The 51,180-nt window shown below is 51.8% G+C and carries 41 protein-coding genes and 4 pseudogenes; 28 read left to right on the top strand and 17 right to left on the bottom strand.

Features of this window, described 5'->3' with window-relative positions:
- Positions 1-224 precede the first annotated feature (224 nt).
- The 3 genes from O71_RS05665 to O71_RS05655 all read left to right on the top strand — a co-directional run bounded on the left by O71_RS05665 (position 225) and on the right by O71_RS05655 (position 2,554).
- The gene (locus O71_RS05665) at positions 225-908 is read left to right on the top strand and encodes a phosphatidylserine decarboxylase family protein (RefSeq protein WP_007654230.1); all 684 of its coding nucleotides are present in this window, start codon (positions 225-227) and stop codon (positions 906-908) included.
- Between the two features lie 247 nt (positions 909-1,155).
- A complete protein-coding gene (locus tag O71_RS05660; RefSeq protein WP_007654227.1) occupies positions 1,156-1,968 on the top strand; it encodes a metallophosphoesterase in 813 nt (270 codons plus the stop codon).
- A gap of 46 nt (positions 1,969-2,014) precedes the next feature.
- A complete protein-coding gene (locus tag O71_RS05655) occupies positions 2,015-2,554 on the top strand; it encodes a hypothetical protein (RefSeq protein ID WP_155800579.1) in 540 nt (179 codons plus the stop codon).
- Between the two features lie 87 nt (positions 2,555-2,641).
- On the opposite strand, the gene O71_RS05650 is transcribed toward O71_RS05655, so the two are convergent.
- Complete coding sequence (locus O71_RS05650; RefSeq protein ID WP_007654217.1) at positions 2,642-3,124, bottom strand: GAF domain-containing protein; 483 nt, start codon at positions 3,122-3,124, stop codon at positions 2,642-2,644.
- Between the two features lie 76 nt (positions 3,125-3,200).
- On the bottom strand, positions 3,201-4,253 hold the full coding sequence (gene ribD, locus O71_RS05645) for a bifunctional diaminohydroxyphosphoribosylaminopyrimidine deaminase/5-amino-6-(5-phosphoribosylamino)uracil reductase RibD (RefSeq protein WP_007654215.1): 1,053 nt from the start codon (positions 4,251-4,253) through the stop codon (positions 3,201-3,203).
- Positions 4,254-4,398: 145 nt separating this feature from the next.
- On the opposite strand from ribD, the gene prmC reads away from it, so the two are divergent.
- The 5 genes from prmC (at position 4,399) to rfbA (ending at position 9,149) form a co-directional block, all read left to right on the top strand.
- Positions 4,399-5,253: a peptide chain release factor N(5)-glutamine methyltransferase gene (gene prmC, locus O71_RS05640; protein WP_007654212.1), complete on the top strand. Its 855-nt coding sequence runs from the start codon at positions 4,399-4,401 to the stop codon at positions 5,251-5,253.
- Between the two features lie 258 nt (positions 5,254-5,511).
- The gene (gene galE / locus O71_RS05635; protein ID WP_007654210.1) at positions 5,512-6,537 is read left to right on the top strand and encodes a UDP-glucose 4-epimerase GalE; all 1,026 of its coding nucleotides are present in this window, start codon (positions 5,512-5,514) and stop codon (positions 6,535-6,537) included.
- A gap of 9 nt (positions 6,538-6,546) precedes the next feature.
- Positions 6,547-7,596 (top strand): dTDP-glucose 4,6-dehydratase, encoded by a 1,050-nt coding sequence (rfbB, locus tag O71_RS05630; protein WP_007654207.1) that lies wholly within the window; start codon positions 6,547-6,549, stop codon positions 7,594-7,596.
- Between the two features lie 24 nt (positions 7,597-7,620).
- On the top strand, positions 7,621-8,172 hold the full coding sequence (gene rfbC, locus O71_RS05625) for a dTDP-4-dehydrorhamnose 3,5-epimerase (RefSeq protein ID WP_007654205.1): 552 nt from the start codon (positions 7,621-7,623) through the stop codon (positions 8,170-8,172).
- Positions 8,173-8,273: 101 nt separating this feature from the next.
- On the top strand, positions 8,274-9,149 hold the full coding sequence (rfbA, locus tag O71_RS05620) for a glucose-1-phosphate thymidylyltransferase RfbA (protein WP_007654203.1): 876 nt from the start codon (positions 8,274-8,276) through the stop codon (positions 9,147-9,149).
- Between the two features lie 95 nt (positions 9,150-9,244).
- Here the strand turns inward: rfbA and chrA are convergent, their stop codons facing one another.
- Both chrA and O71_RS05610 read right to left on the bottom strand, forming a co-directional pair.
- Complete coding sequence (chrA, locus tag O71_RS05615) at positions 9,245-10,414, bottom strand: chromate efflux transporter (protein WP_007654201.1); 1,170 nt, start codon at positions 10,412-10,414, stop codon at positions 9,245-9,247.
- Between the two features lie 65 nt (positions 10,415-10,479).
- Entirely contained in the window at positions 10,480-11,463 is a 984-nt protein-coding gene (locus O71_RS05610) for an isopenicillin N synthase family oxygenase (RefSeq protein ID WP_007654196.1), read from the bottom strand.
- A gap of 98 nt (positions 11,464-11,561) precedes the next feature.
- Here O71_RS05610 and O71_RS05605 point away from each other — a divergent pair, with 98 nt between their 5' ends.
- Positions 11,562-12,398, top strand: coding sequence for a hypothetical protein (locus O71_RS05605; RefSeq protein ID WP_007654195.1), 837 nt, complete (start codon positions 11,562-11,564; stop codon positions 12,396-12,398).
- 159 nt (positions 12,399-12,557) lie between these two features.
- The gene (locus tag O71_RS26345) at positions 12,558-13,301 is read left to right on the top strand and encodes a PKD domain-containing protein (protein ID WP_007654194.1); all 744 of its coding nucleotides are present in this window, start codon (positions 12,558-12,560) and stop codon (positions 13,299-13,301) included.
- Between the two features lie 61 nt (positions 13,302-13,362).
- Here O71_RS26345 and floA read toward each other — a convergent pair whose 3' ends face one another.
- The 3 genes from floA to proS all read right to left on the bottom strand — a co-directional run bounded on the left by floA (position 13,363) and on the right by proS (position 16,469).
- Entirely contained in the window at positions 13,363-14,349 is a 987-nt protein-coding gene (gene floA / locus O71_RS05595) for a flotillin-like protein FloA (RefSeq protein WP_007654193.1), read from the bottom strand.
- A gap of 9 nt (positions 14,350-14,358) precedes the next feature.
- Positions 14,359-14,832, bottom strand: a complete 474-nt coding sequence (locus tag O71_RS05590; RefSeq protein WP_007654192.1) for an NfeD family protein — start codon at positions 14,830-14,832, stop codon at positions 14,359-14,361.
- Between the two features lie 158 nt (positions 14,833-14,990).
- Positions 14,991-16,469, bottom strand: coding sequence for a proline--tRNA ligase (proS, locus tag O71_RS05585; protein ID WP_007654189.1), 1,479 nt, complete (start codon positions 16,467-16,469; stop codon positions 14,991-14,993).
- Positions 16,470-16,654: 185 nt separating this feature from the next.
- On the opposite strand from proS, the gene O71_RS05580 reads away from it, so the two are divergent.
- From O71_RS05580 to O71_RS05565, 4 genes are all read left to right on the top strand, one after another.
- Positions 16,655-17,944 (top strand): hypothetical protein, encoded by a 1,290-nt coding sequence (locus O71_RS05580; RefSeq protein WP_007654188.1) that lies wholly within the window; start codon positions 16,655-16,657, stop codon positions 17,942-17,944.
- Positions 17,945-17,961: 17 nt separating this feature from the next.
- Positions 17,962-18,816, top strand: coding sequence for a hypothetical protein (locus tag O71_RS05575; protein ID WP_040573736.1), 855 nt, complete (start codon positions 17,962-17,964; stop codon positions 18,814-18,816).
- Positions 18,817-18,914: 98 nt separating this feature from the next.
- Complete coding sequence (locus O71_RS05570) at positions 18,915-19,463, top strand: hypothetical protein (RefSeq protein WP_040573733.1); 549 nt, start codon at positions 18,915-18,917, stop codon at positions 19,461-19,463.
- A gap of 158 nt (positions 19,464-19,621) precedes the next feature.
- Complete coding sequence (locus O71_RS05565) at positions 19,622-21,856, top strand: S9 family peptidase (RefSeq protein ID WP_007654187.1); 2,235 nt, start codon at positions 19,622-19,624, stop codon at positions 21,854-21,856.
- 101 nt (positions 21,857-21,957) lie between these two features.
- Here the strand turns inward: O71_RS05565 and O71_RS05560 are convergent, their stop codons facing one another.
- From O71_RS05560 to O71_RS05540, 6 genes and pseudogenes are all read right to left on the bottom strand, one after another.
- Complete coding sequence (locus O71_RS05560) at positions 21,958-22,818, bottom strand: RelA/SpoT domain-containing protein (protein WP_007654186.1); 861 nt, start codon at positions 22,816-22,818, stop codon at positions 21,958-21,960.
- A gap of 80 nt (positions 22,819-22,898) precedes the next feature.
- Complete coding sequence (locus tag O71_RS05555) at positions 22,899-24,170, bottom strand: chloride channel protein (protein WP_007654178.1); 1,272 nt, start codon at positions 24,168-24,170, stop codon at positions 22,899-22,901.
- A gap of 183 nt (positions 24,171-24,353) precedes the next feature.
- Positions 24,354-24,719 (bottom strand): aldehyde dehydrogenase family protein, encoded by a 366-nt coding sequence (locus O71_RS26340; protein WP_255345346.1) that lies wholly within the window; start codon positions 24,717-24,719, stop codon positions 24,354-24,356.
- Positions 24,720-24,730: 11 nt separating this feature from the next.
- A pseudogene (locus O71_RS05550) lies at positions 24,731-25,759 on the bottom strand (aldehyde dehydrogenase family protein); the annotation flags it as partial.
- A 315-nt stretch (positions 25,760-26,074) separates the two neighbouring features.
- Positions 26,075-26,863, bottom strand: a complete 789-nt coding sequence (locus O71_RS05545) for an SDR family oxidoreductase (protein WP_007654172.1) — start codon at positions 26,861-26,863, stop codon at positions 26,075-26,077.
- A 17-nt stretch (positions 26,864-26,880) separates the two neighbouring features.
- Positions 26,881-30,615, bottom strand: coding sequence for a metallophosphoesterase (locus tag O71_RS05540; protein WP_007654164.1), 3,735 nt, complete (start codon positions 30,613-30,615; stop codon positions 26,881-26,883).
- A gap of 175 nt (positions 30,616-30,790) precedes the next feature.
- Between O71_RS05540 and O71_RS05535 the strand changes: the two genes are divergently transcribed.
- The 8 genes and pseudogenes from O71_RS05535 to O71_RS05500 all read left to right on the top strand — a co-directional run bounded on the left by O71_RS05535 (position 30,791) and on the right by O71_RS05500 (position 41,239).
- Positions 30,791-31,318 carry a 3-hydroxyanthranilate 3,4-dioxygenase gene (locus O71_RS05535; protein WP_007654162.1) on the top strand — a complete coding sequence of 176 codons (528 nt, stop codon included), beginning with the start codon at positions 30,791-30,793 and terminating at the stop codon, positions 31,316-31,318.
- A gap of 163 nt (positions 31,319-31,481) precedes the next feature.
- On the top strand, positions 31,482-32,570 hold the full coding sequence (locus O71_RS05530) for an amidohydrolase family protein (protein WP_007654161.1): 1,089 nt from the start codon (positions 31,482-31,484) through the stop codon (positions 32,568-32,570).
- A gap of 103 nt (positions 32,571-32,673) precedes the next feature.
- Positions 32,674-33,950: pseudogene (gene kynU / locus O71_RS05525) on the top strand (kynureninase).
- A 476-nt stretch (positions 33,951-34,426) separates the two neighbouring features.
- Positions 34,427-35,638: a potassium/proton antiporter gene (locus O71_RS05520; RefSeq protein ID WP_369750890.1), complete on the top strand. Its 1,212-nt coding sequence runs from the start codon at positions 34,427-34,429 to the stop codon at positions 35,636-35,638.
- Positions 35,639-35,705: 67 nt separating this feature from the next.
- A complete protein-coding gene (locus tag O71_RS05515) occupies positions 35,706-36,092 on the top strand; it encodes a hypothetical protein (protein ID WP_007654154.1) in 387 nt (128 codons plus the stop codon).
- 404 nt (positions 36,093-36,496) lie between these two features.
- The gene (locus tag O71_RS05510; protein WP_007654152.1) at positions 36,497-37,822 is read left to right on the top strand and encodes a mechanosensitive ion channel family protein; all 1,326 of its coding nucleotides are present in this window, start codon (positions 36,497-36,499) and stop codon (positions 37,820-37,822) included.
- A 184-nt stretch (positions 37,823-38,006) separates the two neighbouring features.
- Positions 38,007-40,247: a cation:proton antiporter gene (locus O71_RS05505; protein ID WP_040573729.1), complete on the top strand. Its 2,241-nt coding sequence runs from the start codon at positions 38,007-38,009 to the stop codon at positions 40,245-40,247.
- Between the two features lie 44 nt (positions 40,248-40,291).
- On the top strand, positions 40,292-41,239 hold the full coding sequence (locus O71_RS05500; protein WP_007654138.1) for a mechanosensitive ion channel family protein: 948 nt from the start codon (positions 40,292-40,294) through the stop codon (positions 41,237-41,239).
- A 96-nt stretch (positions 41,240-41,335) separates the two neighbouring features.
- On the opposite strand, the pseudogene O71_RS05495 reads toward O71_RS05500, so the two are convergent.
- Positions 41,336-42,737: pseudogene (locus O71_RS05495) on the bottom strand (alanine/glycine:cation symporter family protein).
- A 141-nt stretch (positions 42,738-42,878) separates the two neighbouring features.
- Here O71_RS05495 and O71_RS05490 point away from each other — a divergent pair.
- From O71_RS05490 to O71_RS05470, 5 genes and pseudogenes are all read left to right on the top strand, one after another.
- Positions 42,879-43,715: a universal stress protein gene (locus tag O71_RS05490; RefSeq protein ID WP_007654136.1), complete on the top strand. Its 837-nt coding sequence runs from the start codon at positions 42,879-42,881 to the stop codon at positions 43,713-43,715.
- 87 nt (positions 43,716-43,802) lie between these two features.
- Positions 43,803-45,131, top strand: coding sequence for a cation:proton antiporter (locus tag O71_RS05485; protein ID WP_007654135.1), 1,329 nt, complete (start codon positions 43,803-43,805; stop codon positions 45,129-45,131).
- Positions 45,017-45,520, top strand: a complete 504-nt coding sequence (locus O71_RS25255) for an NAD(P)-binding protein (protein WP_237717724.1) — start codon at positions 45,017-45,019, stop codon at positions 45,518-45,520. Before O71_RS05485 ends, O71_RS25255 begins: the two co-directional genes overlap by 115 nt.
- Positions 45,507-46,099: pseudogene (locus O71_RS05475) on the top strand (alpha-ketoglutarate-dependent dioxygenase AlkB). Before O71_RS25255 ends, O71_RS05475 begins: the two are co-directional and overlap by 14 nt.
- A gap of 79 nt (positions 46,100-46,178) precedes the next feature.
- Positions 46,179-47,564, top strand: coding sequence for an NAD(P)/FAD-dependent oxidoreductase (locus O71_RS05470; protein ID WP_007654131.1), 1,386 nt, complete (start codon positions 46,179-46,181; stop codon positions 47,562-47,564).
- Between the two features lie 187 nt (positions 47,565-47,751).
- Here O71_RS05470 and O71_RS05465 read toward each other — a convergent pair whose 3' ends face one another.
- The 3 genes from O71_RS05465 to O71_RS05455 form a co-directional block, all read right to left on the bottom strand.
- The gene (locus O71_RS05465; protein WP_007654130.1) at positions 47,752-48,585 is read right to left on the bottom strand and encodes an outer membrane beta-barrel protein; all 834 of its coding nucleotides are present in this window, start codon (positions 48,583-48,585) and stop codon (positions 47,752-47,754) included.
- Positions 48,586-48,647: 62 nt separating this feature from the next.
- Positions 48,648-49,025, bottom strand: a complete 378-nt coding sequence (locus O71_RS05460) for a hypothetical protein (protein ID WP_155800573.1) — start codon at positions 49,023-49,025, stop codon at positions 48,648-48,650.
- 91 nt (positions 49,026-49,116) lie between these two features.
- The gene (locus tag O71_RS05455) at positions 49,117-50,382 is read right to left on the bottom strand and encodes an outer membrane beta-barrel protein (protein WP_007654126.1); all 1,266 of its coding nucleotides are present in this window, start codon (positions 50,380-50,382) and stop codon (positions 49,117-49,119) included.
- Between the two features lie 264 nt (positions 50,383-50,646).
- Between O71_RS05455 and O71_RS05450 the strand changes: the two genes are divergently transcribed.
- The gene (locus tag O71_RS05450) at positions 50,647-51,141 is read left to right on the top strand and encodes a DUF4168 domain-containing protein (RefSeq protein ID WP_007654124.1); all 495 of its coding nucleotides are present in this window, start codon (positions 50,647-50,649) and stop codon (positions 51,139-51,141) included.
- Positions 51,142-51,180: the final 39 nt, after the last annotated feature.

Genomic DNA, 51,180 nt, shown 5'->3' with positions numbered 1-51,180 from the left:
GTGTATGCTGCCTCTCAGAAGTACAACGTGCCGATGCGTATTGCGGCTTACATCGTGGCAATCGACAAAGTAGCGATGACTTATAAGTACCGCGGCGGTTTCTAAGAGAAGATTTTTATTAAAATAAACGAAAGTTATATATTTTTGAAGCAGATAATAGCCCATCTACGAAACTGGATGGCTATTATAAGTTATATAAGACCTGTAGCATTTAGTTTTCACGGATGAAAATTCATAAGGAAGGAAGAAGGATTCTATTTTTTACATTGCTGATTTTGTTGGTGCTCAACCTGTTGCTCTACAATTTCAACGCCGACAACAATACCTTCAATAAGATTTTCTCCGGTGTTTCAGTTGTTCTGTTTCTGCTTATCCTGCAGTTTTTCCGCAGTCCTTACCGCAACCTGTTATTGCACGAAGATCTGATCGTAGCGCCTGCCGACGGCAAGGTGGTGGTGATCGAGGAGGTAGAGGAGACAGAGTATTTCAAAGACAAGCGCAAGCAAATCTCGATCTTCATGTCGCCAATCAACGTGCACATCACACGTAACCCGGTGTCAGGTATCGTGAGCTACTTCAAGTATCATCCGGGCAATTACTTTGTGGCCTGGCACCCGAAGTCGAGCACGCAGAATGAGCGTACGACAGTGGTAGTGGAGTCTACTGCTGGCCCAGAAGTACTGTTCCGCCAGATTGCCGGTGCCATGGCGCGTCGTATTGTGTGGTATGTGAACGAAGGCGATGAGGTAAGCCAGGGCGAGGAGTTCGGTTTCATCAAATTTGGTTCGCGTGTGGATATTTTTCTGCCACTGGACACAGAGGTGAAAGTGGAACTTGGTCAGAAGACCAAAGGCGGTCAAACTGTGATTGCTCAGCTCAAGACCGAAACTCCAACCTTCTTCGGATGAGATACTAAAGAATAAATATACCCTGCAAGAGGTATAAAAAAGCCGGCCCTGGGATACCCTGGGCCGGCTTTTTTACTTGTTAAGCTCACTGTAAAGAGCTTCAGATCAGTTGTTTTTGTTCCTGTGTAGCAAACAGGGCTGCCTTTGTAAGCAGCATCAGGAGACTGTATGTTGATCGCTGCACATTAACATTCTCTTTCGTATAGCGTTAGCAGATTAGAGCATAACTGTGCCGCCTGAGGCAACTATGAAACATATCTGCTACCTGTTACTGACACTGAGCCTGGCTTTGCTTTCGTCCTGTGAAGAGCTGTTTGAGTACCACCCGAACCAGATCATACTAAACGACGACGAGCGCGACCTCACCGCCCACAACCTGGCGCGACTACAAAACCAGCAACCCGGTGATACGCTGCACCTGCTTGTGATGGGCGACACCCAGCGCTTTTATGACGCCGCCAGCGCCTTTGTTGACGCCGCCAACACCTTCCCCCACATCGACTTCGTCATCCATCAGGGTGATATCTCTGACTTTGGCATGTCACAGGAGTTCCGGTGGGTGCACGACATCATGAAACGATTAAAGTGGCCATACCTGACCGTGATCGGCAACCACGACATGCTGGGCAACGGCCGCAAGGTATACCAGCAGATGTACGGTGACTTTAACTATGCCTTTGACTACGGGCATACCCGCTTTGTATTCATCGATACCAATAGCCTGGAGTATAACTATAATGGGAAAGTACCCGATATCGACTGGCTGAGTAAACAATTGGTTCACCAGGAAGGCGATAGTTGGGTGCAGGCCATCGCAGTGTCGCACATACCGCCTTATGACGATGACTTTGATACGGCTCTGGAAAGAGCTTTCCATAGAACACTGAAGGAGAGTGAACGGGTGCAGTTGAGTCTGCACGGCCATATCCATGGTTTCAGGGCCGATTTCCGCTACGATGAGGAGGTGCTATACCTGGCTACCTCCACGGTAAAGAAGCGTGAATTTACATACCTGAAGGTATGGGCAGGAGGGTATAGTTTTGATAGAATTGCTTACTGATATGGAGCGGGTTTTTATCACATATCTCGTTGCTCTGCTATTTCTGTTGAGTCCATATGAGGGACATGGGCAGGAACGCTCGTTTTCACCCTATCATGCAAAGGTGCAGTATGCAGGTAGCATCGGGCTTGTGTCGGCTGGTGTTGGACGGAGCTTCTTTCGTGAAAAGCTGGAGACAGATTTACTTATGGGCTATCTGCCAGAGCGAATTGGAGGAGATCGCATCTGGACGACCGCCCTGAAGACCACTTTTGTGCCTTTTAAGCCTGTGCCCGTAAGGTCGCTGGACTGGCAGCCGTTGCGCACCGGGTTTCAATTGAGCCATACCTTCGGCAAGGAGTATTTTATCTTTGAGCACCACGACAAGTATAGCCGAGGCTACTATGGTTTCCCGACGGCAGTGCACCTATACCTATACCTGGGTGGGCAGGTGGACTTCACTCGTGTAGAGAAACTGCAACGGTTTGGGCTGTACTACGAAGTGGGCAGCAGTGCCGAGTACCTGATTTCATATATCCAGAATCCGCGATACCTGGGGCCGGGCAAGATATTTAACCTGGCGCTAGGCATGCGGGTGAAGCTGTAATAGAGTAAACTTTTTGATGGAGCACCCTAAAAAAATGGCCTTACCCCGAAGCAGGAATAAGACCATTTTTTTAAGCGAAAGTAGAGCTTAATACCAGCTTTCTACGAGCTTCATCAGTTGCTCGAGGTACTTCTGGTCAACCTCGTCAAAATCGTCTAATTTGTCACTGTCCACGTCCAGCACCAGTTTCACCTCGCCATCTTTTATCACTGGTATCACGATCTCAGATTTAGAGTCGCTGCTGCAGGCAATGTGTCCTGGGAAGGCTTCTACGTCAGGCACCAGAATTGTCTCCTGGCGGGTGAAGCAGGCGCCACATACGCCTTTGTGATAAGGAATGCGGGTACAAGCCACCGGCCCTTGAAAGGGACCCAGCACCAGCTGGCCCTCTTTGTTGAAATACACGCCTACCCAAAAGAAGCCCATGCCCTGGCGCAGGGCAGCCATCATGTTGGAAAGGTTGGCGATCAGGTCGGTTTCGCCGGTTACCAGCGCCTCAATCTGAGGCATCAGGGCTTTATATTTTTCTTCTTTCGTTAGATTCTGGTCTACTATAAGTGATTCAGCCATAATGGATAAAATATAGGTATAAGTACGCTATGGAGTAAATCTATACCTGTAAGCGGTAAAGCACCCCAGCGCGGGTTTATAAGTTAAGTTCTGATATACTATTTCGGTAATGCAACAGCCTGTCTGATCCAGCGGTCTGCATTTCGAGCAGGTGGCTGTGTATCATGCCCGGAGCTGGCGTGCCCTCACGCAGGACACAAGTCTGGCTCTTGAAACAGATCGCCTCGTCCCACAAGTTTTCCTTCAACAGACTTTTGAGCAGGTAAGTGCCGCCCTCCACGAGCAGAGACAACACTTGGCGCTGGTGTAGGTCCTGCATCAGCTGTGGCAGCAGCGGCTCGTTTTCGCGGAGCTGTACATAAGCTAGGTTCTCGTGCTGCTGTTCCCGCTGCTGGTAGGTATACACTATGGTTGGCAGGCTCTTGTCGAACAGGTGCAGGTGGCCGGGCAGCTGCAGTTTGCGGTCGATGACCACCCGCAGCGGACTGTGGCCAGGCCAAAAGCGGGTGTCGAGGCGTGGGTTGTCACCCGCTGCCGTATGGCTGCCCACCATGATCGCCTGCTCTTCGGAGCGCCACTTATGTACCAGCCTGCGCGACAACGGACCGCTGATCTGCACCTGCTGGTTGTTTGGTCCGCTGATAAACCCGTCTGCCGACTCTGACCATTTCAGCAGGATGTAAGGCCGCTTTTGGGTATGGAACGTAAAGAAGCGCTTGTTCAGCTCCAAACCTTCGTTTTCCAGCAGGCCGACTTTCACCCGTGCGCCCACATCAAACAGCTTCTTGATGCCGCGCCCTGCCACTTTAGGGTTCGGGTCAGTATTGCAGATCACAACATCGCGTATGCCACTGCTAATCAGCAGATCGACGCAAGGAGGAGTTTTGCCAAAGTGCGAGCAAGGTTCCAGCGTTACGTATACCCGGCTTTTAGGTAACAGGCTTTTGTCCTGCACACTGGCGATGGCATTCACCTCTGCATGCGGACCACCAAACTTGCGGTGCCAGCCCTCGCCGATAATGCGCCCCTCATGCACCACCACACAGCCCACCATGGGATTTGGATAGATATAGCCACTGCCCAGTCTGGCCAGTTCCAGCGCACGCCGCATGTAGAGTTCGTCAGTCAAGTTCAGGAGCTTAGGAGTTAAAGGGTTTAAGATCAAGGAAAAACCAAATCAATAATAGAAAGCGAGTTGATTTTACACTTGTGACTTATACGCGATAAAACTTTACTTTTGCAAAGTTACCTAAAATCAAACAAAACCTATACCTGTGGCCACCATACAGCAAACAGCGAGACACATACGTGAAAGCATACAACATGCCTATCCCGAACCTGAGGCCGGTGCCATTGCACAACTGGTGCTGGAGCATGTGCTGCAGAAAAACCGTATGCAGCTCAGCCTGGGGCAGCAGGACCAAGTCAATGAAGAGCAGGAAATGCAGATAAAGCAGGCTGTGGAACGGCTGCAAAAGCAGGAGCCAGTACAGTATGTGCTTGGTATAGCCCACTTCTACGGCCTTGACCTCCAGGTAGATGAACGCGTGCTGATACCCCGCCCCGAAACAGAGGAATTGGTAGATTTAGTTGCGCGTGAGCATCAGGGCCACAGTAATCTTCAAATACTTGACATCTGCACAGGCAGCGGCTGTATACCTTTGGCACTGGCTGCCAATTTGCAGGTCCGCCAGGTATATGGGCTGGAACTATCAGAAGGCGCATTGAAGGTAGCCCGAGCGAATGCCCGCCAATTGAAATTACCGGTGGCCTGGCTGCAGCAGGACGTATTCGAGCCGCTCCTTGGTATAGCATCCCATTCCTTGGATATTATCACCAGCAACCCGCCCTATGTCAAAGAGCAGGAGAAAGCTCTGATGCGCACCAATGTGCTGGAGTTCGAGCCCCATCTGGCTCTGTTTGTGCCTGATGAGGACCCGCTGAAGTATTATAGGCGCATTACCGAAATAGGGGCAGAGCTGCTCAAAACAGGCGGTCGGCTGTACTTTGAAATAAATGAACAGTATGGCGAAGAAGTACGGAATTTGCTGCTGCAGGCAGGTTTTACGCAGGCGCAGGTAATACAGGACCTTTTTGGCAAAGACAGGATCGTGAGAGGGGAGCTGTAAAGTCTTCTATGCATTAATAAAGCAGCGCTTAATCTGCCAGGGCCACGTCTCGTGTGCCTATACCAATATATACAGTTTAATATTATATTTTTGTGATACCTCCTGTTGCTTTGATGAAGTATACATAGCACCAGAAGATGCCTAGGAAGTGATTGCTGATCTGTTGGCGATCAACCAGAATATACAAGTTATTAACAGTAGCCCGTCATAAGCGGCTGCACAGCATGAAAGCTTTTTGCAAGCTTGAAAACAAATGATATGAAGAAAATATTAGTGACAGGTGGGGCGGGGTACATCGGCTCCCATACCGTGGTGGAACTGGTAGAGGCAGGTTACGAGCCCATTATCATCGACAATTTCTCAAATACCGAGGAGCGCTCCTTGCAAGGTATAGCCGATATACTGGGTCGCGAGATCACTTGCCACCGCATCGACTGTACGGATGGGGCAGCGCTACGCAGTGTCTTTGAAAAGGAAACAGGTATAGCCGGCGTGATTCACTTTGCCGCTTACAAAGCTGTGGGCGAGTCGGTGGCTGAGCCGCTCAAGTACTACCACAACAATGTGGGATCACTGGTGGCTTTGCTGCAGGTGATGGAGGAGTTTAAAGTAAATAAACTGGTTTTCTCCTCATCCTGCACTGTATACGGTATACCTGATAAGCTGCCTGTAACGGAGCAAACACCGGTGCAGAAAGCCAATTCTCCTTACGGTAACACCAAGAAAATCTGTGAAGAGATCCTGGCTGATTTAGCCACCAGTGGCAGTGACGTGCATACGATCGCACTGCGCTACTTCAACCCAATCGGGGCGCACCCTTCGGCCAAAATAGGCGAACTGCCGCTTGGAGTTCCGAACAACCTGGTGCCATTCATTACTCAAACTGCAGCAGGTATACGCAAAGAGCTTACGATTTTCGGTAACGATTACGACACCCCAGATGGCACCTGCATCCGCGACTATGTGCATGTGGTGGATTTGGCGAAGGCACACGTTGTAGCCATTGACAGACTGCTGTCTGATAAGGCGGAGCATATCGAGTTCTTCAACGTGGGCACTGGCACTGGTAACACAGTGCTGGAGGCGGTGCAGGCTTTTGAGCAGGCTACTGGCGAAAAGCTTAACTACAAGATCGGTCCGCGCCGTCCGGGCGACGTGCCTAAAATATACGCCGACGTAACCAAGGCTACTGAGGAGTTAGGTTTTAAGACAACCACCACCTTGGAAGAAGCCATGAAGAGCGCCTGGGACTGGCAAATGCATTTACAGAATACAATAGAATAACCCTACATTATGAACATACTTATCACCGGCGGAGCCGGCTTCATCGGCTCGCACGTGGTGCGGCTTTTCGTGGAGTCCTACCCTGCTTACCGCATCTTCAACCTCGACGCGCTCACCTACGCGGGCAACCTGCAGAACCTGGTAGACATCGAAGGCAAGCCCAACTACACCTTCCTCAAGGGCGACATCACGGACGCGTCCTTTCTGGAGCAGATTTTTTCTGAGCACAGATTTGAGGCGGTGATTCACTTGGCAGCCGAGTCGCATGTGGACCGATCGATCGCAGGTCCGATGGCCTTCGTCGAGACCAACGTGCTGGGCACGGTGAACCTGCTGGAGGCCTGCAGAAGAAGCTGGGCGGGGGACTACGCCGGCAAACTGTTCTACCACGTCTCCACCGACGAGGTGTACGGCTCGCTGGGCGCCGAGGGCCTCTTCACCGAAAGCACGCCCTACGACCCGCGCTCGCCCTACTCGGCCTCCAAGGCCGCCTCGGACCACTTCGTCCGGGCCTGGTTCCACACCTACGGCCTGCCGGTGAAACTGAGCAACTGCTCCAACAACTACGGCCCCCACCACTTCCCCGAGAAGCTGATCCCGCTGGCCATCCACAACATTAAGGAGAACAGGCCGGTGCCCGTGTACGGCAGGGGCGAGAACGTGCGCGACTGGCTCTACGTGAAAGACCACGCCCGGGCCATCGACGCCATCTTCCACCGCGGCCAGGTGGGGGAGACCTACAACGTGGGCGGGGTGAACGAGTGGCGCAACATTGATCTTGTAGAGCTGCTCTGCGACGTGATGGACGAGAGGCTGGGACGCGAGCAGGGTACCAGCAGAAAGCTGATCACCTTTGTCAGGGACCGCGCCGGCCACGACGCCCGCTACGCCATCGACTCCTCCAAGCTGATGGAGGAGCTGGGCTGGGAGCCCTCGGTGACCTTCGAGCAGGGTTTGAGAAAGACCGTCGACTGGTACCTGGCAAACGAGGCTTGGCTGGAGGAGGTCACGAGTGGCCACTACCAGCAGTACTACGCTGAGCAGTACGGGGAGAGATAGAAAAAGGGAAGGAAAAGAACACGGATGAAAGTAAAAGAGACATACCTGGGGGACTGCCTGCTGCTCGAGCCGGCGGTCTTCGCAGACGAGCGGGGCCACTTCTTCGAGAGCTTCAACGAGGAGCGGTTCAACGCATTAGTGGGAAAAGAGGTGCGCTTCGTGCAGGACAACCAGTCCTTCTCCACGCGCGGCGTGCTGCGGGGGCTGCACTTCCAGCGCGGGCAGCACGCCCAGGCAAAGCTGGTGCGGGTGCTCAAGGGGGAGGTGCTCGACGTGGCCGTGGACATCCGGCCCGACTCACCGACTTTCGGAGAGCACTTCTCGGTGGTGCTCAGCGCCGAAAACAAGCTGCAGCTCTTCATCCCGCGCGGCTTCGCCCACGGCTTCGTGGTGCTCAGCCAGGAGGCCGAGTTCTTCTACAAGTGCGACAACTACTACCACAAGGAGTCGGAGGGCAGCATCCACTACGCCGACCCCGAGCTCTCGATCGACTGGGGCCTGGAGGCGACTGAGCTGGTCGTCTCGGCCAAGGACCGCGAGAGCGGCAGCTTCGCCGCGTTCAGACAGGGCCTCTGAGGCTAGCTCGAGCGGCCATTGCGAAAGATTCTTTACCTTTGCCGGGGAGGCGCCTGCCGACAGGCGCGCCCGGGCATTAACCACAAACTGACCGAAGACAAATGAAAGGTATCATTCTGGCCGGGGGCTCCGGCACCCGCCTGCACCCCCTGACGCTGGCCGTGAGCAAGCAGCTCATGCCGGTGTATGACAAGCCCATGATCTACTACCCGCTCTCCACGCTGATGCTGGCCGGGATAAGGGAAATCCTGATCATCTCCACGCCGCACGACCTGCCCATGTTCGAGCGCCTGCTCGGCGACGGCTCGCAGATCGGCTGCCGCTTTGAGTACAGGGTGCAGGAGACGCCCAACGGGCTGGCCCAGGCCTTCGTGATCGGGGAGGAGTTCATCGGGGACGACAAAGTCGCTTTGGTGCTGGGGGACAACATCTTCTACGGCTCGGGCATGAGCAAACTGCTGCAGGCCAACGCCGACCCCGACGGGGGCGTGGTGTACGCCTACCACGTGCAGGACCCGGAGCGCTACGGGGTGGTCGAGTTCGACGAGCAGGGAAAGGCAGTCTCCATCGAGGAGAAGCCGAGTGAGCCCAAGTCGAGCTACGCCGTGCCGGGCCTCTACTTCTACGACAACGAGGTGGTTGAAATAGCCAGGAACCTGGAGCCCAGCGCCAGGGGCGAGTACGAGATCACGGACGTCAACCGCGAGTACCTCCGCAGGGGCAAGCTGAAGGTGGGCGTGCTCAACCGCGGCACGGCCTGGCTCGACACGGGCACGGTTGCCTCGCTGATGCAGGCGGCCACCTTCGTGCAGGTGATCGAGGAGCGGCAGGGCCTCAAGATCGGCTGCATCGAGGAGGTGGCCTGGCGCATGGGCTTCATCAACGACGAGCAGCTAAGAGCCGCCGCAGAGCCGCTCCGCAAAAGCGGTTACGGCGAGTACTTGCTCCGCATCATGAAAGAAAAGACATTTCGGTAGGTAGATACGAGGCCAAACCTAAGCCGTAAAGCTGCCTATGCTCATGCATGGGCAGCTTTTTATTTGAACAGGGCCTGAGATCGGGTATAGCGCGGCTAGAAAATAAAGCCTAAAGCAAAGCCCACCAGAATCAGGATCGGGGCAGGTATACGGGTGAAGAGGAGCAGGCAAAAGGTCGCCACTACGATGCCAAAGTTAAGGGGAGTATTATCGATGGGGCGATAGAGCATAACGGCTGCGGCTACCACCATGCCTGAACTTACGGCGCTTATACCTTCCAGCGATGCCCGTACGACCCTGTATTTTTTTAGATCGTCCCAGAAACGAATCACGAAGAAGATCAGGAAAGTGCCGGGCAGGAAGATGCCAACTGTGGCTACAAGTGAGCCTAGCAATTGACCCCACACACCGTGCTCACGCATAGCCAGATTGCCAATAAAAGAGCAGAAAGAGAAGACCGGTCCGGGAAGAGCTTGTACAATGGCAAACCCTGACAGAAACTCTTCAGCTGATAAGTATTCCTTAAAGTCAACAAACTCAGTGAACATGAGGGGGATCAGCACCTGTCCACCGCCAAACACCAGGCTCCCGTTTCGGTAGAAGTTCTCAAATAGCCTGATGGGGAGTGACGATGTAGCTCCACCCAACACAGCTGCCGTAATCAGCACGCCGACATAAAGTATAAAGTTAGCCCACTGAATGTGTAGTTTCTTGTCTTTTTCCTGCGGATGCTGGCGGAATCGAAGCGCCGTAATAGCTCCTCCAGCCAGCAGCAATAGCGGGTATACCCAGGGAGAGTGGAAGAAATAGGCCAGTATACCTGACACTACCATAATACCGATGGCCAGTTTGGTATTGACCACTTTAGTGCTGATCGCATAGGCTGCATAGGATACAAAGCCTACCGCCATGGGTTGTATGAAGCGCAGAAATTGGAGTGATATGTTGTTTTCCTGGAGGTAAGAAATACCTATGGCGGCTGCAGCCATAATGCTGGAGGCTGGCAGAAGCCATACTAGCAACGTCAGGTAGGCCAGATTGGGGCCACCAATGCGATAGCCTATAGCTGTCAGAGTTTGGGTAGAGGTAGGGCCAGGGAGGATCTGGCACAGAGCATTAAGTTCGATCAGCTCCTGCTCTGTCAGGTAGCGGCGCTTGTTCACCAGCAACCGAAACATCATAGCGACATGTGCCTGCGGACCGCCAAAGGCCGTCAGGGCGAGCAATAGTACGTCTTTCAGAAAGATGTAGTAGCGCAGACTCATGCCGTAGGTTCAAAAAAAGAGAGACAGTGCGGACACCATCTCTCTTCTTACTGGTTTCAGTTCAATTAAGCTTTCTTGAGCCCAAGCTCCACCAGGCGCTCGTTCAGGTATTCACCTGCAGTAGCATCAGGATAGGCTTTGGGGTTCTGCTCGTCTATGCAGCTCTCCAGGCAGGTCAGATCCATTTCTGAACGCGGGTGCATGAAGAACGGAATAGAGTAGCGGGAAGTATGCATCAACTCACGCGGTGGGTTTACCACACGGTGGATAGTCGACTTCAGCTTGTTGTTGGTCAGGCGGGCGAGCATGTCGCCTACGTTTACAACTACCTGCTCCGGCAGTGCTGTGATCGGGATCCACTTGCCATCGCGGCGCAATACCTGCAGACCGTCAGCGCTGGCGCCCATCAGGAGCGTGATCAGGTTGATGTCGCCGTGCTCAGCGGCGCGAACTGCGTCAGCCGGTACCTGGTCAGGGTTCTCGATCGGGAAGTAGTGGATCGGGCGCAGAATACTGTTACCGTACTTCACTTTTTCGTCGAAGTAAGTTTCTTCCAGACCCAGATGCAGAGCGATGGCGCGCAATACCTGCTTGCCAGCCGCTTCCAGCTTTCTGTAAGCTTCCAGCGTTACCTCCTCAAGTTCTGGGACTTCTGATGGCCAGATATTAGCCGGATATTCTGCCTTGATCGGGTCGCTGTCCGGAATACCGCTCAGCTCCTGGCCTACGTGATAGAATTCTTTCAGGTCGCCAGTATTAAAGCCTTTCGCTTTCTCTTTACCCTTGCCTACATAGCCACGCTGGCCGGCAAGTTCAGGGTTTTCGTATTTTTGCTTTACCTCATCGGGCAAGGCAAAAAATTTCTTAACAGCTGCGTAGAGTCTTTCCGTCAGGTCATCGCTCAGGCCGTGGTTTTTCAGGGCGATAAAGCCAATGTTCTGATAAGCGTTTCCCAACTGCTGCACAAACCGCGCTCTGCGTCCTTCATCTCCCGATGTAAAATCAGCTAAGTCCAATGAAGGAACTTCATCAAACAAAATCTCGCTCATATAGTCTTTTTTGTATACTTTTACGTTAATATTACGTAGTGCGCAATATACAAATAAAATCAGTATATTGGCTATTTGCTAATTCAAACCCTCTTTCGATGAAAAAAACCTACTTACTCTTTGCTTCGGCCCTTATGCTGGCATTTGCTTCCTGCGATACGACACGCCAGATGCAGGATGACGAAACGCGTACCCCTGTGATGGCTACTACTACAGGGCCAACACCTACCGGAGCTGTTATGAGCAAGGGTGGATTGCGTGTATTCGCTTTCGACGATTCACAGAAATACCCGGAGTCACAGCTTCGCCTGAATACTCCTCCAGCTAATGGTGTAGTGCAGCCAGGACCGGTAGAGTTTTCATATGAACTATCTAACTTCCAGTTGACCCGTATGACGCCGCACTCCAATTCGGAGTTCATGGCCAACTCGCAGGAAGGACAGCATATCCACAACATCGTGGACAACGAGCCTTATACTGCGCATTACGAGACTACCTTCACAAAAGAGATGGAGGAAGGCGAGCACGTGGTTCTTTCATTCATATCGCGTTCTTACCATGAAAGCCTGAAGCACAGAGGTGCTTACGACCTGCGCATGGTGACAGTGGGCAGACCACAGCAGCGTATGGAGTTCGATATGAAGGGCCAGCACATGTTCTACAGCCGTCCGAAGGGTGAGTACGTAGGTGCCGATACCCGCCGTATCATGCTGGACTTCTACCTGATCAATACAGACCTTTCGACAACCGGCAATAAGGTTCGTGCTACCATCAACGGCAACGAATTCGTGCTGGACAAATGGATGCCACACATCATCGAAGGCTTGCCAATGGGAGAAACCACCATCAAACTGGAGCTGATCAACAACGCCGGTGCTGTTATACCTGGTCCTTACAACTCGGTAACCCGCACGATCACGCTGAAAGAAAGCTAAGATCTTCAGGAAAAGATAAATAGAAAAAGCCCGCGATGATGGTCGCGGGCTTTTTTTTTGGTATAGTTTTGGCTATATAGATCAAAACTAATGTTTTGCTGAGCAGTGCACAATGCACTGCTCAGCAAAACAAAAACCCTTTAACCCCCTTCTGATAACATGAGAAAACAACTACTTGCTGCCGTTGCGGCACTAGCCCTCTTCGCTTCCTGCAAAAAAGACGATCCCGTAGTCATTCCCACACCTGAGTTTACTATTCCGGAAGAGTTTTATACAGTATGGGAGGGTGTTGCCTTTAAAGATGTAAGCCAGGCTGATGCTTATAAATGGGATTTTGGAAATGGCGAGACATCTACTTCGCGTATACCTGATATGTTTAGCTATAAAAAGCCGGGGAGCTATACTGTAAAGCTTACAACTTATACCAACGGCCAGGCCAAAACGGTAATAAAAGTGGTGAAAGTAGCGCAGCTATATGCCTATGAAGTGCAACTGCGCAGTTATCTTGAAAACTATGCCTTAGAGGGCGGTGACATATCTGCTCCTTCGGAAGGCAACCCTGATGTATACCTGCAGGTGTCCACTTATGAAAACAATGCAGAACAGGTTATATATAGAAGCGATACTAAGTACAACATTTCCAGAGATCAATTGCCCATGACCTTTGTAGTAGATCGGATACCCATTGGCGGTGAATTTTGGTCTTATAATTACCCATACTTTAATTTCTATGATCAAAATGAGAACAAGGCTGACAGGCTCATTGCACATAATTATGTAGGTGGGGGCAGCTCCAGGTTTCACCTTGACAAAGAAACTAAAGAAGGGTACTATACACACCAGCGTGGTACAGACGATTGGGGCTCGCATTTAGTGGTAAAGTTTAAAGCTGAACTCCCTTAAGAAAGTAAAAGGGCTACCCAGTTTATGGATAGCCCTTTTGCTTTTTAGAGTCAGGTATAATTTACTCCTTAGGCTTATTCTGCCCACCCTGGTTTGGGTTGGCAATGGAATTGCGCATGTCAGTATCGCTTTGGATGTTCTGCATCTTGTAGTAGTCCATGATGCCCAGATTGCCACTGCGGAAGGCCGCTGAGATAGCCTGCGGAATCTCTACTTCAGCTGCAATTACAGAAGCGCGGGCTTCCTGTGCCTTGGCCTTCATTTCCTGCTCTACGGCAACAGCCATGGCGCGACGCTCTTCTGCTTTGGCCTCAGCCACTTTCAGGTCGGCTCCCGCCTGGTCTATCTGCAGCTTTGCACCGATGTTCTCACCCACGTCGATGTCGGCAATATCAATCGAAAGAATTTCATAAGCGGTACCGGCATCCAGGCCTTTTTGGAGTACCAGTTTCGAGATGATATCCGGGTTTTCGAGTACGCTTTTGTGAGAGCTGGAGGAGCCAATAGACGTTACAATACCCTCGCCCACACGGGCCAGGATAGTTTCTTCACCGGCACCGCCCACTAATTGCATGATGTTGGCACGCACGGTTACACGGGCTTTGGCGATCAGTTGAATACCGTCCTGCGCTACAGCAGCCACATTTGGTGTATTAATCACTTTCGGATTTACGGAAGTCGTTACGGCCTCAAATACGTCACGACCTGCCAGGTCAATGGCAGTAGCCTGCTTGAAGGAAAGTGGGATATTGGCTTTGTCAGCTGAGATGAGGGCTTTGATTACATTCGGCACGTTGCCGCCTGCCAGGTAGTGGGTTTCAAGCTCGGTAGTAGTTACGTCTATACCTGCTTTGGTGGCGTTGATCATGGAGTTGACAATAAGGCTTGGCGGCACCTTACGGATACGCATGAACACCAGCTCCAGCAGACCTACCTTAACGCCCGAGAAAAGGGCCGTGATCCAGAGGCTGATCGGTACGAAGTAAAGAAAGATGAGCAGCAGGATGATGCCGCCCGCAATCAGGAATAAGACTGAAAAATTTTCCATTGAGTTGTTTTAGGTAATTGCTTCTACTGTGATTTTATTCGCTACTATTTTGATGATACGCACGGGGGTATTGGGCGGCAGGAAAGCACCTGTTGTCTGCACTTCGTGGCGGCGCTCCTTGAAAATGGCCGTGCCCTGCGGACGCAGTGCCGAAACGGTTTTGCCTTCTTCTCCGACTTCGAGCAGGTGAGGACTTTCTTCGTTTACACGGCTCTTGATGCTGTCTTTGAGCGCAAACCGAGACCAGGCATCCGACCTGAAACTATAGAAAAGCGCCAGCCCGCCAGCCAGGACTGACCCTGCCAGCACAAGGTGCCCGGTTTCCGTACCCAGGGCGGCATAGCTGATCCAGATGCCCACGGCTACGAGTATAAAGCCCAGAATGCCGACGATGGTGACACCCGGTACAAAGATGAGCTCCACCACAATCAGAACAAGACCGATGCCGATCAGCAGCACTACTGTAAGCCAGTCTAAGAGCATAGTTTCGGAGTAGGTTTAGGTAAATATAGCGATTTTGCGATTCAATTACCCTGATCGCTTCATTTAATTTATACTGTGTGTAAAACAAAAAAGCCATCTCCCGCAGGAAATGGCTCTCTGTTTTATAAATTCTGGTTTAAGCTCAGGTATAGCTGATGCTAGTAAGCCTTTGCAAAGTATACACGCTGCTTCGATGGCTTGCCTGTGATCATGTCCACGCCGTCCTCCTCAGGCGTGTCGAGGGCAATGCAGCGAATAGTCGCCTTGGTTTCTTCTTTGATGCGCTCTTCTGTTTCCGGTGTTCCGTCCCAGTGAGCCAGCACAAAGCCACCCTTGGTATCCAGTACTTGTTTGAATTCCTCGTAACTGTCTACCTTCGTTGTGTTCTCCTCCCGGAATGTCAGTGCTCTGTTGTAGATGTTCTCCTGGATCTCATCAAGCAGGGCAGGGATATAAGTAGCCAGGCTGTCGAATTGCTGGGTGCTCTTCTCCTTGGTGTCGCGGCGGGCCACTTCGGCGGTGCCGTTCTCCAGGTCGCGGGCACCGATGGCCAGGCGAACCGGAACCCCTTTCAATTCCCACTCGGCAAACTTAAAGCCAGGGCGCTCCGTGTCGCGGTTGTCGAACTTCACACTGATGCCTTTGGCTTCGAGCTCTTTCTTCAGTTGCAGCACTTTCTCGCTGATCTGGGCCAGTTGCTCCTCGCCTTTGTAAATAGGCACGATCACCACTTGGATAGGAGCCAGTTTTGGAGGCAGCACCAGGCCTTCGTCGTCGGAGTGGGCCATTACCAGCGCACCCATCAGACGGGTACTCACCCCCCACGAGGTACCCCATACGTGCTCCAGTCCGCCCTCTTTGGTCGCAAACTTCACATCAAATGCCTTCGCAAAGTTCTGGCCCAGGAAGTGAGACGTACCTGCTTGCAGCGCCTTGCCATCCTGCATCAAGCCTTCGATGCAATAGGTATCCAAAGCACCGGCGAAACGCTCGTTAGGTGTTTTCACACCACGGATCACCGGCAGGGCAATGTATTGCTCAGCAAAAGTGGCGTATACTTCCAGCATTTGCTTTGTTTCGGCAATGGCCTCCTCAGCGGTAGCATGGGCCGTGTGGCCTTCCTGCCACAGGAACTCAGCCGTGCGCAGGAACAGGCGCGTACGCATTTCCCAGCGCACCACGTTAGCCCACTGGTTCACCAGGATAGGCAGGTCGCGGTAGCTTTGGATCCAGCCTTTGTAAGTGTTCCAGATCACAGCTTCCGAAGTTGGACGTACGATCAGTTCTTCTTCCAGTCGGGCATTCGGGTCAACGCGCAGCTTGCCTGGTTTATCAGGATCGGCTTGCAAACGGTAGTGCGTTACTACAGCACATTCCTTGGCAAAGCCTTCGGCGTTCTGCTCTTCGGCTTCAAACAAGCTCTTGGGTACAAACAGTGGGAAATAGGCGTTTTCATGGCCGGTGGCCTTAAACATGTCATCCAGCTGACGCTGCATTTTCTCCCAGATGGCGTAACCGTAAGGTTTGATCACCATGCAGCCACGCACAGCGGAATTCTCCGCTAAACCGGCCTTTTTCACCAGCTCGTTATACCACTGCGAATAGTCTTCGCTTCTTTTTGGCAGCCCTTTGCTCATTATTTGAAAAAATTTATCTTATATCCGTAATTGTTAATCTTTTTGGAATGAATATTGCTTTCCACATAGTGAAGATTTAATATCATTCTCGCTCAAAATTACGTTAATATATTATACTATTGATAAGGTTTTGCGCTATTGTGTTTATATCTTTGATATAGAAGCATTTTTAGACACAGAAGGCCATGAAAAAATTAAACATATACACCGCACTAGCCCCTGTGATTGCACTTTTCGCGGTTGGTTGCAGTAGCCCGGTAGCTATGCAGTCGACAGAGTATGATGATATGTACTACAGCTCATCAGATCGTACCGAGTATGTGCAGCCCCAGGCTCAGGCTTCCCAACAGCAGCAGTACGCTCCAGCTGAAGACAATCAGCAGGCCGCTACTGGTGATGTAACTCAAAACTATACCGCCGACGAGTACTATGACGGCCGTACCTATCGTCCGCAGGCAACCTGGAACACGCCTAACTATGCTTACGTGGATCCATACTGGACAACTGCTTACGTGCATCGTCGCGTTAGTCCATTCTACGACCCGTTCTTTTATGATCCATTCTACGATCCGTTCATGTATGACCCTTTCTTTCACAGAGGAGGCATGCGTGTGAACATTGGCTTGAGCATGGGCTGGGGATCCGGCTGGAACCGCTGGGGACATCCTTGGGGACGCCCTTATGGTATGTATGATCCATTCTGGGGCGGTGGATTTTGGCCACATAATAACTACTATGCCGGCTTCTATCACGGATATAACCGAGGCTTCTATGGCAGTAACCGCTATATCTATGACCGTCCGGGTGTTGTGCAGCAGCGCCAGGTGCAGTACGGTCCACGTGGTGAGCGTAGTGTAGTGCCAGCTTCAGGGAACCCGGAGCGAGTAGCCGGACGTCCGAACAGATCGGAGTCTGTAAGAGATGAACAGCGTTCTACGCAAGGTGTAGATTATGCACGACCAGGTAGAACAGAGCGTGCTACAGGCAACACAAACGTAAGAGGCCAGGAGATTAACGCAGGAGAGAATACAGGTCGTGCGTTGCCGTCCAGACCGGCTACTACAAACCGTGGTTATGACCCGCAGAGCGGTCAGGTAAGACCATCGCGTCAGCAGCCGGAAGGCCAACAGCCAGTGCAGCGACTCAATCAGTCAAGAGAAGGCAATGTGTCGCCGGCAACGCAGCCACGACCAGTGGAGCGCCAGCAGCGTATACAGCAGCCTACGCAGCGCCAGGAAAGAATCCAGCAGCCTGTGCAGAGTCAGCAGATTCAGCGCCAGCCGGTACAGCGTTCTCAGCCAAGCTATCAGCGCAGCCAGCCGGTACAGCGTTCGCAGCCAAGTTACCAGCGTAGCCAGCCGGTGCAGCGCTCGCAGCCAAGCTACTCACCACCAACCAGAAGTTCCGGTACATCTAGTCCTCCGGTACGAACTAACTCCAGCGGCGGTGGCCGTGGAAATAGAGGAGGAAACTAATCACAAACCACTGATCCATGAAAATAACTAAGATTGTTTCCGCCAGCCTGGCACTTATGCTGGGCTGGGGCGGAACCGCTTTTGCCCAAGACGAGGTAGACGCATTGCGCTACACCCGTTACGGACTCACAGGCTTCGCACGTATTCAAGGTATAGGCGGAGCGCAAACGGCACTCGGTGCAGACGTTTCCACCATGGCATCTAACCCAGCAGGCCTGGGCATGTTCAGACGTTCTGAGTTTAGCATCACGCCAGGCCTTGGCTTCTCTACATCAACAGGCCGTGTGGGAGGGATATCTACTAACGACGAACGTAACAATGTTGCTGTGCCTCACATTGGTTTTGTGTTCGCTGACCGTCAAAGTGACGAGAATAGCGACTGGCGCGGTGCTACATTTGGCATAAGCTTCAGCAGGCTCAATAATTTCAATAACAGAACCTCATACCGCAACACAGCCGGCGGGCAAGATCCAACTATTGTCGAATACTTTACAGAACTGGCAAACCTGCGTGGCCGCACACAAACAGACCTGGACAACGAGTTCAATAATGGTTATACGTCTATGGAGGGACTGGCTTATGGTACCTTCCTGTTTGACTTTGACGAAGACGGCTTTGCTATACCTACTGATCGGATAGGAAATGTCAACCAATCAGAGGAGATTATCCGAAGGGGTTCTCAGAATCAGATCGACATAGCTGGTGGTACCAGCTATCGCGACAAAATATACCTGGGAGCGTCGCTTGGTGTGATTACGTCAGACTTCAGGCAGGAGCGCATCTTTAGAGAGACAGAAGAAGATGCCAGTACCGATTTTACCAGCCTGGAGCTGCGTGATGAGTACAGAACACGTGCACAGGCGTTAACCTGAAACTGGGTATAATCGTTCGGCCGTCTGATGTCATCCGACTGGGAGCGTCTATCCAAACGCCGACCCTGTATAACTTCAACGAAACATACCAGCGCTCTATGTATTCCCAGTTTTTGCCGGGTGAAAACTATAGTGCCGTGGAGTTGCCAGGTGAGTTCTCCTATAAGCTGACAACGCCTTTCCGTGCATCGGGTGGTGTGGCCTTCTTCATTCAGAAGTACGGTTTCATAGCCGCAGACATTGAATACGTGGACTATGCAAATGCCCGTTTTTCTGAAAGCGATGATTTTGGAGGCAACAGCACTTATTTCAATAGTGTGAATGACCGTATTTCGGGCACATATCAGTCGGCCCTCAACTTCAGGCTGGGAGCGGAGGCGCGTTACGAAGTGTTCCGCTTCAGAGCAGGTTATGCCATCACGGGTGACCCTTACCGCAATGCCGATTTTGATGGCAAGATAAACACCTTCACCTTGGGCACAGGTATACGCCTGAACAGATATTATGCTGATGTTGCCTTTACAAGCTCGACGGCCAATAGCCTGTACAGTCCATACAACTTCAACGATCCTTCTGTATTCGTGCCAGTAGTAGACATTGAGGATAAGCTGAACACCGTGATGCTGACATTCGGGTATAACTTCTAAAGATTTTTTTCCTGTTTTCAGAAAGGCGGCAGATTCCGAAAGGGATGCCGCTTTTTTGTGTCTATACCTGTGTGCGGTATGGTTTTGGCGGTAAGGTATGGCAATACCATATTATTCTGATAAATTAGCAAGGCTAAACTATAACTAACCCTAAACACATGCATATCAACCTCAAAACTAATTTTCTGGCTGTCGTGCTTTTGTGCTTCGCTTTTGTAGCGCAGGCGCAGCAGAAAAAAGAAGTCACGCTGGAGGATATCTACCGCAATGGCACATTCTCGGCCAAGTCGGTGTACGGCGTGAACTGGATGAACGACGGCCGCTACTACAGCTCGCAGGTAGCGGACGAGAAGAACGGCGTAAACGACATTGTGCGCTACGACGTGACGACAGGTCAGCCGGTGAACACCATCATCGAAGGCGAAGACCTGAAGCCGGAAGGCAGTGACAAGCCAATTAAGTTTGATGGCTATACCTTCAGCTCAGACGAGAAAAAGGTTTTGTTCGCTACTGAAAGAGAGCAGATCTACCGTCGATCTTCAAAGGCTGATTTTTATGTGTATGACATCGCCACCAAGAAACTGACCAAGCTGAGCAATGGCGGCAAGCAGCTGTACGCTACTTTCTCGCCGGATGCGAAGCGTGTCGCTTTTGCGCGTGAGGGCAATATGTTCTTCGTGGATCTGAGCAACATGCAGGAGAAGCAGATTACCAACACCGGCAAGTTCAACTCGATCATAAACGGGTACGCTGACTGGGTATACGAGGAGGAGTTCTCGTTTGCGCAGGGCTTCCACTGGTCACCAGACGGCTCTAAGATCGCTTTCTATACCTTCGATGAGACCAACGTACCGGAGTTTAACATGCAGATGTGGGGCGAGCTATACCCACAGGACTACAAGTTCAAGTATCCGAAAGCCGGTGAGGCCAACTCTATTGTAACCGTTTCGGTGTACAATGTGGGCAATGGCCAGACTGTGAAAATGGACACAGGCAACGAGGCAGACATCTACATCCCGCGCATCAAATGGACGAATGACAGCAACCTGCTTTCTATCCAGAAGATGAACCGTTTGCAGAACACATTGGAATTGCTGCACGCCAACGCGACAACCGGTAAAGCCAGCGTGGTGCTGAAGGAGACAGACAAAGCCTATATCGACATCACTGACGACCTGACTTACCTGAAAGATGGCAAGCACTTCATTCACTCTTCTGAGAAAGACGGCTTCAACCACTTGTACCTGCACAACATGAACGGCAAACTGGTGCGCCAGATCACGAAAGGTAACTGGGAAGTGAGCAATTACATCGGCTACGACGAGAGGAACGACCGCCTGTATTACATATCTACGGAAGTGTCGCCGCTGGAGCGACACCTGTACAGCATCAACAGCAAAGGCAGCAAGAAAAACCGCCTTACTGAGAAAGCCGGTACGCACCGCGTGAACATGAGCAACGACTTCAAATACTTCCTGGATTACCATTCTGCTGCCAACGAAGCACCTACCGTAAGCCTGCATTCAGCCAAAGACGGCAAGCTGATCAAGGTACTGGAAGATAATCAGAAACTGAAGAGCACACTGGCCCAGTATGATATCGCCAAGCAGGAGTTCTTTACCATGAAAACCCCGGACGGCACACAGCTGAATGGCTGGATGATCAAACCAACTGATTTCGATCCGAAGAAAAAGTACCCAGTGCTGATGTTTGTGTACGGTGGCCCGGGTTCGCAGACAGTAACCAATAGCTGGGGCGGTGCCAACTACCTGTGGTACCAGGTGCTGGCCAACAAAGGTGCTATTGTGGTAAGTGTAGACAACCGTGGTACTGGCGCCCGTGGTGCTGATTTTAAGAAAGTGACTTATGCGAACCTCGGCAAGTATGAGATTGAAGACCAGATAGAAGCAGCCAAGTGGCTGGGCAACCAGCCGTACGTAGACAAAGACCGCATCGGTATCTGGGGTCACAGCTACGGTGGATACATGACACTGCTTGGCCTGACCAAAGGCAATGGCGTGTTCCGTGCCGGCATCTCAGTAGCTCCGGTGACCAACTGGCGCTTCTACGACACTATCTACACAGAACGTTACCTGAAAACGCCGCAGGAAAATGCTGCTGGCTATGACGATAACTCGCCGTTATTCTTTGCTGATAAACTGCAAGGTGAGCTATTGCTGATTCACGGTACTGGTGACGACAACGTGCACTTCCAGAACGCGGTGGCTATGCAGGACGCCCTGATCAGCGCCAACAAGCAGTTCGAAAGTTTCTACTATCCGAACCGTAACCACGGCGTGGGTGGCGGCATCACAAGCCTGCACCGCTTCAAAATGATGACCGACTTCCTGGAGCGCAACCTGATTAACCCGACTACAGAGCAAAACCAGTAAGGTATAACATGTTGCTATACCTGGAGCGAAGCCCGAAAATTGTAATTTATACCTGAGCAACAAGGCTCGCCAGCAATGGCGAGCCTTGTTGCTTTTATGGCCTAGCTGTTTTTCCGTTGCAGGGCATTGAGGTGCAGGTATAGCCGCTGCTTTTCTGTGTCAGGTATAGTAAACTGGTTTACTTGAGTGTGTAGTCGTGCCCGTTCCTTCTCGGTAAGCGGGGTATGGCCGTGCAACTTCTCCAGCACCGTTTTGATGAAAGAGGCTAGCTGGTCGGCCTGGCCTGTGAAGTGGTTGAGCAGGTTAAGCAAGTCCCGCACAAAGGCATTGCAGCTGTGGTCAGGGTAACGCACCTTATGGTCTATTTCGCTCCAGCCTTCCTCGAAAAGCGTGCGCAGCTGTATCTCTGCAAAGTAGCGTTGCCGTTTAGGCTGGGTGCTCACTACAAAGTGCACCGCCCGGTAGCCGTGGTCGTGCAGACGGATGTTTACACCGGCTTTTTCAAACTCTTGAATGATAGTTGTAGCTGTGCCAGGAGAGATATAGGCAAAAGGGGGGCGCTTCAGTTCCCAGGTGGCTTGTATGTGTTTTCCCAGAGCATGCCAGGCAGTCTTGTGTAGGTATAGCACCCGCACCCCTGCCAGGTCATTGATCCAGTCCACGTAATTATGCTCGTCAATGTGGCGGTCGGGATACTCTGATTTCTTGCGGATCACCTTGCGCAACAGATGCAGGGGGTCCTTTACCCGATAGCGCACAGCATGTACTTCGGGTAGGTGCTGCAGGCTTTGGGCTGTCTGCGCTGCAATTTCCAGTAACTCCGCCTTGCGCCGCAGAAAGTCATGGTAAATGCCCACCAGCGTCTGCGGTGCTATACCTTGCGTACGCCATTCTGACTCACCCAGGCCAAGCGAGTTGAGTAAACTGGAAGCAGATTGTCCGGAACTTGTGTTTTTATTCAAGTCTCTAAGTCACTGTTTCTAAATACTTACGTGATAAACAGTCAAAGGCACATGAGCACCCGGAGGCATTGAGAGATAGACTATTCTTTTACCCCAAGCTGTGCATTAATCAGTGGAGTTTTGGGAGCCAAAAAGAACCCTGTAAGACTTGCAAACATGATCGGAATAAAGTGCTGGAATCCAGTGAGTGTTGCAAGTAAAATAATGGTGCTGATAGGAGTGCGGGTAACGCAGGCATTAATAGCGGCCATACAGCTAATCAGGATAAGCGGCAAGTTCTGTCCGGGGAAAGCCTGGTTGACAATCATACCTACAGTAGCTCCTACAAAGAAAAGCGGAATGATAAATCCACCCCGCCACCCCGAGGTAACTGTAAAGCTGATGGCCAGAATCTTGGCTACCAATAGCAGAAGCAGAAAACCTAGCGTGAATTCTTCGGCTAGGAGTACATTGAGTTCATCGTGGCTGAAGTAACGCGAAAGTGGAACATAATAGGCGATGATGCCGATCAGAAATCCACCCACTGCCATTTTCGCATAGATCGGTACCCTGAATTTTTTAAAGAGGGCTCTGCACTGACGCACTGTAAATATAAAAAGCCAGCCCGCCGCGGTACCTGCCAGCGCATAGAGCATTGCGTAAAAGAAGTCGTTTAGCTCAGGGGTGGAGTACACAGGGAAATTCCAGGTGGGGCCTATGCCAATATGCGTGATCAGGATAAAAACAACATAGCTGGAGCAGCTGGCGACAAAGGCAGGTATAAGCGCCTGGTAATACTCTACTACGTGCTTGTGATGCAGGATTTCCAGAGCGAACAGAGTGCCTCCAAGCGGCGCCCCAAATAGGGCTGTAAAAGCAGAGGCCATACCTGCTATGGTCAGGGATCGGAGGTCTTCGCCCCTGATTTTGAGCTGTTTTGCGATCCAGGTACCGGTGGAGCCAACTACTTGCACCAAGGGTGCCTCCGGGCCCGCACTACCGCCACTTGCGATACACAACCACGACGACAAGATCATGGAAGGATTGTTCTTCGGCTCCAGGTGCCCTCCTTTAAAGCGGATGTTATTGACAATAAGATCCATCTCGCCGGGGTCGCCGAGATAGTGGATAATAAGTCCGGCGAGCAGGCCAGCCCCAGCCATGAGCGGAATCACATACAGACCCTGTACAGGTGCCAGAAAGTGAAGCAATCCCTCCAGAACCATCCAGTAAATGCCTGCAATGATACCGCCAATAATGCCAATAGCTATCCACAACAAGAATATCTTGCTGAATACAAATGGGTTAAACTGTAAAGGATAGTTAATCTGGTTCCGAAGCGTAACGGCCAGTCTTCTTCTTTTAAAGTCCATCCTGCAAAGGTACGGAGAAATGCAGGCATGGGTAAAGAAGGAGCCGGATTATGAGGCTTCTACATTCCTTTCTGTCCTTTTGGGGATGGAAGAAATCCGGATTATTTCTCAGCTTCCTTCTACCAGCAGTTTAGCCGGCTTTCTCCGTCTCTCGTCACAAGGTTCTTCAGACGCAAGGGTTTCCTACAACTTTACACAAACATTCTGCGGCTCGGTGAAGAATCTTAGCGCCTCAAATCCACCTTCACGACCTACCCCCGAATTCTTCATGCCGCCGAAAGGTGTGCGGAGGTCACGTAGGAGCCATGTGTTCACCCAGATGATTCCTGAATGCACTTGGTGCGCGACACGGTGGGCACGTTGCAGATTCTGTGTCCAGATGGTGGCGGCGAGGCCGTAGTCGGTGCAGTTGGCGTATTGGATGACTTCTTCTTCGGTGTCGAAAGGGGTGAGGGTGACAACCGGGCCGAAGATTTCCTCGGTGTTGGTGCGGCAGTGTAGGGCAGTCCCTCGATGATGGTTGGGGCGATGAACCAGCCGTTCTGGCAACGTCCTTCTACCTGCACCTGGTGTCCGCCCGTAAGGATGGTGCCGCCCTCTTGTTTGGCCAGTTCGATATAGGAAAGGACCTTTTGCATGTGCTGTTCCGATACCATGGCGCCCATTTTTGAGCCTTCTTCCATCGGGTCGCCTACCTGCAAGGCTTTTACTTTCTCCACAAAAGCATCGCGGAATTTCTCATAAAGCGGCCGCTCAATGAAAATGCGGGAGCCACAGAGGCAAATCTGACCCTGGTTGGCGAAGGAGGAGTGGATAGAGGTATGCAGGGCGTTATTGAAGTCGCAGTCCGCAAAGATGATGTTCGGGTTTTTGCCGCCCAACTCCAGCGACAGCTTCTTGAACATCGGGGCCGCCGTGGCAGCAATGGTGCGCCCTGTGGCCGTGCCACCCGTAAAAGAGATAACCGGCACTTTCGGGTGCGCCGTCATGGCCGCACCTACCTTGTGGCCGTAGCCGTGTACGATGTTGAGCACACCCGCCGGTAAGCCCGCTTCTATGCAGATTTCCGAAAGCATGTAGGCCGTCATGGGCGTGACTTCAGAAGGCTTTGCCACCACACAGTTGCCCGCGGCAAGGGCAGGGGCAATCTTCCAGGTGAACAGGTATAGCGGCAGGTTCCAGGGTGAAATGCAGCCCACCACCCCATGCGGATGGCGCACGGTATAGTTGATGGCATTAGTACCCTCCATGTAATGCGCTTTCGAAGCGAAGTGCTGAATAGCCGTGCCGTAAAAGCGCATGTTGCTACTCGCCCGCGGTATATCCACCGACTTCGCCAGTTTCAGCGGCTTGCCATTGTCTATTGATTCGGCTTCAGCCAGCTTGTCCAGGTTCTGGTCAATGAGGTCGGCAATGCGCATCAAAATCTGCCCCCGCTTCTCGGCAGGTGTGTTCGACCAGGCCGGGAAAGCTTTCAAAGCCGCCTGCACCGCCTGTTCCACGTCCTGCTCGTCGGAGTCAGGTATAAGCGAGTACACTTCGCCCAAAGCGGGGTTGTAGTTGTCGATATACTGCCCTGCCACAGGCATGACTAACTGGCCGTCAATGTAGTTATGGATGTGCTGCATGGTTTCACCTCCCCCCGCCCCCCTACCTAAAAACAGGAGGGGAGTTTTTGGGTTTATTTTTAGTAAAGGTGTATTCTCCTTGTTTTCTTGAGCCCTCGCTCGCGTCCCGCGAGTGTGCGTTATTCAGTGGCGTCCCGCCACTTGTACCGACAGGTACAAACCAAAGCGGCCGGGGTCCGCCAGATAGCTCACACTCGCGGGGCGCGAGCGAGGGCTTTCTCAACTCCCTTCCCTGTTTTGGGGATAGGGGCTCTCTATAAAAGGGAAAGGGTGAGGTTACAAACTCCCCGTCCTGCCACCATCCACTGGCACGTTAATGCCGTTGATATATGCCGCCGCTGGCGTAGCCAGAAATGCTGCAGCTGCAGCGACTTCTTCAGGTTCGGCGAAGCGGCGGGCTGGGATTTCGCTCATCATCTCCTCTTCCACCTTATTTACTTCACTGTCAGTTTTCTTCGCTTTGTTCTCGATGATAGACTCCAGACGCCCTGTGCGGGTAGCGCCAGGGAGCACATTGTTCACCGTGATGCCATATTGCCCTAATTCGTTGGACATGGTCTTCGCCCAGCTGGCCACGGCACCGCGAATGGTGTTCGACACGCCTAGGTTCTGCAGCGGCTGTTTCACTGAGGTGCTGATAATGTTGATAATGCGGCCGTAGCCTGCTTTTTTCATCAGCGGAATCACTGCCTGCGCCAGGTTGTGGTTGTTAATCAAGTGCATGTTAAAAGCGCTGAGAAACTCTTCTGGTTTGGCATCTACAATCGGTCCGCCTGCTGGTCCGCCTGTGTTGTTCACAAGGATGTGTACCTGGTTGTGTTGCTGCAGGTATACCTGTAGCTGCTGTACCAACTCGTCGGGCTTGCTGAAATCGGCTACCAGGTAGTCGTGTTGCTGCCCTTTGCTGTTGTCCAGTTCCTGGGCTACCTCCTGTAACTTGGCTTCGTTGCGGGCTACCAGTGTCACGCTGGCACCCAGTTGCGCCAGTTCTACAGCGATGGCCTTGCCTATACCTTGCGTGCTGCCGCACACGATGGCTCTTTTATCCGTCAGGTCTAAGTTCATAGCTTAAAGATAAGCAATTAAAAGAAAAACCCATTCTGCACATTAATCAGGGTGCCTTCGCGGGAGTAGGCGGCGGTGCCCGTGAGCACAATACGGTTGAAGAGCGAGAACCAGATGCCGCCGCCATAGGCTCTGTTCCAGCCGCCTACGTTGTTGGTGCGGGTCCAGACACGGCCTGTGTCGTAAAGGCCGAGCACACCTAATTTGCCAGGGAACAGGTATACGCGGTAGTTGAGCAAGGCTACACGCATCTCGAGGTTGGTGAAGAAACTGCGGTCGCCGACTAGGCGGGTCTGGCTGTAGCCGCGAATGGTCTGGCTGAAGTCGGGCAGGAGGCCGCCACCCAGCATATTGCCCTGGTAGAAAGCGTAGCGGCCCGTATTGATGCCACCGCCTATGCGTCCTGCGAAGGTGAGCTGATAAGGCAGATTCGGACTCATGTAGTAGCGCACTTCGTAGGTATAGCGACTATACCCGCCGCTGGTGTTGGCCACCCCCTGAAACCAGTTGCCCCGCAGGTCTATCACCAGTCCGCGGCTCGGGTTGTGCTCGTAGTCTCTCGCATCGGTCCTGAAAAAGGCAGTGGCGCCGAGGTAGCTGCGCTGTCCAAATGCGCCTTGTCGGTTGTCGGGTAAAAGCTCCTGAACCCAGCTGTTGCGGCGCTCGCTCAACCTGAAATACTCCAACACAGGTCCCGCCCCGAGCGAGAAGAACGTGCCAAAAGGCTTCTGCAAAGCTGCCGAAATATGGGCATTGCTCAGCTCTACCCGCTCGTTCATGGGCGCATCGGTTGGGGCTGGGCGGTTGCCGTAGCCACGGTATTGCATGCTGTAGTAGGGGGCATATACCCAGGCGCGGCTCACCAAATCGAGGTCGAAGAACAGGTCTTTGATTTCGCCTTCATGGAAAATGCGGGCCATACCTGTTTTGAGTGAGCGCTGGTAAAGCAAGCGCTGCACGCCGCCCCTGGCGCTCGTTCTGAACTTGTACGGCCTGTACTGCATACCCGCGCCCAGCACCAGCCCATCGGCTGTGTTGTAAATAACCGTGAAGTTAGGTCCTATGCGGGTATAGCGAAACTCGTCAGAGGCAGGGCTGTTGATCAGGTCGCCTGTGGCAAAATCTTCGTAGGTAGCGCGGGTGTTGTCTATCACGTTCTTGTCGCCGATGGTATTGCGCAAGTTATAGGAGATGCTGCTGTTGTCCAGGCTATCGGAGAAGGCAAACTGGTAGCGGCCGTGCTCTTTGTAGCCAATCACACGCACTTTTATGTCGCTGCCCGTTTCGCCCGTTACCCTGAATTCATCGTCGCCCCCGAAACCGTAGAGGCGTATTTCTCTGGTATGCTCAGGAGAGAATGTGCGGGTATAGAGTGTGTGGCTTGGGTTATTGGCGGCGGTCACGGTGATACGTGTGTCGCCGTTGGCTAATCGCTCAATCTCAAACAGCTCTTTCTTTTTGCTGCCAAACACATCCACGTAACGGGCCAGTAGCATGGCGTATTCTTCGGCTACGCGGGGCAGCTGCACCCGTCGGGCTTTCAGTTTCTGGGTCAGCTCGTCGCCGTGCAGCGGGTATACTTCGGGGGGCATCTGGCGCACGGCATTGGCCAGCACCTCGTCGGTGAGCACTGCTTCCAGGCTGTCGGCTATCTGCACCCAGTCGGCAGGGGTGAGGCTACCCAGCAGACGGCGGTCGAGGTCTTTAGCGGCCATGTTCAGGCCTTTCAGGTTTTGGATTTTATAGCCGAAGTGCTGCAACTCCTGCACACCCCAGCTGCGGGTGGCCAGCCATGGGAAAAAACCGTCAAAAGCGAAAAAGGCATTGTCGCGCACCTTCGGTATAGGCAGGTATAGCGTGCGGCCGTTCGCCTCGGTCAGGCTCCACTCGTAGTTATCTTCGTGGCGGTCCCAGTCACCGATGAGCATATCGAGGAGGCGGGCTTTGACGAAAGCGCGGGCGTTGACCTGGTGCAGGTGGTCGTCTTCGAGGCGGTGCAGCATGGCAGTGTAGCTCAGTTCCTGCACATCATCGGCATCCTGATCCCTATGGCCCAGGCGGTAGTCTTCGGCATCAAACTCCAGAAAACCTAAACGGTTGCCGAAAGGTGCTTTGTAAGGCTCCAGGCAATCGATGTCGGGCAGCAGGTGCAGAGCTGGGGAGGAGGCCAGCAACCCAGCGGCTTTCTCGAGCGGCGTGGCAATAAGCGGTGCATAAGGGTGCTGCGAGGGCAACCACGTTTCGGGCACCGACTGTATGACTTCCGTGCCTCGGTACTGTTGCGGCACAGTACGCATGGCATCGCGGAGCAAAGGGCGGAAACGGTACTCGTAGCCTTTGGCGCTGCGGAGGCGCAGGCTGTTGCGGTCGCGCTCTTTGGTGACGCCAAACGGACTCAGGCCACCGCCCACAGCACCCATGTCGAGGTAGGTGACACGCACAGGAGTGGCCCATTCTTTTGCATAATCATTTTTGAGCAACACACCAGCCAGTGCGTAGGGCTTCTTTTTCGGATCGGCAGGCCTGAACTCCACAGGCTCCGCCTGAAGCGTATCGGTGCAGGCGGCGGTGGCGGTTGCGTCCTGGCGAATCTGGTCGTAAAGCTTGCCGCGGTAGTTTACCCGGCCTGTGTCGCCATCGCCCTCAGGCGACCAGAACTCGGTCCATACCTCACCATTGGTGTAATAAATCACTTTTACAAATCCCTTCTCGCTGTGGGCAAAGGTGGCGTTGTTCTCGACATCCACAGGTGCCGTTTTACAGCCTGAGCCGCTGAGGATGTGGATGTACTTGTCGATTTTGTGCAGCTGTAGGTTGTGGTCGTGGCCCGAGGTATAAATGATATTGTCGTAGCGGTTGAAAAGCTGCTCCATGCGGCTGATGAGCAACTGGTAGCGGTAGTGCGGAATGTCCTGGTCCACGCCGCCAAGCTGGCGGTAAAACGGGTATAGCGAGCCGATAACGGGCAGCGGAAACAGGAGTCCGTCTCGTATGAGGCGCAGCGGGAAAAGGTGGTCCATCACGGTATAGAAGCCGCCATGGTTACTGTTGCTCACAAACGGATGGTGCCCCCCGATGACGATGTGCTTACCTTTATTGGCTTCGAGCGTCTGTTCAATCTGTTGCAGCATTTCAGTTTCGGTGCCCGCGTTACAGCCGTTGTCGGCGCCATAGGGCTTTTCGTATTTGTGCAGCCACCATTGGGTATCTATACCGATGAATATCACATCGTCACGCAGCTGTTCCACATACGGGCCAGGGCAGCCGTCGTCGGGTACAAAGGTGTTGCCTTTGTTGATGCCCGCCTCAATGTACTGCTCTTGCCTACGTATTTTCTCCAGTCCCTTAGGGCCCATATAATCCCAGTCGTGGTTGCCAGGCACGAAAAACACTTTGCCCTGGTGGTCATCCACTACTTTTATTAGCTCGTTGAGGCGCTTTTCGCCCTGATCGCGGGTCTGGCTACCTACTTCCGAAAGTCCGTCGTGGTACAGGTTGTCGCCCAGCACCAGCAGCATGCTCCTGGGGTCGCGGTCGAGCTGCGATTTTAGTAATTTGAGTGTGGGTTCGGTTTTATCCAGTTGTGGAGCCCCCGCGTCGCCCAACAGGTACACGGTATAGGCAATGCCCGTTGAGTCGGGTAAAGAAAAGTGCTGCCAGTTGCCCGCACTGGGCCCGTAGTAAATACTGGGGCTACAAGAGGTGGTGCAAACCAAGATGTAGAGGAGCAGGTAACGCAGAAGTCTGGTCATTTGGGTACGCATAGGCTTACTCTTTATACTTTGAAGAGTGCTGTAGGTATACACAGGGGGGTAAATTATTGCCCTATACCTGAAATGCCTGTCAGATATGTGCTGAGCTGTGCGGTATTTGCCAATTGCGTGTAATTCTCGTACATTCAAACTATCAACCTAACCCGACAGAACTATGGCCATACAACGACCTTTCAATTTCAAACAGTGGATAGAAGAACACCGCCATTTGCTTAAGCCACCCGTGGGTAACCAGCAGGTGTACAAAGGCAACGACGATTTTATTGTGATGGTGGTGGGCGGCCCCAATGCCCGCAAAGACTATCACTACGACGAAGGCGAGGAGTTTTTCTACCAGGTGGAAGGTGACATTGTGCTGAAAATTATAGAAGACGGCAAGCCTGTGGATATTCCAATAAAGGAAGGGGAGATCTTCCTGCTTCCGGCAAAAGTGCCGCATTCCCCGCAGCGCTCGGCCAACACGGTAGGTTTGGTGATCGAACGCTACCGTAAAGAAGGGGAAAAGGACGGCTTTATGTGGTTCTGCGAGAACTGCGGCAACAAGCTGCATGAAGACTTCACAGAAGTAACGGACATTGTGAAACAGCTACCGGTTATTATGGGCAATTTCTGGGACAACGAAGACCTGCGTACCTGCGATAAATGCGGAGAGGTGCTGCAGCCTCCGGTAAAACCTGCGTAATTGCTATTTCAGCCAACGGGAAAAATCCGGATGCAGCTTTTATGTTTAGCTTTTGGCTAATGACTGTCAGAATAGGCAGTGTTAAATCTGTAAAATGTGTATCTTGTTGGATTGCTTTATTTGGCCGTACAACGTATAGCCGCATTTTCGCCCTTTTAGCAGCATGCAAAACCAGAAGCCTATTACCCCCATACCTGCCACAGACAATCTTTTCAAGATTGACATTCACACGCACATCCTGCCCGCTACGTGGCCCGATCTGCGTGAGCGCTACGGCTATGGCGGCTTCATAAGGTTGGAGCACCACAAGCCCTGCTGCGCCCGCATGATGATGGACGATAAGTTCTTCCGCGAGATTCAGGACAACTGCTGGGACCCTAAAGTGCGCATGCACGAATGCAGTCACCACCAGGTGGGCGTACAGGTGCTGAGCACAGTGCCCGTTATGTTCAACTACTGGGCAAAGCCCGAGCATACCTACGACCTGTCGCGTATGCTCAACGACCATATCGCAGGTATTGTGGCAGACTATCCCGACCGCTTCATCGGCTTAGGTACTATACCGATGCAGGACCCTGATTTGGCTATTAAAGAGCTGGAACGGTGCATGAAAGAGCTGGGTATGGCAGGTATACAGATCGGATCGCATATCAACGACTGGAATCTCGACGTCCCCGAACTGTTTCCGATTTTTCAGGCGGCTGAAGAGCTAGGGGCGGCCGTATTTGTGCATCCCTGGGACATGTACGGCAAAGAGAAAATGAGTAAGTACTGGTTGCCCTGGCTCGTGGGTATGCCTGCTGAGACCAGCCTGGCCATTTGCTCTATGATATTTGGGGGCGTGTTGGAGCGCCTGCCGAAACTGCGGGTAGCTTTTGCTCATGGTGGCGGTTCATTCCCAGCCACTATTGGCCGCATTGTACACGGCTTCGAAGTACGCCCCGACCTGTGCGCTGTCGACAACAACGTGAACCCCCGCGAGTACCTTGGCAAGTTCTACTTCGATTCCCTCGTGCATGACCCGCAGGCACTGGACTACCTCGTGAACCTGGTAGGCGCCAACAGCATTGCCCTCGGCACCGACTACCCGTTCCCGCTCGGCGAACTGGAGCCCGGCAAACTCATCGAATCCATGCCTTACGACCGCGCCACCAAAGACCGCATGCTGCACGGCACGGCCCTGGAATGGCTGAATCTGGAGAAGAGCCTTTTTGTGAAAGACGCTTCTGGTGTTTCGAAGGCAAAGGTATAGCCTGGTTTCATTCCCCAACTTCCTGTTCATTTTATTATCTTGCAGCATTATAGCAGGTGCTCTTTTACAGGCACTGTCTCACGATAAATTCTGCACCAGAAAAATGAACTATCAAAATAGCCTTGCCTTTGCGCAGGAACAAGATAACCTCGATCCACTCAAGCATTTTAAAGACCGCTTTTATTTTCCGCAGGTAAACGGCCGTGATGCCATCTACTTCTGTGGCAATTCACTGGGTTTGCAGCCCAAGTCGGCGCAGATGTACATCGACAATGAGATGTACAAGTGGGCTAACTACGCTGTAGAGGGCCATTTTAAAGGTGAAGAGCCTTGGTTCAACTACCATAAATTGCTCGCTGACGGCGCTGCCCGTGTGGTGGGAGCCAAGCCACAGGAAGTGGTGATCATGAACCAACTCACCGTAAACCTGCACCTCATGCTGGTGTCGTTTTACAGACCCGAAGGCAAGCGCATCAAAATCATCATGGAAGGGGGGCTTTCCCGTCGGACCAGTATGCGCTGGAGACGCAGGTGAAGTTCCATGGCTATACCCCGGAGGAGGCGATTGTGGAGCTGCTCCCGAGAGAGGGTGAGCATACCCTGCGCACCGAAGACATTCTGCAGAGCATTCGCGAACACGGCGAAGAACTGGCGCTTGTGCTGATGGGAGGCATCAACTACTACACCGGGCAGGTATATGATATGCAGGCCATTACCAAAGTAGGCCACGAAGTGGGTGCTGTGGTGGGTTTCGACCTGGCGCATGCCGCCGGCAACGTGCCGCTGCAACTGCACGATTGGGACGTGGACTTTGCCGTGTGGTGTACCTACAAGTACCTCAACTCCGGACCGGGTGGCACTGCAGGAGCGTTTGTGCACGAGCGCCATGCCAACAACCCGGACCTGCCGCGCTTTGCCGGCTGGTGGGGCCATGATGCGGGCTCACGCTTCCAGATGAAAAAAGGCTTTATGCCGATGGTAGGCGCCGAAGGCTGGCAACTGAGCAATGCCCAGATTCTGCCGATGGCCCTGCACCGTGCTTCGCTGGAGCTATTCGATGAGGCAGGCATAGCTAACCTGCGTGCCAAGAGCGAGAAGCTGACGGGCTATCTGGAGTACCTGATCAACGATGTGCACGTAGGTAAGGAAGTGCTCGAGATGATCACGCCGCGTGACCCGCAAGCCCGTGGCTGCCAGATATCTATACTGGTAAAACAAAATGCCCGTGAGCTTTTCGACATGTTGATGGAGGCCGGCATCATTGTGGACTTCCGCGAACCGAGCGTTATTCGGGTAGCACCCACGCCGCTTTACAACAGCTTCGAGGAGGTATACCGCTTCTCCGAGATACTGCACGCTTGTTTAGAAGGGCACAGTTAACACACCTGAATATGGTAGCTTATTAGCAGGCTTGTAACCCCTGTCTTTTGCACAGAGTAATAGTTTAATCAAGAGCACGTACTATTTTGAGGGCTTGGTGTGATAGTTAATTATTCGAAGCTAAGGGTGTGTAGGTGATCCATTGTGAGGGTGATAGGGGGTGAGTAACAGGTAAGACAGATTTAATTAAAATAAAATTTTGGCGCTTTAAGGTAATAAATGGCCGTTACGTTCGAAGATATACTTCTGGTCTCCTCTATTCTGCTCTTCATCAGTATCCTGATCAGTAAGAGCCTTGGACGGTTCGGGGTACCAGCCTTAATCCTGTTCTTGGGAGTAGGTATGCTAGCAGGGTCTGAGGGACTGGGAAAAATTTATTTCAATGACGCACAAACAGCACAGTCGCTCGGTACCGTTGCTCTTGCTTTTATTCTCTTCTCCGGTGGTTTAGATACCGCTGGGAAAGTACGAAGCCCATTCTGTGGCGGGGCGTTATTCTGGCTACGGTTGGGGTATTCATCACAGCCATCTCCCTTGGAGCCTTTGTATACTTTGTCACCGACTTCACCTTACTGGAGAGCCTGCTCCTGGGTTCTATCGTGTCGTCTACCGATGCTGCGGCTGTATTCTCCATTCTCCGCTCCAAGAATATCGGGCTTAAGAACAACCTGCGGCCTACACTGGAGCTGGAGTCGGGCTCTAACGACCCGATGGCCTATTTCCTGACTGTCAGCTTCACATTCCTGATCATGAATCAGGAGGCAAGCATCTGGCAGCTTGTGCCCATGTTCTTTATGCAGATGAGCATCGGCGCCGTGGCAGGTATAGCCATGGGCCGGGCCATGGTGTGGGTCATCAACCGGATCAAGCTGGAACAGGAGGGCCTTTACCCGGCATTGACCATGGCGATGGTAATCTTCACCTATGCCTTCACGAATGTTATCAACGGCAATGGCTTTTTGGCGGTATATGTGGCGGCGGTTATACTCGGTAACCGCAACTTCATTCATAAGCGAAGTCTTACCAAGTTTTATGATGGCATAGCCTGGCTTATGCAAATTCTGATGTTCTTAACACTTGGCTTGCTTGTATTCCCATCACACATGCTGCCGGTAGTGGGCACAGGTCTGCTGATTTCGATGTTCCTGATATTTGTGGCTCGTCCGGTGAGTGTGTTTTTAAGCATGGCTTTCTTCAAAAACACGATACAGGACAAGCTCTATGTATCATGGGTTGGCCTGCGTGGCGCAGTGCCTATTGTGTTCGCCACCTATCCGATGCTGGCAGGAGTAGAGAAATCGGATATGATCTTCAACATCGTGTTCTTTATTGTACTCACCTCCGTTATGCTGCAAGGCACAACACTTAGCCCGGTTGCAAAATGGCTTAACCTGAGCGAAAAGGACAAGAAGCTGAAAAAGCACCAGTTCGATCTGGAAATGGAGTATGACCTCAAAAATGAGCTCACCGAAATAGAGGTTCCGGACAGTAGCCCTGCAGTTGGCAAAACGCTGGTAGACCTGCACTTTCCAAAAGGTGCGCTTATCGTGTTGATCAACAGGAACAGAAAGTTTGTGACGCCAAACGGTGCCACCATGCTGGAGCCCAAAGATAAGCTCTTCGTGATGACCGATAATGACGAGGAACTAACAAAGGTGAACGAGCTGCTTGGCTACGAGGTAGAGTAGGATAGAAGATCAATCGGCTAATGTTTAAACTGCATCTTAAAAGCAAAAGCCTTACTTTTGCAGGACAATGGCTTTTACCAAGTACATAAAGCACTACCTTACCTACCCGCTCATGTGGGTAATGCTGCTGTGGGCTGTCACACTGCCGGGCCACGAACTGGCTGTATATAGTTACTTGGTAAAAGGTTCTGCTGCTGAAGTAGCCCAAAGCCTCAGGTCAGCTACTAGCGAACAAGATGATTTTTCGGTAAAGCAACAGACTGTGCAAGTCTTTCTGGACGCTAATACCGCCTCAGTCATCGTGCTGAGTCCGCAGCAGTTCATCAAATGCGTGTTTCAGGCACTCACGTTTGCTACAGCCATTGATGACAGACCCTCTTACTCACCACATGCGGCAGGAGCTGAACTCATCACCCAGCTTTTCCCCATCACCATACAACCCAACGCCCCCTAGGCAATCTCAGTTCTGCACTGATAAGTTTTCCTCTGATGCATGCCAGTATTCAGCGCAGGCTCAGGGCATCTCCTTCTTTTTCATATAGAGCAAGTCAGCCTTACGCTGCTTTAAACCCTGTTATGCTTGTTAACCAGTAGGCACAGGACAGCTCTACATACTCATATTTTCGCATGACTGATTTTGCAATAGTCATATCGTGGATTTCCATTTTCGGATTACTCATCGGTATAGTCTTCCCTCAATGGAGTCTCTTTTGGTATGCAGGCGAGAAAAGCCGAATCAACTCCTTCATTATTTACAGCTCCCTTCTGATCATTTCATTTCTGCTGTTTGCTGTTTCAGCCTAAGATCACAGGAGCATATCATATAGCCAAAGTTATTTTAAAACCCTTTCACTTATCATGAACACTACTAATTCGAATGACCAGATCAGTAGCTGGACATCTGACCAATTACTAAACCTGGGTGTACCCGAACAGGCAGCTATGCACATCAACATGCTGGTCCTGATTTTGGCAACGGCCCTGTTGGTATACCTGGCGGATTTCTTTTCCAGGAAGATTCTGGTGGGTACCCTGCATAAGTTTGCGGCTAAGTCCAGCACGAAGTTGATAGAGTATCTGGTACGCAACAAGGTGATCGTATACCTGGCCCGGATTGCACCGCTTATTATTGTGGTGCAGGCTATACCTGTCGTGTTTGCCGATTTTACGAGCCTGATTTCGCCACTCATCAAGTTAACAGACATCTACCTGATCATGCTATGGGTGTGGGTAGCACGAGCGCTTCTGCGCACCTTCAAAGATTTCCTTAAGACAACTGAAACCTTCAGAGACAAGCCCGTAGAAAGCTTCCTGCAGGTGCTTACTATTTTTCTGTACTTCGTAGGCGGCTTGCTTATTTTCTCCACCCTCACAGGCAAAGACGCCTGGACATTCGTAACGGCTATGGGTGCGGCTTCGGCGATACTGATGCTGGTGTTCAAAGACACGATCATGGGCTTTGTGGCCAGCATACAGGTGTCGACCAACGACATGGTGCGCATAGGCGACTGGGTAACCATGGAAAAGTACGGCGCAGACGGCGATGTGATCGAGATAAACCTCAACACGGTCAAGGTGCAGAACTTCGACAAGACCATTACCACGATACCTACATACTACCTGATCTCGGACTCGTTTAAAAACTGGCGGGGGATGCAACGCTCTGGCGGGCGGCGCATCAAGCGCTCCGTGTTCATCAAGATCTCCAGCATCCGTTACCTGTCTGACGAGGAGGTGAGCCGCCTGAGCAAGATCCAGCTGCTGAAAGGCTACCTGGAAGAGCGCCAGCAGGAAATCAGGCAGTTTAACGCAGCCAATGAGATCGATAAGAGCCTTTTGATCAATGGGCGCAGCTTAACCAATGTGGGTGTGTTCCGGCAATATGTAGACGCCTACCTGAAGGCGCACCCGAAAACGCACAAAGGCATGACCATGATGGTGCGCCAGCTCGAGCCAACCACCACAGGTATGCCGATTGAGCTATACCTGTTTGCCAACAGCATTGTGTGGACGGAATACGAGGCAATTATGGCTGATATTTTTGACCACCTGCTGGCTGCTGTGAAGTACTTTGACCTGGAGGTGTTCGAAATGCCAGCGGCGGATGACGTGCGGAGCCTGCAATTCAATCCGGTTGCGACAGGCAATATGCATTATCCCATGACGGAGACCATGCAGAACTAAAGCGCCTGTAACCAGATCGTTAAACATCGGGCTGGCTGTGAATCAGGTATAGCAGGGAAGTCCCGTATCATTAAAAATCAAGGGACCTATACCTGTAAGCGGATAAATTTTGATGTATATTGTAAGATTGGCAGCTTGTTGCTGTATTGTTTACACACTACTTATTTCAGTATAACGCGATTATATGACACACCTTCCCCATTTAGTAATGGACCTGGGGCTGATACTCGGAGCTGCGGGTATCACAACACTGATTTTCAAAAAGCTCAAGCAACCACTCGTGCTGGGCTATATCATAGCGGGCTTGCTGGTAGGGCCGCACTTCAACCTTTTCCCGACCATCATCGAGATTGAGAACATCAACGTGTGGGCCGAAATCGGCGTGATTTTCCTGCTGTTCAGCCTCGGGCTGGAGTTCAGTTTCAAGAAGCTGGTAAAAGTAGGCGGCGCATCCTCTATCATGGCGGGCGTGGAAGTGATTGTGATGCTCTTGCTGGGTTATCTCACAGGCAAAATGCTGGGCTGGAGCACAATGGACAGCGTGTTCCTGGGCGGTATACTTTCCATCTCCTCCACCACCATCATCATCCGGGCTTTCGACGAACTGGGCGTGAAGTCGCAGCGTTTCGCAGGGCTGGTATTTGGCGTGCTGATCGTAGAGGACCTGGTGGCGATCCTGCTCCTGGTGCTGCTCTCCACTCTGGCCGTGAGCCAGCAGTTTGCGGGCACCGAAATGCTGCAGGCAGTGCTCAAGCTGGCTTTCTTCCTGGTGGTCTGGTTTCTGGCGGGTATCTTTCTTATACCTACTTTCCTGCGCAAGGCCAGCAAACTGATGAACGACGAGACCTTGCTGATTGTCTCCATCGCACTCTGTTTTATTATGGTGATACTGGCGGCGCAGGTAGGTTTCTCGCCAGCGTTAGGGGCGTTCATCATGGGCTCTATACTGGCAGAAACTACCAAGGCTGAGAAGATCGAGCACCTGGTCACCTCTGTAAAGGACCTTTTCGGTGCCATCTTCTTCGTCTCTGTAGGTATACTGATCAACCCGGCCATGATTGTGGAGTATGCCGGGCCAATCGCCCTGATCACTGTTGTGACGATTGTCGGCAAAATGGTGAGTATCACGGGCGGAGGTCTGATGGCCGGACAGGGGCTCAGGACTTCAATCCAGTCAGGTATGAGCGTGTCGCAGATCGGGGAGTTCTCGTTCATCATCGCCACTCTGGGGCTCACCCTCAATGTAACCAGCGACTTTCTATACCCGGTGGCAGTGGCGGTTTCGGCCATCACAACGTTCACCACACCTTACATGATCAAGCTGGCCGATCCGCTGTACCGCTCCGTAGAAGGTATGCTGCCAGAGCGATGGAAAACCTCGCTCAACGAGTACAGTTCAGGCGCAGAGACAATCAGCACCGTTAGCGACTGGAAAATAGTATTGCGGTCCTATGTCATCAACCTGGTGGTCTATTCGGTCATCCTGATTGCGATTGTACTGGCGGCCGGCAACTTTCTGTATCCGTTCATCACGGAGAACTTCATCAACGGTGTTTGGGGTGGTGTCGCGACGGTGGCGATTGCACTGGTGTTCATGGCGCCCTTTCTGTGGGCGATGGCTGTATACCATCCGCAGAAAGAAGCCCAGGGCCGTATCTGGGCTAACCGCAACTACCGCAGCCTGATTATCGTGTTGGAGTTTACGCGGGTAGGTATAGCCATCCTGTTTATCGGCTTCTTGCTCAACCAGGTGCTGTCGGTGCAGGTGGCCATTGTCGGCAGCTTATTCATCATCGGCTTGCTGGTTGTTTTCTCACGACGTATCCAGAACTTCTACACCCGCATCGAAGACCGGTTTATGTCGAACCTGAATGCCCGCGAAATCGAGGCGGCCAGCAAAATGACACATACGCTGGTGCCCTGGGATGCTCACCTGACCAGCTTCGAAGTATTGCCTAACGCGGTGGTCGTAGGTAAAAGCATGATTGAGCTGCAGATTCGCGAGAAGTATGGTGTGAACGTCGCCGTGATCGAGCGGGAAGGGCGCAACATTATGGCGCCGACCCGTAACGAGCGCATCTTCCCCGGCGATAAAATTTATGTATTCGGCACAGATGAGCAAATCGAAGCCTTTAGCGAATTTATTAACGAAGAGTTTATACCTAGCTCGAACGGCGAGACCACCCGGGAAGAAATAAGCCTGCAGAAACTGGTAGTGTCGCCTGCCTCCAGGCTGCTTGGAAAGACTGTGCGAGAATCGGGGGTGCGGGAGAAAACGAAAGGGCTGATTGTAGGTATAGAAAAGAACGGCGAGCGTATGCTCAACCCGGACTCAGAGCTGGTAATAGGAGAAGGTGATATTCTATGGATTGTAGGCAGCCCGTGGCGTATAAAACAACTGGAAGCTGCCCGTCAGGAAGCTTGAGAAAGAACATCCTTTTTACGACTTTAGCTTGACAAAGAAGCATTATGCGCAAAATTGAATACTGGATAGAGGAGAACCTCAACCTGTCGGCTGCCATACAGGAGAACATCGTGAAGTCACTTGTGGCTTTACTGGTGCTTTGGATCGTGAGCCGGGTGCTGCTGCGGCTGGCATCGCGGCAACAGACCGACTCCCGTAAGCTGTACCAATGGAGAAAGACAACCAACTACGTCGTAACGGGGCTGGGCATTATCTTTCTGGCCAATATCTGGTTCGATGGCTTCAGGTCCATCACTACGTTCCTGGGTATCTTCTCAGTCGGTCTGGTGGTGGTGCTCCGCGACCCGATTCTGAACATGATGGGCTGGGTGTTCCTCATCTGGAAGCGCCCCTTCAAGGTAGGCGACCGCATTAAGATAGGCCTCTATACCGGCGACGTCATCGACATTGGCTTCTTCCAGTTCACCATTAACGAGCTGGGAGAATGGGTGGATTCTGAGCAGGCAACGGGCCGCGTGGTGCACATCCCCAACAGCCAGGTATTCACGCAGGGGCAAATCAACTACAACTACGGCTTCCCCTTTCTGTGGCACGAGGTGCAGGTGCGGGTTACTTTTGAGAGCAATTGGCAGAAAGCGAAAACCATTTTACAGGAGATCGGGGGGCGGCATACCGAAAAACTGACAGGGGAGGTGGAGCAGCGCGTGCGCATAGAGGCGCAGCAGCACCTGATCTTCTATCGGAGCTTCGAGCCGCGGGTGTTTACCAAAGTCAGAGAGAATGGCATACAGCTTACTTTACGCTACCTCTGCAACCTGAATGGCCGTCGGGAGAGCGAAAACAAGATATGGGAAGACGTGCTGTCCGAGTTTCTGGCCACATCGGATATTCGCTTCGCTTACCCAACCACCCGTTTCTACAGCGCTGCCGAAGGACAGGAGAGCGAGACAGAACTGCAGCGGATTGTGTCGTCGCGAAAGAGCTTAGAATAGAATAAAAAAGGAGCCTGTTTATTATAGAACAGGCTCCTTTTTATTCTACCGGAGATTTAAAATTATACAGCTTTGCGAACCGCTCAACTTTGATTTTTATACTCCCTTCGCCTCCTTTTCTTTAGCCTCTTCCCGGAACTCCTTCATCCTTGTAAAATAATCCCGTGCGGCAGCCATCACCTTTGGCGAAAGCAGCAGGGCCGATACCATGGTAGGAATCGCCATCATAGCGTACATGCCGTCGATGAGGGCGATCACGGCTGTGATGGTGGCGGTGGCACCAAACACGATGGTGGCTACATAGAAGTAGTTGTAGTAGTGCTTATACTTCGCCCCGAAGAGGTAGCTGAAGCATTTGGTGCCATAGTAAGAGTAGGAAAACAACGAAGTGAAGGCGAAAATCATCACGCATACTACCAGAACATAGCTGCCAAAGCCAGGCATGGCATTGTTGAAGGCAGTGGCCGTCATAGTCACGCCGCTGGCATCGGTATCCTGCCACGTACCCGTCAGGATAATGGCCAGACCGGTGAGCGTACAAACCACGATAGTATCAATAAAAGGTCCTAGCATGGCGACCAGTCCTTCACGAATAGGTTCGTCGGTTTTGGCAGCGCCATGCATCATAGAGGCCGTGCCTATACCTGCCTCATTCGAGAAGGCCGCCCTGCGTGCACCTGCAATAATAATCGCACCTACAGCACCGCCCAGCACAGTTTGAGCCGAGAAGGCGTCTTTGAAGATCAAGGCGAAGGCATCAGGTATAGCTGTGTAGTTCACGAACATGATGTAGAACACAGCCAGCATGTAGAGTACCACCATGCCCGGCACCATCTTGCCTGCCACATGGCCAATGCGCTGTATACCTCCGAAAATCACCAGAGAGGTAATGAATACAAGCACCAACCCGATGGTAAGGTTGGTGTAGAATAAGTCAGTAGTCGTGAAACCATTTGGCTCGAGCACAACCTCCCGTATCACCTGCGTGAGCTGGTTGGCCTGGAAGATAGGCAGTGTACCGAACAGACCGGCAACAGCAAAGAAGGCTGCTAGCGGTTTCCATTTCTTGCCAAGGCCTGTTTCAATCACGTACATCGGTCCGCCCTCCAGGTGGCCTACACTGTCGTGGCCACGGTACATCACCGACAGCGAGCAGGTAAAAAAATTTGGTGGCCATACCTACAAAGGCACTCACCCACATCCAGAACAGCACACCCGGCCCGCCAATGGCAATGGCCACGGCCACGCCGCTGATGTTGCCCATACCTACCGTAGCTGCCAGCGCAGCCGAAAGCGCCTCAAAGTGGTTGATGTCTCCCGGGTCGTCGGGGTCGTCGTATTTGCCACGCAGCACGTTGATGGCATGGCGCAGGTAGCGGAAGGGCAGGAAGCCCGAGTAAAACATAAAGTAAAAACCGCCGCCCATCAGGAGGATCAACAAAGGCATACCCCAGGCGGCGTCACTAAACCAGACTAAAAATTCTTCTAATGCTTTCAATAGAAATAGGTTTCTTAAGTAGAAAGCTACAAAGATACGCTTAGAATGGCAACCAAAGGCACTATACAATTGCCGTATTTTTTCGTAGCTTACAGGTATAGGTGCCGGTACTGGTACAGGTATACTGTTAAACCCCTGCCCATGAAAACCAGGTTTATAGTACTGATCGACTTTTCTTCCTACTCCAAATTTGAGCTGCAACTGGCCAAGCACTGGGCTGACAGCATGGCCGCTGACGTGCTGCTTCTGCACGAGCCCGTTGTTATGGCACCGGCCCTCACCGATGCCAGTACCCGCAACGAGATAATCGGTTATGAGACCGATAAAGCCCTGAACAAGCTCAAGGCATTTACGATGCAGCACCTGCCTGATACCCGCCGCATCAGCTATCGTGTAGCCGAGGACAGCCTGATTATATCACTGCAGCGTCTGTTGAGCGAGTATTATTACAATGTAATCTTTGTAGGGCTGAAAGGGACTGGCTTCCTAAAGAGAATCTTTATGGGCAGCACAGCCATTAGCGTAATTGACGAAACAAATGATGTCGTAGTGGCCGTGCCCCGGCACTCTTTCAACATGTCGCCTGACACGCTTTATATAAGTGTGTACTACAAATACAGACTCAACACGGCAGAGCTTGACAAGGTGCTTCAGCTGTTCGGTGATAAGATCAAGCACATCCGTTTTTTGTCTGTAGTGGCGAAGAAGGATAGTATGAAACAAACGATGGGCTACCTGGAAGAGCTGCGGAAGATGTATCATGGCGAGCGAGATGCTCACATAGAGGCTTTCGAGGGAGAAGATGCTTTCTACACCTTGAAGCAATACATGAATGCTCATGCCAATGGTATGCTGGTCGTGCAGAAAGGGTCCCGTTCTTTCACCAATCAGGTATTTCGCCGGTTTCTGATCAATGAACTGGTTTACGATGCGTCTGTTCCGCTGATTGTGCTGCCGCAAGAGAGTGGCCAGGTATAGAGGGTTGTTTAAAACCAAATGCCCCTGTGCCCTGTATTATGTCGGGAGCACTATCTTTTTCGCTCCTGCCACCCCGAAGCGACTACTATGAACCTAGGTGACCTGATCAATAACCAATTTTACGAATTCGCCCTCATTATCTTTCTGGCGACCATAGCCGGTGCTATTGGCCGTGTACTGCGACAGCCGCTTATCGTGTCCTTTATCGCAGTAGGTATACTGGTAGGGCCATCGGTGCTCAACATCCTCAACTCTGAGCATGAGATAGACCTACTTGCCGAAATGGGCATCGCCATCCTGCTCTTTGTTGTAGGCCTCAAACTCGACATCAACCTGATAAAGTCTACGGGTAAGGTAGCCCTGATGACTGGTTTGGGGCAGGTGATCTTTACATCTGTTTTCGGCTTCGGCATTGCCATGGCATTGGGCTTCGACTGGCTGGAGTCGGTGTATGTGGCAGTGGCGCTCACTTTTTCGAGTACCATTATCATCGTTAAGCTGCTCTCTGATAAGAAGGAGATTGACATGCTGCACGGGCAGATTGCGCTCGGCTTCCTGATTGTGCAGGATATTGTGGTAGTTATCGTGATGATCGTGCTCTCGGCGCTGGGCACTGAGTCGGATCGCTCCGTTGGGCTGGACCTGCTCTATGTGTTCGGCAAAGGCATCGCCATGTTTGCTGTGGTGGCTGTACTGATGAAATACGTTATACCCAAGCTTACCAAGCAACTGGCCGACTCGCAGGAACTGCTGGTGTTGTTCTCTATCGGCTGGGCTATTCTGCTGGCCGCAATGGGCGATTTTCTGGGCTTCAGCAAAGAGGTAGGCGCTTTCCTGGCAGGTATATCGCTGGCCTCTACGCAGTACAGGGAGGTCATCAGCGGTCGCCTCACCAGCGTGCGCGACTTCCTGCTGCTATTCTTCTTCCTCGACCTGGGTTCGCAGCTCAACCTGGGGCTGATGGGTGAGCAGATCCTGCCGTCGGTTATTTTCTCGGTGTTCGTACTCGTGGGCAATCCCATCATCGTGCTCATCATCATGGGCATCATGGGCTACCACAAGCGCACCTCCTTTAAGGCAGGCCTTACCGTAGCACAGATCAGTGAATTCTCGCTCATCCTCATTAACATGGGTATGGACGTGGGACACATCGACGAAGAGACGCTGGGGCTGGTTACCTTGGTCGGGCTGATCACAATCACACTCTCAACTTACATGATCATGTTCTCAGACCAGCTCTTTGATTGGCTCTCACCGATGCTGGCATCTTTGAAAAGAAAAAGCCGACGCAGGCCAAAGAGCTGGAGGATGATACTGAGAAGGTTGATGTACTCATTTTCGGACTCGGCCGTTACGGCAAGCGCATTGCCAGAGCCCTGGAAGAACGCGACCTCAAATACATTGGCGCCGACATAGACCCTGCCTTGGTAAACAACTGGACGGAGCACGATTTGAATGCCGTGTACTGTGATGCGGAAGATCCCGATCTGGGGGAGGTGCTACCTGTAAAGAGGGTGTCGAACGTTATCAGCACCATATCGGATGTAAAGGTAAACATTGCCCTGATGAAGCTACTCAGGCACGAGAATTTTGATGGCCGCATTGCCGTAACCGCCAACAATGATGACACCGTGCAAATACTAAAAGAGGCGGGAGCGGAATATATCCTGGAGCCTTACAAAGACTCAGCTAAAAAGGTAGCCGAAATGTTCAGCCATAAGGTGGAGAAAGACGAAAGAGAGGAAGAGCAGCAAGAGAAATATAACGAAGAAGGTAAGTCTAGGGAAGAAGATGATGCAGCATAGCGAAAGCTTCACACAGCTCGGCATGCCCGATGCTGAGGTATACTACGCCCCGCACTTTTTCACCCAAGAGGAAAGCGACCTATACCTGCAGCGCCTGACAGAGGAAGTGGCCTGGCAACAAGAGGAAATCAAAATGTTTGGCAAACAACTGCCGCTGCCCCGGCTCACAGCCTGGTATGGCGACAAAGGCTATACCTACTCAGGGCTTTACAATGCGCCTCAGCCCTGGCTGCCGGTGTTGCTGGAGCTGAAGGAGCGGATAGAGGCAGCCTCCGGCGACAGGTATAACAGTGTGCTGCTCAACTACTACCGTCACGGGCAGGACAGCATGGCTGGCACTCCGACGATGAAAAATCGCTTGCGCCAGGTATAGCCTCTGTCAGTTTTGGAGGGGAGCGAGGCTTTGCCTTCCGGCACCGCAAGCGCAAAGACCTGCCTGCTTTGAAGCTTACACTGCAGCACGGCAGTCTCCTGCTCATGCAGGGAACCACACAACAGCACTGGCAGCACCAACTGCCCAAAACAAGTCGCCCTATCCCGCCCCGCATTAACCTGACTTTCCGTACAATCATTGGCTAAGGTATAATGCCGCCGGAGTATTGCCTTTCCCGATTGGAAAACGTTTCTTTACAGAACAAGAAGCCCTGAACCTCACACTATGACTGAGAGAAAGAACATCACCATCATGGGAGCCGGACTGGTTGGTTCGCTGCTGTCGCTATACCTGGCCAAACGCGGTCACAAAGTGGACATCTACGAGCGCCGACCCGACATGCGCAAGATCCTGCTCGATGGTGGCCGTTCGATCAACCTTGCCCTGAGCGACCGCGGCTTTAAAGCGCTTAGAGGTATAGGTATAGAGGAGGCTGTGCGCAAAGTGGCTATACCGATGCATGGCCGCATGATGCACGATGAGCAGGGCAATCTGACGTTTCAGCCGTACGGCAAAGAGGGACAGTCGATTTACTCCGTTTCCCGAGCAGGCCTGAACGCCGCTTTGATGGACCTGTCGGAGCCCAATCCTGATATCACCTACCACTTCAACCGCCAGCTGCTCGACCTGGACCTGCGCCAAAGCAAAGCCACCCTGCGCAACCACGAAACAGGCGAGTTGGAAGAGCTGCACACCGAAATGCTGTTCGGTGCCGATGGGGCTTTTTCGATGGTGCGTAACGCCATGCAGAAAACCGAACGCTACAACTACTCACAAAGCTATCTGGAGTACGGCTACAAGGAACTGACCATACCTGCCACGGCAGACGGTGGCTGGGCACTGGAGAAGAACGCCCTGCACATCTGGCCGCGCGGCAACTACATGATGATCGCCCTGCCCAACATCGACGGCAGCTTCACCTGTACCTTGTTTTTTCCTTACGAGGGGGAGCTTTCCTTTGAGAGCATCAAAACCGACGACGACCTGCTCAACTTCTTCCTGCAGATTTTCCCTGACGCTATACCTTTGATGCCTGACCTGGCCGAAGATTATTTCTCTAACCCCATCGGTTCGCTGGTGACGGTCAAGTGCTTCCCCTGGTCCTTCGAAGACAAAGCCTTGCTGATAGGCGACGCCTGCCATGCGGTGGTGCCGTTCTACGGACAGGGGATGAATGCCGGCTTTGAGGATATCACCGTGCTGGACCAGATGCTCGACACATTTGACGGGGACTGGGAAAGCCTGTTCAAGAAGTTTGAGCGCAGACGCAAACCCGATGCCGATGCCATTGCTGACCTGGCCGTAATGAACTTCATCGAGATGCGCGACAAGGTGGCCGACCCGCGCTTCCTGCTCCGCAAAAAGATCGAAGGCAAGATCAACCAGCAATACCCCGACAAGTGGATACCGCTCTACTCCATGGTAACCTTCACAGACCTGCCTTATTCCTACGCCCTGGAAACAGGCCGTGAGCAGGATAAGATCATGAAAAAAGTGATGAAACACATCAAGGCTGTAGAAGATTACGACAAGCCGGAGGTGCAGAAACTGCTGGAAAAACAGCTGGTCAAGAAAGAAAAACTGAAAAGCTATCAGGCGCAGCAGGTATAGAGATGCCCGATTGGCCAGGATTTGAATGCCGTAGCATGGGCGAAAAACAAATCGCTTATCCGCACTTAGTAAAAGCCGGTTAATCTTAAAGTCGCAATGATTATCAATTGGAGCAGTCCCTTATAGAAAAACCTCAACACACTAGTCAAATATGTGTTGAGGTTTTAATGATTCTGCAGGCAAGATTCTAACGGAACAGATAAGCAACAGTCAGGTACATTCCCTGATGTTTGTCAGTCAGATAAAGCCTGGAGTCTGAATTGCTAAGGTCTGTAGCCAAATAGCGGCCATACTCATATCTGAACTGCAGAAAAGCAGCGTGTCTTTCACTGATTCGGAATTTAGTGCCCAACACACTTGTGAGCGCATGTGAAAACGTGGTGCCAACTTCAGATTTTCTAAGATTGCCTTTCTCTACATGGCCAGTAGCATAATATTCTACTTCCTGGACTCCTGACACATTACTGTTCAGGATGTAATCATTGGCTATACCTGCACCGATGTAAGGACTGAACCTGCCGTTTGTGGTAATCGTGTAGCGAAGTATGATGGGCAACGACAAACGTGTCATCTCTATAGTATAGTCGCCGCTTATGTTATAAGATTCTCTCGGATAGCTGAAGCTTCCAATGTGTCGTTCCTGGCTATACATCGGCTCCACCTGAACGGATAGGCGTTCGCTTTTTTTCGGAGAGGTGAAGTTCAAAATGCCGCCAAAAACAAAATTGTGCGTCATGGAAAAATCAGCTCCATTAAACCTGTGAATGGAGGTGCTGTGGTTAAATTGTAAAGCTGTTGAATAGCTTCCGGCAAACACGCCCATCTCTGTTTTGAGCCATGACTGCTTTTCTTTGTAGGAGATAGCGCTGGTTGGTGCTGCGCAATGATTATAATTTCTAACGATGGCCGTTACATCCGGCACATGCAGTCGCTTTTGTACTTTCAGCATCAACTTATCCGGTACCGGGCAGTCGAGGGTGAGGGAGTTGATCAGAATCAGGTGCTGGGTGGAGGTGCTCACTGTTTTTTGCTCGCCGATATGCCTCGTTATGTCCTGGTCGTCTGTTTGCAGGTATAAGTGCTTCAGCCGCTGTTCTCCTTCTCCAGGTATAGCAAGTTGTCTTGCGTATAAAGGGTAAGCTTTCCTTGCTCCAGCACCTCCACAAACATGCGGTTCAGTGTCCCGTCTGTTGCAGGTACCTCTTTGCTTATAAAGGGGGCTTCGCCTATGATGCCATAGGCCTGAATGTCGGCAGGGAAATATTCTGTGACGTCTGCGTTTTCTGTCGCTTTAAACAGGCCGCTCTTGTAATTCTGCTTGCCCTCCCGGTAGCGCACGAGACCTTTGGTTGTGTCACCGGCAGCCTGCACGATAAAGCCAGGCCGGAAAGTTTGAGCAGAAGAATAAAAAGGAGTCAGCAAGGCCACGATAGCCAGACAGGTGCATAAAAATTGTTTCATAAACTGAGGAAGAGGTAGTGAAGATGAACAAGGCCGGGGCCACTTATGACTCCGGCCTTGATCAGGTATAATTTAGACTGGGGTGTACAGCTTAGAAGTAGAAGCCGAAGAGGACTGACAGTGTCCTTGTGTCAGAGTCAAGTGCATTGGTAATTCTATTAACGGCAGCTTGATCGTGCAAATCCAGCCCCAACTCATAGCGAGCTTCCAATGATAGTCTGTGCTTATTCAGGTTGAAATACGTGCCGGCACCCGCCATAATGCCTTGCTGCATTTTCCCAAAGAAGTTCTCATCATCACGGTTCCTTTCGGTAGGTGTACTGCTCTGTGTTCTTCTGACATACTGGGTGTGCTTGTAGTCGCGCTGACTGAAGATGTTGAAAAAACCACCGGCATTCACGAATGGTTGAAGCGTCTTACCCGCAAAATCGTAACGGAGAGCTGTCGTGAGCTTAACGGCAGCAAGCTCAATTTCAATGTTGTTATCATAATAGGATTCAAACCAAGCATAGCTGGGGTTGGCCTGATAGCTGTTGCTAAAATAACGGCCCTCTACCAGGATAGACGCATTCTCATTGATACGGGGTGAGTTGAGCAGCAGCGCAACACCAAAGGTAGGGTGAGTATTGGTATTGAACTCAGCATTTTCCAAGTGGATGTATCTTTCGTCAGTGGCTGAGAAGTTAAGCGAGGTATGGCTGATGGCTCCCACTAATCCCGGTTTGATGGCGAACCACTTCTTTGACTCCTTAAATGTCGTTTGTTCTTCAGCCCCGCCAATGCAGCTGTTATACTCTTTTACCAGGTCCACCAGGCTCTTTTCGGCCAGCTTTACACGCTCCACCTTGCTGAACATCGCAAAGCAATCCTGCATCAGCGTGTTCAACGTGCGTACATGATGGTTGATATCCCTTTGGGCTGTTACGCCGTAGTTGTTGACGTACGTTTCCTTTGTGATATAAAGCTTATGCAGTTTGTCCGGGTTGTCATTCTTCTCGACAAAGAATGTGCCTTTGTAAACATAGAGACTGAGCGTACCCCGAACAAGTTCCTGCATAAACACATACTCAGCAGCTAGCGAATCAGCGTGATCAAGGGTGCGGGTGCGGTAGTTCCTGTCGCCCGGGAAGCCATAGCCTGAGAGGTCGTTAGCGGTATAGGATGTGGTGCCTGACTCTCCGTTTCTCTTGAAACCGATCATTTTGCCAGATGCGTCGGTGCGGTAGCTCACCTGCCCCTGCAGGGTATCGCCCTGTGGCATCACGACATAGCCTGGTTTGTAGTCACTTTGCGCCGCAGCGGGCACTGCAAGAAGTACACTTATGCAGAGTGTAATAAGTTTGTATAGATTTTTCATAAAAGCAGATTGGTGACTAAATATAGTAGGATATATTTATATAAGTTTATCTGCTAAAAGAAATTTTGTTCAAAAACTCCACCGAGGACGACCTCTGTTATGTGATTTAATTGTCAGCTGTTTGTGGCAGGGTTTTTGGAACCTTGGCCGATCGGAAGCAGGCCTCCGAAAACTATTTTTCTGAAATAAGGTATAGTTTAAGTGGTAATCGAGAGAACCTGCCTTTCTTTATTCATCATTTCAAAATTTTTAACCCCGAATCTCATGAATATTTTACATAAACTGAAGGCCACTGCCGTGGCAGGACTTGTTGTAGGCTTCGTGTCAATAGGCGGTAGCGCTGTAGCCCAGCAGGCTACGCCTCAGAAAGCACCGCAGCAGCAGACGCAAGCTATTTCTGATCAGGATATCAAGCTCTTTGTAGATGCCAGTACCCGTTTGATGGAGCTGCAGCAGGAAAGCGAAAAAGCCATGCTGGTGATTCTGGAAGAAGAGAAATTAAGCGTCGATAAATTCAACACCCTGGCGCAGGCACATCAGCAGCAGAAGCTGGCTGAAGCCGAAGGCACAGCAGAAGAGAAGGCCGCTTTCAATAAAGCGATCGGACGTATGATGGAAATGCAACCTGACATTGAGAAGAACATGCAGGCTGCTATTCAAAAAGATGGCATGTCAGTAGAGCGCTACGAGCAGATCATGCTGGCTTACCAGCAGGATCCGGCCGTGCAGGCCAAAATCCAAAAAATGATGGGTTTGTAAAAGCTCTCAGGTATAAAGCCCAATAAAAAAGCTCCGCCG

Source organism: Pontibacter sp. BAB1700, assembly GCF_000277005.1.
GTDB lineage: Bacteria > Bacteroidota > Bacteroidia > Cytophagales > Hymenobacteraceae > Pontibacter > Pontibacter lucknowensis.
Note: the sequence above shows the minus strand (reverse complement) of the source record. Positions and strands in the feature narration are given on the sequence as shown.

Excerpts from the sequence above, each read along its gene's own strand:
- O71_RS05510 (WP_007654152.1), top strand. The coding sequence starts at position 36,497 with ATGAACACTACTAATTCGAATGACCAGATCAGTAGCTGGACATCTGAC.
- O71_RS05455 (WP_007654126.1), bottom strand. The coding sequence starts at position 50,382 with ATGAAAAATCTATACAAACTTATTACACTCTGCATAAGTGTACTTCTT.
- O71_RS05535 (WP_007654162.1), top strand. The coding sequence starts at position 30,791 with ATGGCCATACAACGACCTTTCAATTTCAAACAGTGGATAGAAGAACAC.
- O71_RS05505 (WP_040573729.1), top strand. The coding sequence starts at position 38,007 with ATGACACACCTTCCCCATTTAGTAATGGACCTGGGGCTGATACTCGGA.
- O71_RS05565 (WP_007654187.1), top strand. The coding sequence starts at position 19,622 with ATGCATATCAACCTCAAAACTAATTTTCTGGCTGTCGTGCTTTTGTGC.
- O71_RS05450 (WP_007654124.1), top strand. The coding sequence starts at position 50,647 with ATGAATATTTTACATAAACTGAAGGCCACTGCCGTGGCAGGACTTGTT.
- O71_RS05540 (WP_007654164.1), bottom strand. The coding sequence starts at position 30,615 with ATGACCAGACTTCTGCGTTACCTGCTCCTCTACATCTTGGTTTGCACC.
- rfbC (WP_007654205.1), top strand. The coding sequence starts at position 7,621 with ATGAAAGTAAAAGAGACATACCTGGGGGACTGCCTGCTGCTCGAGCCG.
- rfbA (WP_007654203.1), top strand. The coding sequence starts at position 8,274 with ATGAAAGGTATCATTCTGGCCGGGGGCTCCGGCACCCGCCTGCACCCC.
- rfbB (WP_007654207.1), top strand. The coding sequence starts at position 6,547 with ATGAACATACTTATCACCGGCGGAGCCGGCTTCATCGGCTCGCACGTG.
- O71_RS26345 (WP_007654194.1), top strand. The coding sequence starts at position 12,558 with ATGAGAAAACAACTACTTGCTGCCGTTGCGGCACTAGCCCTCTTCGCT.
- O71_RS05470 (WP_007654131.1), top strand. The coding sequence starts at position 46,179 with ATGACTGAGAGAAAGAACATCACCATCATGGGAGCCGGACTGGTTGGT.
- O71_RS05545 (WP_007654172.1), bottom strand. The coding sequence starts at position 26,863 with ATGAACTTAGACCTGACGGATAAAAGAGCCATCGTGTGCGGCAGCACG.
- O71_RS05490 (WP_007654136.1), top strand. The coding sequence starts at position 42,879 with ATGAAAACCAGGTTTATAGTACTGATCGACTTTTCTTCCTACTCCAAA.
- galE (WP_007654210.1), top strand. The coding sequence starts at position 5,512 with ATGAAGAAAATATTAGTGACAGGTGGGGCGGGGTACATCGGCTCCCAT.
- O71_RS05605 (WP_007654195.1), top strand. The coding sequence starts at position 11,562 with ATGAAAAAAACCTACTTACTCTTTGCTTCGGCCCTTATGCTGGCATTT.
- O71_RS05580 (WP_007654188.1), top strand. The coding sequence starts at position 16,655 with ATGAAAAAATTAAACATATACACCGCACTAGCCCCTGTGATTGCACTT.
- O71_RS05570 (WP_040573733.1), top strand. The coding sequence starts at position 18,915 with ATGTATTCCCAGTTTTTGCCGGGTGAAAACTATAGTGCCGTGGAGTTG.
- O71_RS05610 (WP_007654196.1), bottom strand. The coding sequence starts at position 11,463 with ATGAGCGAGATTTTGTTTGATGAAGTTCCTTCATTGGACTTAGCTGAT.
- O71_RS05555 (WP_007654178.1), bottom strand. The coding sequence starts at position 24,170 with ATGGACTTTAAAAGAAGAAGACTGGCCGTTACGCTTCGGAACCAGATT.
- O71_RS05660 (WP_007654227.1), top strand. The coding sequence starts at position 1,156 with ATGAAACATATCTGCTACCTGTTACTGACACTGAGCCTGGCTTTGCTT.
- O71_RS05460 (WP_155800573.1), bottom strand. The coding sequence starts at position 49,025 with ATGAAACAATTTTTATGCACCTGTCTGGCTATCGTGGCCTTGCTGACT.
- chrA (WP_007654201.1), bottom strand. The coding sequence starts at position 10,414 with ATGAGTCTGCGCTACTACATCTTTCTGAAAGACGTACTATTGCTCGCC.
- O71_RS05575 (WP_040573736.1), top strand. The coding sequence starts at position 17,962 with ATGAAAATAACTAAGATTGTTTCCGCCAGCCTGGCACTTATGCTGGGC.
- O71_RS05590 (WP_007654192.1), bottom strand. The coding sequence starts at position 14,832 with ATGCTCTTAGACTGGCTTACAGTAGTGCTGCTGATCGGCATCGGTCTT.
- floA (WP_007654193.1), bottom strand. The coding sequence starts at position 14,349 with ATGGAAAATTTTTCAGTCTTATTCCTGATTGCGGGCGGCATCATCCTG.
- O71_RS05485 (WP_007654135.1), top strand. The coding sequence starts at position 43,803 with ATGAACCTAGGTGACCTGATCAATAACCAATTTTACGAATTCGCCCTC.
- O71_RS05500 (WP_007654138.1), top strand. The coding sequence starts at position 40,292 with ATGCGCAAAATTGAATACTGGATAGAGGAGAACCTCAACCTGTCGGCT.
- O71_RS05515 (WP_007654154.1), top strand. The coding sequence starts at position 35,706 with ATGGCTTTTACCAAGTACATAAAGCACTACCTTACCTACCCGCTCATG.
- O71_RS05665 (WP_007654230.1), top strand. The coding sequence starts at position 225 with ATGAAAATTCATAAGGAAGGAAGAAGGATTCTATTTTTTACATTGCTG.
- O71_RS05650 (WP_007654217.1), bottom strand. The coding sequence starts at position 3,124 with ATGGCTGAATCACTTATAGTAGACCAGAATCTAACGAAAGAAGAAAAA.
- proS (WP_007654189.1), bottom strand. The coding sequence starts at position 16,469 with ATGAGCAAAGGGCTGCCAAAAAGAAGCGAAGACTATTCGCAGTGGTAT.
- O71_RS05530 (WP_007654161.1), top strand. The coding sequence starts at position 31,482 with ATGCAAAACCAGAAGCCTATTACCCCCATACCTGCCACAGACAATCTT.